Raw genomic sequence first — 57,671 nt, forward strand, 5'->3', positions numbered from 1 at the left:
GCCCGGGCCCGCCTCCTGGGTGCGCACGGGCGGTTCGCGTCCGGGGAGCGTCGGGTCACAGGCCCCGGGGGCCGTCTCCCGCCGCCGTGGCCTCGGCGAGCTTCTGGAACTCACCCAGGTCGTAGTTGGCCAGGGCCGAGTCCAGATTGGTCAGGGCACCCAGGTGCTCCACGAACCCCTTGGGGTCGTACTCGATCTGCAGGGCCACCCGGCTGGAGTGGTCGTCGATCCGGTGGAAGGTGACCACTCCGGCGTGGTGCACACCCTCGATCGTCTTCCAGGCGATCCGGTCCTGCGGGACGACCTCGGTGAGTTCCGCGACGAAGCCCTTGTCGGCGCCCGGCAGGGACAGCTGCCAGGAGAAACGGCGCTCGTCCATCGGGTCGACCCGCTGTACGTGGCTCAGGAACTTCGGCCACTGCGTCACATCGCTCCACAGAGCCCAGGTAACGGCGACCGGCGCCTTGATGTCGACGGTTTCGACGAGGGAGGAGGACATGTCATCACCCTTTTGGGACTCGATTGCGGCTTCCGCTCCCGAGTACCCGATCGTCGTCGCCTCACGCGTGACCCTCGGCCCTCCCGGCTTCGGCCCTACCACGTACGGAGGTTCTCAGCCGTGGTTGACCGGCAGGACGTCCGGCGAGAGCGCACCCGCGTGGGCGGCGGCGCTCGTCATGCGGCGGCGGTGGTGGCGGCGGCAGAGCACCTCGTAGCCGACCTCTCCGGCCGGCCGGTCGACGTCGCCTACGACCACCTGCTCGCCCTCGACGACCATGGCCCCGTCCACGGTCCTGGCGTTGTGAGTGGCGCGGGCGCCGCACCAGCACATGGCCTCGACCTGGAGTGTCTCTATCCGGTCCGCCAACTCGATCAGGCGCTGCGAGCCGGGGAAGAGCTTCGTGCGGAAATCCGTGGTGATCCCGAAGGCGAAGACGTCCAGGCCCAGGTCGTCCACGACCCGCGCCAGTTGGTCGATCTGCTCGGGAGCCATGAACTGCGCCTCGTCCACGATCACGTGGTCGACCTTGTCGCCCTTCGACATCCGCCCCACGAGATAGCCGTACAGGTCCATGCCCGGTGCCGCCTCGACGGCTTCCGTCACCAGGCCGAGTCGCGAGGAGAGCTTCCCCTCCCCCGCCCGGTCGTCCCGGGTGAAGATCACTCCCTGCAGCCCGCGGGCCGACCTGTTGTGACTGATCTGGAGGGCCAGGGTGCTCTTCCCGCAGTCCATCGTTCCGGAGAAGAACACAAGCTCGGGCATGAGGGGGTGCGCGCCTTTCGGGGTGTGCAGTGCGGAAAACGGGTGGGGAGTGCGGAAACGGGGCTTACGAGCGTACTTCGAGGAGCGGGACCAACTGTTCTACGGGGGTCAGCGATCCGTGCATCCCCACCATCACCGACTCGTGGGGTTCGTTGACCGAAGCGGTGATCACCACGTCGTCGTGGGCGGCGGCCACCACGTCGCCGATCCTGCCGTACACACGCTCGTCGATCCGGGGGCCGAACCAGCCCGCGGCGACGGCCTCGTCCCGGCTCGCCACCCAGAACTGCTCGCCGAGCACCTCGCGCCACACGGTGAGCACGTCGGTCTCGGCGCCGGGCACCGCGTACACGTGGCGTGCACGGCCCTCGCCGCCCAGCAGGGCGACCCCCGCGCCGAGTTCCCAGTCCTCGTCGAAGTCGATCCGGGACTGTTCGTCGAACGGGATGTCGATCATGCCGTGGTCGGCCGTGATGTAGAGCGCCGAGCGCGGCGGGAGCTGCTCGGCGAGCCGCCGGGCGAGCCCGTCCACGTACATCAGCTGGCCACGCCAGGCGTCCGAGTCGACACCGAAGCGGTGCCCCTGGCCGTCGACCTCGCTGTAGTACGTGTAGACGAGCGATCTGTCGCCCGCCGCGAGCCGCTCGGCGGCGAGGTCCATGCGGTCCTCGCCGGTGAGCCGGCCGAGGAAGGAACCGCCGCTGAGCGCGACCTTGGTCAGGGGGGTCTGCTCGAAGTCGGGGGCGGAGACCTGCGCCGTACGCACACCCGCGGCGTCGGCGAGCTGGAAGACGGTGGGGTGCGGCTGCCATACCTTGGGGGCGGTCCAGGGCTTCCAGCGGAGCTGGTTCATCAGCGCGCCGGTCTCCGGATTGCGCACCGTGTAGCCGGGAAGGCCGTGCTCCCCGGGGGGCAGGCCCGTACCGACGGAGGCGAGCGAGGTCGCCGTGGTGGACGGGAAGCCCGCCGTGATGGGCCGGCCGGTGCCGCCGCGGGAGGTGGGGAGCAGGGAGTGCAGGAAGGGCGCTTCGTCCGGGTGGGCCTTGATCTGCTCCCAGCCGAGGCCGTCGATCAGGAAGACGCAGTTGCGGTCGGCCGGGGTGAGCTCCGGGATCGACGCCTCGAAGCCGGGTACACCCTGTCCGGCGGCGAGGGTGGGCAGCAGGTCGGCGAGCGAACCGCTGCCGTACTCCGGTGCCGGAGCCGACTCGGGAGCGAGCAGGACGGGATCCTGCCAGGCAGGCTGGACCATCAGCGGCCGGTCGCCGCGGTCACGGCCGTGGCCTCGGAGAGGGCCTGCGCGAAGGCCAGGGTCTGGCGCACGGTGTCCGGGCCGTCGCCGGCCTCGCTGACGCGCAGGCTCAGGTCGTCGGCGGTGGAACTGCCCGTGTAGCCGTGGTCGGCCTCGCAGTTGGGGTCGCCGCAGGCGGCGGGCTCCAGATCGATACGGGAGACGGCGCCCCAGCCGATGGTGAGGACGACCTCGCGCGGCAGGGTTCCGGGCACGTACTTCTCGGGGTCGGCGACGACGCGGCTCACCACGACGGACGAGATCCTGTCGAGCTTGACGGACTCGGTCGACGTCGTGGCGTACGGCGTCGGGGAACTGTCGTCCGCGGCCTGTTCGTCGGTGTGGCTGACGATGAAGCGGGTGTCCGTCAGGACGAGCACCGTGACGTGGCGGCGGACCTCGTTGGAGTCGAAGGTGGTCTCCTGGTGCACCAGGTAGGACGCGACCGGCTCCCCTCCGACGGCGGCCTCCACCGCCTCGGCCACGAGGGCCGGGTAGTAGCCGCTGCGCTCGATCGCCGTGCGCAGCCCCTGGGTCGTCGTACCGGTCTTTGCCATGCGGACCATCCTACGGGGGGCAGGTGGCTGCCGAGGACGCCGTGCACGGGCCCGCCCGGGTCAGTAGCTGGGCAGCCGCCGGGGTCCGATGTCGCTCCGGGCGGGGGGCGGGGCGAGACGGACGCTCGCCCCGAGCACGCTCAGGCCCTGCGTGGCGACGACGACCGGTTCCAGGGCGACCGAGACCACCTCGGGGTGGTCGTCGACCAGCCGCGACACCCGCAGCAGGAGCTCTTCGAGCGCCGCGGTGTCGGCAGGTGCGGAGCCTCGCCAGCCGAACAGCACCGGCGCCGCCTTGATGGACCGGATGAGTTCGGCGGCGTCGCGATCGGTGACGGGCACGAGCCGGTGGGCGGTGTCGCCCAGCAGCTCGGAGGGTGCGCCGGCCAGGCCGAAGGAGAGGACGGCTCCGGCGGCCGCGTCGATCGAGGCCCGTACGACGGTGTCGACGCCCCGGGGTGCCATGGCCTGGACGACGGGGCGGAGTTCGGCGGGCGTGCCGAGCAGGTCGGTCAGCTCGTCGTACGCGCGGCGCAGGGCATCCTCGTCGACGAGGTCGAGCCGGACGCCTCCCAGGTCGGCGCGGTGGCGCAGATGGGGTGCGGTGGTCTTGAGAGCGACCGGGTAGCCCAGTTCCCCGGCGGCGGCGACCGCGGCCTCGGCGTCGAGCGCGGGAAGCGCGGGCCGCACGGTGATCCCGTAGCGGGCGAGGAGCTCGTGGGACTCGTCGTGGGTGAGGGGGCGTCCGCGCGGGTCGGGGCCGGCGCCCAGGAGCGCGTCGATGAGCCCGGCGGCGCCCGGTGCGTCGATGGTGTCGTCGAGGAACTCGGGCACCTTGCCGGGTGATGCGGCCTGACGCCGCCACTGCGCGTACTTCACGGCCTCGGCGAGGGCGCGTACGGCTCGTTCGGCCGCGGGGTAGGCGGGGATCCGTCCGGTACGGGGTGTGTGCCGGTCACCGTCGGCAGCCGTTCCGGGCGCCGCGGGTGCCCCGTCGCGGCGACCGCCCGTGTCCGGCGCGGCGGCCCGGGGCCCGGTCACCGGGGCGCCGGACGGCCGGGGCGCGGACGGAGCCGCCGTGCCGGCCGCGGCGGCGAGCGCCTGGGCCAGGCCGCCCATCTCCACGTGTACGACGGCCACCGGCTTGGCCGGGCCGTCGGCCGCCGCCTCGCGCAGAGCGGCCCCGAGGACCTCCCCCTCGCCGGTCTGCGCCTCGCCGTTCTCCCCCACCCAGGGGATGGCGTTCACGATCACACCGTCGCAGGTCCGGTCCGCCAGGGCTTCCGCGAGGGCGTCCCGGTAGTCCTGCGGGCCCGCGGCCGTGGTGAGGTCGCGGGGCGGGCGCGGACGCAGTCCCTCCGCCAGGCACGCGTCGTACGTCAGCAGGCCGAGCGACTCGGAGTTGCCCAGGATCGCGACCCGGGGGCCGTCCGGCAGGGGCTGGCCGGCGAGGAGCAGGCCCACGTCGATCATCTCGGTCACCGTGTCGACCCGGATCACACCGGCCTGGCTCATCAGCGCGGAGACCGTCGCGTCGGGGATACGGCTGACGGGCACGGCGTGCCCCGGCGGGTTGGTGCCGCTGTGCCGGGCGCCCTTGACCACCACCACCGGCTTCACGGCGGCGGTCCGGCGGGCGAGCCGGGTGAACTTGCGCGGATTGCCCAGTGATTCGAGGTAGAGGAGGGCGACGTCGGTGTCCTGGTCCTCGAACCAGTACTGCAGGAAGTCGTTGCCGGAGAGGTCGGCCCGGTTGCCCGCGGAGATGAACGACGACAGCCCGGCCCCGCGCCGGTGGAGACCGGACAGGAGCGCGATGCCGATGGCGCCGGACTGCGTGAAGAGCCCGATGCGCCCGGCCTCGGGCGACTCGGGGGCGAGGGAGGCGTTGAGGCGGACGGCGTCGGAGGTGTTGATGATGCCGAACGCGTTCGGCCCGATGATCCGCATCCCGTACGACCGTGCCTGGCGCACCAGTTCGCGTTGGCGTTCGCGCCCTTCGGCGCCGCGCTCGCCGTAACCCGCGGAGAGGACGACGACGCCCTGGACCCCGTGCTCACCGCAGTCGGCGACGGCGTCCGGCACCCGGTCGGCGGGGACTGCCACGACCGCGAGGTCGACGGGCCGGCCGATCTCGCCCACCGAGCGGTGCGCGGGGACGCCGTCGACGGTGGCCGCATCGGCGGCGAAGGAGGTGTTCACCGCGTAGGTGCGCCCGGTGAAGCCCGAACCGAGGAGATTGCGCAGGACCGTACGACCCACCCCGCCCTCCGCGCGGCCGACGCCGACCACCACTACGGAACCGGGTGCCAGCAGGCGCTGGACGGAACGCGCTTCGGCCCTCTGCTCACGCGCGCGCTGGACGGCGAGGGACTCGGCCGTGGGTTCCAGGTCGAGGGTGAGATGGACGGCGCCGTCCTCGAAGCTGCGCTGCTGGGTGAATCCGGCATCCCGGAACACCTTGATCATCTTGTTGTTGGCGGGCAGCACCTCAGCGGCGAAGCGCCGGATGCCACGTTCCCGGGCCACTGCCGCGATGTGCTCCAGGAGCGCCGACGCCACGCCGCGGCCCTGGTGGGCGTCCTGGACGAGGAAGGCGACCTCGGCCTCGTCCGCGGGAGCGGAGGCGGGCCGGCCCTGCTCGTCGATCCGGTCGAAGCGGACGGTGGCGATGAAGTCACCGCCGATCGTGACGGCCAGTCCCACCCGGTCGACGTAGTCGTGATGGGTGAAGCGGTGCACATCACGGGCGGAGAGGCGGGGGTACGGGGCGAAGAAGCGGTAGTACTTCGATTCGTCGGAGACCTGCTCGTAGAAGCTGACCAGCCGCTCGGCATCGTCCGTGGTGATGGGCCGGATGCAGGCGGTGCCACCGTCGCGGAGCACCACGTCGGCCTCCCAGTGGTCGGGGTACGCGTGATGCGGCCTCTGCTCCGGGGTGGGCTCCATGGGCAAAGCCTACGGCCGCCGCACCGGTCGCGGCGGGTTCCCGGCAGGGGCACGCTGAGTGAGCCTGCGGGCGGGCGCCAGGCCTGTTCCGGGGCCGGGCACAGCAGGGCGCACCACATGAGAGACTGGTCTAGACAACTCGTCGACACGTGAAGGGCAGAACCATGGCTGAGCGCCGCGTCAACGTCGGTTGGGCCGAGGGCCTGCACGCCCGCCCCGCTTCCATCTTCGTCCGTGCCGCCACGGCCTCCGGCGTCCCCGTGACGATCGCCAAGGCGGACGGCAGTCCCGTCAACGCCGCCTCCATGCTCGCGGTGCTCGGTCTCGGTGCGCAGGGCGGCGAGGAGGTCGTGCTCGCGTCCGACGCGGACAACGCCGAGGCCGCACTGGACCGCCTGGCGAAGCTGGTCGCCGAGGGACTCGATGAGCTCCCGGAGACCGTCTGACCCGGGTTGCTCCTATCCGGAATTGTTTCTGCGGAAAAGCCGCGGCCACCCCAGCGGGGGCCGCGGCTTTTCTGTGTCCGCACCTACGGGAAAAGGCCTCGGGAAAACGGATCAGGGCAGCAGAAAGAAAGCCGCCCGATCATTATCTTCCTTGTATACGGCGCATTTGTTAATGGCGGGCTCCCGCGATGTTTACGTGGTGTTGCGAAGTCCTCACCCGGGTCACGCCCGCCTCGTGGGCGGGCCGGTCCGTGCGGCGCAGCCGGTGGGCAGCGGTGACGCGCTCGGCGTGCTGGACGGCCAGCACCCTGGCCCGTTCCGCGTCACCGCGCGCCACGGCGTCCACGAGAGCACCGTGTTCGGCCCAGGACTCCGCGGGCCTGACCGGCTGCTCGACGGCGTACATCCAGGCGATCTTGTACCTCAGCTGCGTGAGCAGCGCGATCAGCGCGGGGCTGCCCGAGGCCTGCGCGAGCGTCTCGTGGAACCAGCCGCCGAGCGAGCGCAGATCCTCCCCCTCGCCCCGTCGCACCCTTTCCTGCCCCAGCCTGACCAGGCCCCGGAGCACCTTCAGGTGCGCATCGGTACGGCGCTGGGCCGCACGCGCGGCGCCCAGCGGCTCCAGCAGCATCCGGATCTCCAGCAGGTCGGCCGCCTCCTGTTCCGTGGGTTCGGCGACGCAGGCGCCGGCGTGCCGGCGGGTGACGACGAACCCCTCGGACTCCAGGGTGCGCAGCGCCTCGCGCACCGGGACGCGCGAGACGCCGTAGCGACGCGCGAGCACCTCCTCGGTGAGGCGGCTGCCGCGCTCGAAGACACCGGAGACGATGTCGTCACGGATTGCCGTGCATACCGAATGCGCGGGAATGCGCATGTCCGAACCTCCGCCTTAATCTCCGCGAAACGCGGCCGATCGACGCCTGTTCTGTGACTCTATTGCAACCGGCCGGAATTTCCGATGGCGGGGTGGAATCCTTGGATATCTTTTGGCCGGAAGGCGGTTCCGCGAGCCGGGGTACGGCGAAGGCCCCGGCGCGATGCCGGGGCCTTCGTCGGAGCGGTACGTGCGGGCGGATCCGAGGTCAGACCTGGACGCCGTGCGCGCGGAGGTAGGCGACGGGATCCATGTCCGAGCCGTACTCGGGGGTCGAGCGGGCCTCGAAGTGCAGGTGCGGTCCCGTGGAGTTGCCGGTCGATCCGGAGAGGCCGATCCGCTGCCCCGCGTCGACGCTCTGCCCGACCGAGACGCCGATCGAGGAGAGGTGGCCGTACTGGGTGTACGTGCCGTCCTTCATCCTGAGCACGATGTTGTTGCCGTAGGCACCGCCCCAGCCGGCCTCGACGACCGTGCCGGCGCCGACCGCGACGACGGAGGTGCCGGAAGCGGCCTGGAAGTCCACGCCGGAGTGGGTGCCGGAGGACCAGAGCGCACCGCCGGACTTGTAGCCGGTGGTGACGTGCGAACCGGCGACCGGGAGGCGGAAGGCGTTGAGGCGGGCGCGCTCGGCTGCGCGTGCGGCACGGGCCTTCTCCTCGCGGACCTTCTTGGCGCGGGCCTCCGCCTTCCGCTTGGCCTCGGCCTTCGCCTTCGCGGCGACGTCGGCCTGGTGCTGCTGGGCCTTGGCCTGGGCCTCGATCTGCGCGGCGAGGCTCACGTCGAGGGCGACGGTCTGGGTGAGACCGGTGCCGGCCGAGGTTGCCTCGGAGTCCGCTGCGAGCGCCGGGGAGGCTGTGGCACCGATGACACCGGTGGTGGCCAGGGCCGCGATACCGGCGACCCGGGCGCTCCTGCGCGTCAGGCGGCTCGGGGCACGGTGCTTCCCGGTGGCACGGATGAACGCCATGAAGTGGCTGGTCCTTTCCTTCCTTCTCGCCTACCGGGTTAGCTGACGGGTTCGGAGCAGGAAGGTCTCCTACGGACCCCTCATCGTCTCGCGCGAGACGCAGGGATCCGATTCACCCCAGGGACATGGGTCCCCGGCTCCCCAGGCTCGCGCCTGACGGGGACTCGGCGATGGCTGTCCGGCGCCGCGGTCGCGGCTCGGGTCCGACGGACAGCCGGGACGACGCTAGGACGGGCCGATGGCGCTCACCAAACAGAAAGGGTCTTTTGTCGGACATCCCACAGGATCAACGTGCACTTCCTTTGACAAATCAGACAAAATGCAGGGCCCCGGCAGAGTGTCCGCCGGGGCCCTGAATGTGCCGTTCCGTCAGCCGCTGACGACCGACACCTCGCCGATGCCCAGCGCCCGGACGGGGTCCGCGATCTGCGCGGCGTCCCCGACCAGGACGGTGACCAGGCGGTCGACCGGGAAGGCGCTGACCACCGCGGCGGTCGCCTCGACCGTGCCCGTCTCGGCCAGGCGTGCGTACAGCGTGGCCTGGTAGTCGTCCGGGAGGTGCTGCTCCACCTGGTCGGCCAGGGTCCCCGCGACGGAGGCCGCCGTCTCGTACTTCAGCGGGGCGACGCCCACGAGGTTCTGCACGGCGGTCTCGCGCTCGGCGTCGGTGAGCCCCTCGGCCGCCAGGGTGCGCAGGACCTTCCACAGGTCGTCGAGCGCCGGCCCCGTCGACTCCGTGTCCACCGAACCGCTGATGGCGAGCATCGCCGCGCCGGTGGGTCCGGACGACGATCCGGGAGCCGTCGACCGCAGAACCTGGCCGAAGGCCCTGACGCCGTAGGTGTAGCCCTTCTCCTCGCGGAGCACGCGGTCCAGCCGGGAGGTGAGGGTGCCCCCGAGGCAGTACGTGCCGAGGACCTGTGCGGGCCACACGCTGTCGTGCCGGTCGGCGCCGATCCGCCCGATGAGGAGCTGGGTCTGCACCGCCCCGGGACGGTCCACGATGACCACACGGCCGGTGTCGTCCGCGGTGATCGGGGGTACCGGGCGTGCCGGGACCGAATTTCCGGACCAGTCACCGACGGTCTCGGCGAGCAGCGCGTCCAGGTCGATGCCGGTGAGGTCGCCGACGATCACCGCGGTCGCGGTGGAAGGGCGGACGTGGGCGTCGTAGAAGGCGCGGACGGCCGGGGCGTCGATGCGCCGTACCGTCTCCTCGGTGCCCTGGCGCGGACGCGACATCCGGACCGTCGCCGGGAAGAGCTCCTTGGAGAGCTGCTTCGCGGCCCGCCGGGCGGGGTTGGCCTGCTCGTGGGGGATCTCGTCGAGCCGGTTGCCCACCAGCCGCTCGATCTCGCTCTCCGCGAAGGCCGGGGCCCTCAGTGCCTCGGCGACCAGACCGAGCGCCTTGGCCAGCCGGGAGACCGGAACCTCCAGGGAGACACGGAGGCCCGGGTGGTCGGCGTGGGCGTCGAGTGTGGCGCCACAGCGCTCCAGTTCGGCGGCGAACTCCTCCGCGGAGTGCTTGTCCGTACCTTCGGACAGCGCGCGGGCCATGATCGTGGCCACACCGTCGAGGCCCTCGGGCTCGGCGTCCAGCGGTGCGTCCAGGAAGATCTCCACGGCGACGACCTGCTGGCCGGGGCGGTGGCAGCGCAACACGGTCAGGCCGTTGGGCAGGGCGTCCCGCTCGGGCGCGGGGAAGGCCCAGGGCCTGGCCTCGCCGGCTGTCGGCTGCGGGTGGTAGTCCATCGCTACTCCAGTCACGGCGGCGTCGCTCACTTGTCGGCCCCCTCGTGCGCGTCGGTGCCGTCCGTCTCGTCCGCCGGTTCGACGGGCTCGTAGACCAGGACGGCACGGTTGTCGGGCCGCAGATGCGCCCGGGCGGCGGCCTTGACCTCCTCGGCGGTCACGTCGAGCACACGGCCGACCGCGGTCAGGGCCAGCTGCGGGTCACCGAACAGGACGGCGTACCTGCACAGTTCGTCGGCCCGGCCCGAGACCGTGCCGAGACGGTCCAGCCACTCGCGCTCCAACTGCGCCTGCGCGCGTTCCATTTCCTCCGGAGTGGGGCCATCCTCGGCGAAGCGGGCCAGCTCCTCGTCGACCGCCTCCTCGATCTGCGGGACCTCCACGCCACCGGACGTCTTGACGTCCAGCCAGCCCAGCGAGGGCGCGCCGGAGAGCCGGAGCAGCCCGAATCCCGCGGCCACCGCCGTGCGGTCGCGCCGCACCAGACGGTTGTGCAGGCGGGACGACTCGCCGCCGCCGAGCACGGTCAGGGCGAGGTCCGCGGCGTCGCACTCGCGGGTGCCGTCGTGCGGCAGACGGTAGGCCGCCATCAGCGCACGGGCCGGCACCTCCTCGTGGACCACCTCGCGCAGCTGCTCGCCAATGACGTCCGGCAGCGTGCCGTCACGCGGCGGCTGCTTGCCGTCGTGGGAGGGGATGGATCCGAAGTACTTCTCGATCCAGGCGAGCGTCTGCTCCGGGTCGATGTCCCCGACCACGGAGAGCACGGCGTTGTTCGGCGCGTAGTACGTCCGGAAGAACTCCTGCGCGTCTTCCAGCGTCGCCGCGTCCAGGTCGGCCATCGACCCGATCGGCGTGTGGTGGTACGGGTGGCCCTCCGGGTAGGCGAGCGCGGTGAGCTTCTCGAACGCCGTGCCGTAGGGGACGTTGTCGTAACGCTGGCGGCGCTCGTTCTTCACCACGTCCCGCTGGTTCTCCATGGACTCCTCGTCGAGCGCGGCGAGCAGTGAGCCCATCCGGTCGGCCTCGAGCCACAGGGCCAGCTCCAGCTGGTGCGTGGGCATCGTCTCGAAGTAGTTGGTGCGCTCGAAGCTGGTGGTGCCGTTCAGGGAACCGCCGGCTCCCTGCACCAGCTCGAAGTGCCCGTTCCCCTTGACCTGGCCCGAGCCCTGGAACATCAGGTGCTCGAAGAGGTGAGCGAGTCCGGTGCGGCCCTCGACCTCGTGGCGTGAGCCGACGTCGTACCAGAGGCAGACAGCGGCGACCGGGGTCAGATGGTCCTCGGAGAGCACCACGCGCAGCCCGTTGGCCAGCCGGTGCTCGGTCGCCGTCAAGCCGCCGGAACCGGCCTGGGCTGTGGCCGTGTGACCCATGGGCATGTACGTCCCTTCGATCGGTACAGGATTTTCCTGCCGGACCTGCCACTGTAAGCAAGCGCACGGGCACCTGGCGAAGTTCCCGCCGGGTGAATGTTGTCGTGGATGCTGCCGTGAAGACACGCTCCACGGGGCCCTGGAGACCGCTTCGGACGGGTCGAGGTCGGGGTTGTCGGTGCGGCGGTCCACAATGGTCGGCGTCAGAACCTGAGGTTGCCCAACAGAATCTGTGAAGGAGTCGCAGCCGCGATGGCCCGCCGCAGCACCAAAACCCCGCCGCCGGACGACTTCGAGGAGAAGATCCTCGATATCGACGTCGTCGACGAAATGCAGGGCTCCTTCCTCGAGTACGCGTACTCGGTGATCTACTCCCGGGCTCTGCCGGATGCCCGGGACGGCATGAAGCCCGTGCACCGCCGCATCGTGTCCCAGATGAACGAGATGGGACTGCGCCCCGACCGTGGGTACGTGAAGTGCGCACGGGTCGTCGGCGAGGTGATGGGCAAACTGCACCCGCACGGCGACGCGTCGATCTATGACGCACTGGTGCGCATGGCACAGCCGTTCTCGATGCGCCTGCCCCTCGTCGACGGGCACGGCAACTTCGGCTCCCTGGGCAACGACGACCCACCGGCCGCCATGCGGTACACCGAGTGCCGTATGGCCGACGCCACGTCGCTGATGACGGAGTCGATCGACGAGGACACCGTCGACTTCCAGTCGAACTACGACGGCCAGGAGCGGGAGCCGGTCGTCCTCCCGGCGGCGTACCCGAACCTCCTGGTCAACGGCGCTTCGGGGATCGCGGTCGGCATGGCCACCAACATGCCCCCGCACAACCTCGGCGAGGTCGTCGCCGCCGCGCGCCACCTGATCCGGCACCCCGGCGCCGACCTCGAGACGCTGATGCGTTTCGTCCCCGGACCCGACCTGCCGACCGGTGGCAGAATCGTCGGCCTCGGCGGCATCAAGGACGCGTACGCCTCCGGGCGCGGCACGTTCAAGATCCGCGCCACGGTCGCCATAGAGAACGTCACGGCGCGCCGCAAGGGCCTCGTGGTCACCGAACTGCCCTTCACCGTAGGCCCGGAGAAGGTGATCGCCAAGATCAAGGACCTGGTCGGCTCGAAGAAGCTCCAGGGCATCGCCGACGTCAAGGACCTCACGGACCGTGCGCACGGGCTGCGTCTGGTGATCGAGGTCAAGAACGGCTTCGTGCCCGAGGCCGTGCTGGAGCAGCTCTACAAGCTGACGCCGATGGAGGAGTCCTTCGGCATCAACAACGTCGCACTCGTCGACGGGCAGCCGCTCACCCTGGGGCTCAAGGAGCTCCTGGAGGTCTACCTCGACCACCGCTTCGACGTGGTGCGCCGACGCAGCGAGTTCCGCAGGACCAAGCGCCGCAACCGGCTCCACCTGGTCGAGGGCCTCCTCGTCGCTCTGCTCGACATCGACGAGGTCATCCGCCTCATCAGGGACAGCGACAACTCGGGACAGGCGAAGGAGCGCCTGATGGAGCGCTTCTCGCTGAGCGAGATCCAGACCCAGTACATCCTGGACACCCCACTGCGCCGGCTCACCCGCTTCGACCGGATCGAGCTGGAGACCGAGCGCGACCGTCTGAACCAGGAGATCGCCGAGCTGACCGCGATCCTGGAGTCGGACGCCGAGCTGCGCAAGCTCGTCTCCACCGAACTGGCCGCAGTGGCAAAGAAGTTCGGCACGGACCGGCGCACCGTCCTGCTGGAGTCGTCGGGTTCGCAGGTCGCCTCGGTGCCGCTGGAGGTCGCCGACGACCCCTGCCAGGTACTCCTGTCCTCGACCGGCCTGCTGGCCCGTACGGCCAACGCCGGACCGATCGTCCAGGCCGAGGACGCGAGGAGGGCGAAGCACGACGTGATCGTCTCGGCAGTCCGCGCGACGGCACGCGGCGACGTGGGGGCGGTGACGTCCGGTGGCCGGCTGCTGCGCCTCTCGGTGATCGACCTGCCGCAGTTGCCGGACACGCACGCGGCTCCGAACCTATCCGGCGGGGCGCAGATCTCGGAGTTCCTCACGCTGGAGGCGGACGAGACTCTGATCTGCCTCACCACCCTGGACGAGGAGTCGCCGGGTCTGGCCATCGGCACCCTGCAAGGGGTCGTGAAGCGAGTGGTGCCCGACTACCCCGCCAACAAGGACGAGTTGGAGGTCATCTCGCTGAGGGACGGGGACCGGATCGTCGGCGCCTCCCAGCTGCGTACGGGTGAGGAGGACCTGGTCTTCATCACCTCCGACGCGCAGTTGCTGCGCTACCCGGCGGCTCAGGTGCGTCCGCAGGGGCGGGCGGCCGGCGGCATGGCGGGCATCAAGATCGCGGCGGGCTCATCGGTCCTGTCGTTCGCCGCGGTCGATCCCTCGGAGGACGCCGTGGTGTTCACGGTCGCGGGGTCGCACGGCACGCTGGACGACTCGGAACGGACCTGGAAGCTCACCCCGTTCGATCAGTATCCGCGCAAGGGCAGGGCCACCGGCGGGGTGCGCTGCCAGCGCTTCCTCAAGGGGGAGGACGTCCTGGTGTTCGCCTGGGCGGGCGGGACGCCGGCGCGGGCGGCGCAGAAGAACGGCACACCGGCCGAGCTGCCTGCCCCGGATCCGCGCCGTGACGGCTCGGGAACACCGTCGACGAGCCCCGTCGCGGTGATCGCCGGGCCGCTGTAGGACACCGCCGGACGGCGGGGCCGGGAAGGATCAGGCCCCGTCGTCCAGCTGCCGTACGTATCGCAGGACGCCCCACATGCTGCGTTCCAGCTCGTCGGCGGCCGGGGTGTCCTGCAGCACCTGGGTAGCGTCGGCCTGCGGCTCGTCGGTGACCGCGGCGTCCCGCAGCTCGTGGGTCGCCCTTGCGTCCCGCTGCCGCCCGTCGGCCGCGTTCTGTTCCTCGCGGCACTCCTCGAGCTGCTTGTGGAGCGCCTCGGCATCGATGCCGGACCCGATCAGCACCAGCTGGGTCCGCCGGGGCTCCTGCCGGGCCCACGGCTGCGGTACGAAGCGCAGGAAGCTGCCGACGGCATGCAGCGCGTAGCGGTTGTGCCGGTCGCCGGCGCCGAAGTCGGCGAAACCCTTGATGCGGTAGAGGCCGGCCGGCCTGGAGTCGAGGAACTCCATGAACCTGCGCGGGCTGAGCGGGAGTTCGGTGGTGAAGGAGACGCTCTCGTACGTCGCGTGCGGATGGCCTTCGTGCGTGCGGTCCGCCTCGGGGAGCAGATCCTCGAAGGTCAGCTGCCGCGCGATGTCGTCCTCGTCCGGCCCGAGGGCGGGGTCGAAGAGGAGCTCCGGGTCGATTCTCCCGTAAGCGGCGCTGATCACCGCTGCCTTGCCGCCGGCCGCGGCGACGACGTCCCACACCGCACTCAGCTCCGCGTCCGTGACCCGGTCGGTCTTGTTCAGGACGATCAGGTCGGCGACGGCGAGGTGGCGGTCGAGCTCGGGGTGACGCTCCCTGGTCGCGGGGAATTCGGCGGCGTCGACCACCTCGACCAGTCCCCCGTACCTGATGCGTGGATTGTCGCTCGCCAGCAGCATCCGCACGAGCTCCTGGGGCTCGGCGAGGCCGCTGGCCTCGATCACGATCACGTCGAGCCGGGCGCTCGGCCGGGTGAGCGTCTCCAGGAAGCCGTCGAGTTCACTCGCGTCGACCGCGCAGCACAGACAGCCGTTGCCCAGGGAGACCGTGGAGCCGACCTGGCCCGCGACGGTCATGGCGTCGATCTCGATGGACCCGAAGTCGTTGACCACCACCCCGATCCGGTTGCCCGACCTGTTGCGGAGCAGGTGGTTGAGCAGCGTCGTCTTTCCTGAGCCGAGGAACCCCGCCAGGACGACGACCGGGATCTGCGGGGCGTGGGGCGGGGTCAACGGGGTGCCTTCCTGATCGGTCAGAGCGCCGGTACGGGGCGCGGCGGCGGGGTTCCGACGTAGCGGGCCGCCGGACGGATGATCTTCGGGTCCTGCGCCTGCTCCAGGATATTTGCGCTCCAGCCGACCATGCGCGCGGCGCAGAAGGTGGGGGTGAACAGCTCGCGGGGAAGCCCGCACAGTTCCATGACCACACCGGCGTAGAACTCCACGTTGGTGTGCAGCTCACGCCCGGGCTTGAGCTCGGCGAGAATTGCCTCGACCCGCCGCTCGACCTCGACCGCGAAGTCGGCCAGCGGTCCGCCGAACCCCTGCGCGATCGAACGCAGCATGCGTGAACGCGGGTCCTCGGTGCGGTAGACGGGGTGCCCGAACCCCATGATGCGCTCCCCCGCGAGGACCCGTTCCCGGATCCATCCGTCAATACGGTCGGGGCTGCCGATGGCGTCAAGTGTGTCCAGCGCCCGACTGGGCGCGCCGCCGTGCAGCGGTCCGGAGAGCGCGCCCACCGCTCCGACCAGGCACGCGGCGACGTCGGCACCGGTGGAGGCGATCACCCTCGCGGTGAACGTGGAGGCGTTGAAGCCGTGGTCGATCGTGGAGATGAGGTAGCGCTCGACGGCGGAGGCCCGTGCGGTGTCCGGCTCCTCGCCGGTGAGCATGTACAGGTAGTTCGCCGAGAAGGGGAGGTCGTCGCGGGGCTCGACCGGCTCGAGGCCGAGGCCGAGGCGGTACAGAGCGGTCAGCACGGTGGGGACCACGGCACAGACGGCGAGCGCGTCGTCCCGGCGGCGGTCCGCGCCGATGTCGTACACCGGACGGAAACCGGCGGTCGCGCCGAAGAGTGAGAGCGCGGTACGGAGTCCGGCGAGCGGGCCGGAGACCGCTCCGGCGCGGGCGATGGACGGCAGCGCCTCCCGCACTTCCACGGGCAGGCGGCGCAGGCCGACGGTACGCGCGGCGAATTCGTCGCCGGCGCCCCGGCCGGGCAGTTCCCCGTGGAACATCAGGTACCAGACATCCTCGAAACTACGGGTCCGCGTCAGTTCGATCGCGGAGTAGTGCCGGTAGTGGTAGAAGCCCTCGCGGCCCCGTACGTCGCCGAGGGCGGTGTCGGTGACGATCACACCGGCGAGCCCCCGGGGCACGTCGAGCGGGGCGATTTCCGTACGTGTGGCAGGCATGGCGCGACTCTTTCCTTTGCCCAGGCGGACATTGATTCCACTGTCTAAGGTTGATGGGTAGGGCGTCAATATTGATTGAATCAATGCTTATGATGAATCACACCTGCCTGATATGGATGGGGCATGGATCTGGGTACGGTGGCGTCATGACATACGAGCCCGCCCGACGACCTGCCACGGAGGAACGGGAGGCCGATGAGGGCCCGGAGGCCGCGAAGGCGTCCGATGGGTCCGACGCCGGAGCGACCACCGATGTCACGGACGCCGGAGGGACAAGCCGGGGCCGCAGGCTCACCACCCGGGAGGCGGCGGATCTGCTGGGGGTGAAGCCCGAGACCGTCTACGCCTACGTGAGCCGCGGACAGCTCACCAGCAGTCGCACCCCCGGCGGGCGCGGCAGCACGCTCGACGCCGCACAGGTGGAGGCATTGGCACGTCGGACCGGGCGCAGGGATCCCGCCACGGCAGCCGCCGGCGATCTGGTCTTCCGTACCGGCCTCACGCTCATCGAGCCGGATCGCTACTTCTTCCGAGGCGTCGACGCGACGGAGCTCGCTCGCGGTCACGGCTTCGAGGAGGTCGCCGAGTGGATCTGGACCGGGGAACTGCGCCCGGGCATCCGCTTCACCGCTGCGCCCGACTCCCTGGCCGCCGCCCGGCGTACGGCTGCCGCGCTGCCCCGGCACAGCAGTTCCACGGACCGGCTGCGCGTGGCGGTCGCCGCAGCGTCGGCCGCCGACCCCCTGCGGTTCGACCTCTCGGCCCGAGGGGTCCTCGATTGCGCGCGCAACCTGATCCCCACCCTGGTCGGGGCTCTGCCGGATGCCGCGGGGCCAGGTCCGGTCTCCGGCGGCCCGGGACACGCGGCCGATCCGCCGGAAGACGGGGAGGGCCATGCGGGCGGGCACGGCGCTGCGGGTGATTCGCTGGCCCGTTCGTTGTGGCCGAAGCTCTCGGCCCGGCCCGTGGACGCGGCATCACTGGAGGTGCTGGACACCGCTCTCGCGCTTCTGGCCGATCACGATCTCGCGGCTTCGACCCTGGCCGCACGGGTCGCCGCGTCGACCCACGCGCACCCGTACGCCGTGGTCTCCGCGGGCCTCGGCGTCCTCGAGGGGCCCCTGCATGGCGCCGCGAGCGGGCCGGCCCACCGCATGCTGGCCGAGGTGGTGGAACGGGGCAGTGCCGCGCCGGTGGTCGCCGACCATCTGCGGGCGGGCCGCCGGATCCCGGGGCTGGGCCACAGGCTCTACACGGCTGAGGACCCACGGGCGCGGCTGCTGTTCACCCTGCTGGAGGACGTACCGCAGGCGGAACCCGCGCTCACGGCCGCCCGCGACGTCGTCGCCACCACCGCCCGCCACACCTCCCTGCACGCCAATATCGACCTGGCACTCGCCGTACTCTCGGTCTCCTGCGGCATGGCAGGGGAGGCGGGCGAGACGGTGTTCGCGGTGTCCCGCACAGTCGGCTGGATCGCCCACGCCATGGAGGAGTACGCGGAGCGCCCGCTGCGGATACGGCCCAGCGGGCAGTACCGCGGGCCACGCCCTCCCCGGCCGCTGCCGCTGCCGACGCCCGCACCGGGGGCCCGGTAGGCGCGGCGCGACACCGGGCTGCCGGGTGACCGGCGGTGGGGCGGGCGGTGGACCAGCGGGACTCCGGGAATGCGGCGGCCACAGAGGCCGACGGGGAGCGTGCCTCAGGGGGAACCATCCGGGGCCGCATGGTGTCTCCGCCGCAAATTAGCTACAGCCGACGGAAATTCTCTCCCGTGCGCTACCGGGGCGGGCGGGCCGTGGAGCCGCGGACCACCAGTTCCGGTTCGAACAGGAGCTCGTCGGACGGCACCGTCCGCCCGGCGATCTGTACCGAGAGCAACTCGACGGCCGCCCGCCCCATGGCTTCGATCGGCTGCCGCACCGTGGTCAGGGGCGGCTCGGTGCAGTTCATGAACGCCGAGTCGTCGTAGCCGACGACGGAGACGTCCGCGGGGACGGACAGTCCGCGGCGACGCGCGGCGCGCACCGCCCCGAGAGCGAGCGGGTCGCTGGCGCAGATGATGCCGGTGACGCCCTGGTCGAGGAGCCGCATCGCCGCGGCCTGGCCGCCCTCGAGCGAGAACATGGCCCGTGCCACCCATTCGTCCGGCACCGTGACCCCGGACTGCTCGGCCAGCGCTCGGGCGGCGGCCAGCTTTCGCTGGGAGGGCACGTGGTCGGCCGGGCCGAGGACGAACCCGATCTTCTCGTGTCCCAGGGAGACGAGGTGGCGCCAGGCCTGCTCGACGGCCACCGAGTCGTCGCAGGAGACCGCGGGAAAGCCGAGACGGGCTATGGCGGCGTTGATCAGGACGACCGGGATCTTGCGGTCGGCGAGCACCTTGTAGTGATCATGGGGGGCATCGGCCTGGGCGTAGAGTCCGCCCGCGAACACGACCCCGGACACCTGTTGCTGGAGCAGCAGCTCGACGTAGTCGGCCTCGGAGACGCCCCCCTTGGTCTGCGTGCAGAGCACCGGGGTCAGCCCCTGCTGGGCCAGCGCGCCACCGACCACTTCGGCGAAGGCCGGAAAGATGGGGTTCTGCAGTTCCGGCAGGACCAGTCCGACCAGTCGTGCCCGCTCGCCGCGCAGCTGCGTGGGACGTTCGTATCCGAGGACGTCGAGGGCGGAGAGGACGGCCTGCCGTGTGGCGTCGGAAACGCCCGGCTTGCCGTTCAGCACGCGGCTGACCGTGGCCTCGCTGACTCCTACTTTCTTGGCAACCTGAGCAAGTCGTCGCGTCATGAACGCAAGATTAGCGCAAGAAGCGCAAACAGATTGCGTTGAGTCGGATGCACGCAGAACGCTCACAGACGGGGCCCACGAAGGCAAGGGCTCCGCCAAGGGCTGTTCCGGCGTACCACCGGGGACGGGGGCAAGACCCCGATTCCCCACCGAGACGCCCCGCCCTCCCCCGCGTGGATCGACGACCGGCCATCAGCCACCGAGGACCCCCGTCCGGCCATCGACGATCAGCCGTCGCCGCGACAGGATGAGGCGTGCAGATTTCAGGATGGGCCCGTCGGCATCTACCGTTCGTGCGATGAGCGCCGCACCGACCACCCCGCGGGGACCGCGCCGGTTCGGCCGGCCGAGACGGGTCTTCTCGCAGGTCCTCGTGATGCAGCTGGCCGTCATCACCGGCGTTACGGTCCTCGCCACCGGACTCTTCCTGGCACCCCTCAGCGCCGAGCTCGACGACCAGGCCATGCGTCGCGCCCTGGCCATCGCTCAGACTACGGCGGCGCAACCGCAGATCGCCTACTCCCTCCTCACCACGGAAGCGAGCCAGGACGGACCCGTCCAGGCCGCGGCGGAACGGATCAGGCGGTCGACCGGCGCCGAATACGTCGTGATCATGGACGTGCGAGGGGTGCGCTGGTCCCACACCGACGCCTCCCGCATCGGCGGTGTCGTCTCGACCGATCCCAGCACCGCGCTCGCCGGCAGCTCGGTGATGGAGATCGACAGCGGCACACTCGGCCGCTCGGCGCGCGGCAAGGTGCCGTTGCGCGACGGCTCGGACCGCGTCATCGGAGCCGTCTCGGTCGGCATCGCGTACGACAGTGTCCGCGCTCGGCTGCTCGCCGTGATCCCAGGCCTGCTCGCCTACGCCGGCGGGGCACTGGCCGTGGGCGCCCTGGCCGCCTTTCTGATCTCCCGGCGCCTCCAGCGGCAGACCCACGATCTGGCGTTCTCCGACATCTCTGCGCTGCTGACGGAACGCGAGGCCATGCTGCACAACATCCGTGAGGGTGTCGTCGCGCTGGACCGCACCGGGCACATCAGGCTCCTGAACGACGAAGCACAGCGTCTGCTCGGCCTCGGCCCCGGCGCCGCGGGCAAGCCGCTCGAAGAGGCCCTGGGCGAGGGCCGGACCGCCGACGTGCTGGCAGGGCGGGTCGTCGGCGACGACCTGGTGACCGTACGCGGCAGCCGTGTGCTCCTCGCCAACCGGATGCCGACCGACGACGGCGGAGCCGTCGCCACCCTGCGCGACCGTACGGAGCTGGAGTACCTGGGGCGTGAACTCGACTCCACCCGCGGTCTGATCGACGCGCTCCGCGCTCAGGACCACGAGCACGCGAACCGTCTGCACACTCTTCTGGGGCTCCTGGAACTGGAGATGCACGAGGACGCGATGGAGTTCGTCACCGAAGTCGTCGGCGTCCACCGGGCGACGGCGGAGCAGGTCACCGAGAAGGTGCACGACTCTCTGCTGGCGTCGCTCCTGGTCGGCAAGGCGACCGTGGCCGCGGAGCGCGGTGTCGCCCTGCGGATGGCGCCCGGGTCGCTGCTCCCGGACCGGCTGGTGGATCCGCGGGGCCTGGTCACTGTTCTCGGCAACCTCGTGGACAACGCGCTGGACGCGGCCGCGGGGTCCGCCGACGCCCGGATCGAGGTCGGACTGCGGGTCGAGAGCCGCACCGTGATACTGCGGGTGCACGACAGCGGGCCGGGCGTGCCTGCCGGCGACCACGAGTTCATCTTCACCGAGGGCTGGTCGACCAAGGAGCTTCCGGCCCATGGCAAGCGCGGCCTAGGACTGCCGCTCGTACGCCGGCTCGCGGAGCGGCAGGGCGGCAGTGTCTCCGTGACGGGCACGGACGAGGGCGGGGCGGTGTTCACGGTCGTCCTCCCCGAAGCGCTGCGCGAAACGCCGCCTGGACCGCAAGCCGGGCCGGACCCGCCGAGCGAGCCCTGCCGTCCCGTTGGCCCCGGCCCGGGCGGCCCGCCGGCTCACGCACCGTCCGCGAAGCCTGGAGAAGCCCTGTGATCGAGGTCCTCGTCGTGGATGACGACGTACGCGTAGCCCGTATCAACGCGGCCTACGCCGCCAAGGTGCCCGGCTTCCATGTGGCCGCCGTGGCGCATTCCGCGACCGAGGCTCTCGCCCGGGTCGGGGAGATGCCGGTCGACCTGATCCTGCTCGACCACTACCTGCCGGACCGCAACGGTCTGGCCGTGGTGCGGGAGCTGCGTGAACTGGGGCAACACGCCGACGTGATCATGGTGACCGCGGCCCGCGACGTCGCCACCGTCCAGGCCGCGATGCGCCACGGTGCCCTTCAGTATCTGGTGAAACCGTTCGCGTACTCCGGCCTCCGCACCAAACTCGAGGCGTACGCGGCGCTGCGCCGCACCTTCGAGAGCGGTGGCGAGGCCGAGCAGACGGAGGTGGACCGTCTGTTCGGCGCTCTGTGGGCCGCGGGCGAACCAGGGCTGCCGAAGGGACATTCGCCGACGACCGCGGACCTGGTCCGTCAGTCCCTTCGCTCGGCCGGCGGGCCGCTCTCCGCCCAGGAGATCGCGGAAAGCGCCGGCATGAGCAGGCAGACGGCCCAGCGCTACCTGAAGCTGCTGGAACGCACCGGCAGGGTGCGGCTGTCCCTGAAGTACGGCGAGACGGGCCGCCCCGAACATCGATACACCTGGGCCACGGACTCCTGACATCCGCCGCCACGGGCCGCTGACATACGCCTGCCCCGGTAAGGGCGGGCGACCCGGCCCCCACAAGAGGGGCGCCGGGTCCACGGTGCGCTCGCGGACCCGGCGCGTGGGGCTCCGCCGACCCTGGCCCCTGCCACATCCCCCCGTGTGACCCGCCGACAGCCGGGGCTACGCTGCCCCCGCTCCGGTGAGCGCCCGGACCTCCGTCTCGGCGTGCTTCGCCCTGTCCGGCGGCTCGGGGGAGGTGACCGTGCCGATCCAGCCCGCCAGGAATCCGGCCGGGATGGACACCAGTCCAGGGTTCTCAAGCGGGAAGAACGCGAAGTCCACGCCGGGGAAGAGCGAGGCCGGCCCCCCGGAGACGACCGGCGAGAGCAGGACGAGGAGGATCGCCGGGATCAGTCCGCCGTACACCGCCCAGACCGCTCCCCGCGTGGTGAAGTTCCGCCAGAACAGCGAGTAGAGCAGCGCCGGGAGGTTGGCGGAGGCCGCGACTGCGAAAGCCAGCCCCACGAGGAAGGCGACGTTCAGATTCTGCGCGAGCAGACCCAGCGCGATGGCCACCACTCCGACGCCGGCCGCCGCCACCCTCGCCACACCGACCTCGCTGCGCTGCTTGGCACCCGGTCGCCGGAAGGAGGCATAGAGATCATGAGCGACGGAGGCGGAGGAGGCAAGGGTGATGCCGGCGACGACGGCGAGGATCGTGGCGAAGGCGATGGCGGCCACGACGGCGAAGAGCACCGTGCCTCCCGTTGAGCCCTCACCGCCACCGAGAACGAGCGCCAGGAGCGGAACAGCCGTGTTCCCGGAGGCGTTGGACGCACGCACGTCGGCCGAACCCACGAGCGCGGCCGCTCCGAAGCCGAGGACGATGGTCATCAGGTAGAAGCTGCCGATCAGACCGATGGACCAGACGACGGAGCGACGGGCCGCACGAGCGGTCGGCACGGTGTAGAAGCGCGACAGGATGTGCGGCAGGCCGGCCGTTCCGAGGACCAGTGCCAGGCCGAGGCTGATGAAGTCGAAGCGCGCGGTCCAGCTGCCGCCGTACCTGAGTCCCGGTGCGAGGAAGTCCTTGCCATGGCCGCTGCGATCGGCGGCGGCGTTGAGAAGGGCGTTGAAGTCTCCGCGGAAGTGCACGAGGACGAGGACGGTGAGCGCGACGGCGCCGGTCATGAGCAGAACGGCCTTCACGATCTGGATCCAGGTGGTGGCACGCATCCCGCCGAGGGACACGTAGATCACCATGAGTGCTCCGACCCCGACCACCGTCCACGACCGCGCGGTGTCACTGGAACCACCGAGCAGCAGCGCGACGAGGCTCCCCGCACCCACCATCTGCGCCACGAGGTACAGCACCGAAACGGTGACGGACGAGGTCCCCACCGCCGTCCGCACGGGGCGCTCCGCCATACGCGCGGCGACCACGTCCGCGAGTGTGAAACGCCCGCAGTTGCGCACGAGTTCGGCGACCAGGAGCAGGACGACCAGCCAGGCCACGAGGAAGCCGACCGAGTAGAGCATGCCGTCGTAGCCGAAGAGCGCGATCAGCCCCGAGATCCCGAGGAAGGACGCGGCGGACATGTAGTCCCCGGCAATGGCGAATCCGTTCTCCATGGGCGAGAACAGCCGGCCCCCGGCGTAGAACTCCTCGGCGGAGCCCTGCCGGTTCCGGCTCACCCAGGTCGTGATGCCGAGCGTCACGGCGATGAACACGCTGAACAGCAGCAGCGCCAGCGTCTGGTGGTTCCCGCTCACCGGCCGATCCCTCTTGTCATCTCCTGGGTCTCCCAGCGCAGTTCCAGCGCGGCCCGGTCGCGGTGCAGCCGCGCGTGACGGGCGTACGCCCAGGTGAGGAGGAAGGTCGTGAGGAACTGGCCCAGCCCTGCCACCATCGCGACGTTGAGTGCCCCGGCCACGGGGCTCGCCATCAGGTCGTGGGCCGTGGTGGCCGCGATGACATAGGCGAGATACCAGAGCAGGAACGCGGCAGCCGCAGGGATCACGAACCGCCTGTACCGCCGGCGCACTTCGCGGAAGGCCGGACTGTTCTGCACCTCCAGATAGATCTCGGCCGCGCTGTACTCCTGCTGTGCTCCCGCACGGGACCAGCCGTCCCCGGCCGGCCCGCCTCCCGTGCCGTCCGGCTCGCCCCACCCGGCGGCCGGCGCCTCATACCACGGGTCGTCGAGCCGCAGTCCTGCGGCGTCCGGCCCTGCTTCCTTCTCCACCGACAACTCCCTTGTCCACGAGCCTTTTCGGTCGCGTAGCCAAGAATGGGCAGATCGGGAAGATCCCGGGCACATCATTCGCTGTGCTTCACCTTTTCAGGTGACGGAAGTCCCAGGCGGGCGTGCGATCCCCGTGCCGTAGGCATAGCGCACGGCCCCCGTCCTGTCGCGCGCCCCCGTCCTGGCGAAGAGGTTGATGATGTGCGTCTTCACCGTCGCCCTGGAGATGTGGAGGATGCGGGCGATCTCCGCGTTGGAGAATCCGTCCGCGATGAGGATCAGCACCTCGGCCTCACGCGGCGTGACCCCGTCGGGCAGTTCGGACGGGGCCGGTGAAACCGGCTCGACCGCCTGGGCGGTGACCCGCTCCAGCCCGCGCAGGCCCCTGGCCCGCAGGACCAGTACGCCGCTGCGGGCCGGCGGCAGCGCCGCCAGTGACAGGAGCGGGGGACGTGAAGATGTGTCGTCTTCGACGCTACGGAGGCGCGGGGATCACGGGATCGGCTCAGGGGTTGACCGTGGGTGGAGAAACCGTCTCCACCCACGGGTGGACTGTCAGACGTCGATGCGCGAACGGTCCAGTGTGGCCGCCGAGCTGGTGATGAACTCCTTGCGGGGCGCGACCTCGTTGCCCATCAGAAGGTCGAAGACCTGCTCGGACGATTCCAGATCCCCGATGTTGATGCGCCGCAGGGTGCGGTGGCGCGGGTCCATCGTCGTCTCCGCCAGCTGGTCCGCGTCCATCTCGCCGAGGCCCTTGTACCGCTGGATCGATTCCTTGATCCGCACGTTCTTCCGCTGCAGCTCCAGCAGCGTCTGCCGGAGCTCGTTGTCGGAGTACGTGTAGATGTACTTGTCCTGCCCCTTCTTGGGCTGGACGAGCTCGATCCGGTGCAGCGGCGGCACGGCCGCGAAGACCCTCCCCGCCTCGACCATGGGCCGCATGTAGCGCTGGAAGAGCGTGAGCAGCAGGGTGCGGATGTGCGAACCGTCGACGTCGGCGTCCGTCATCATGATGACCTTGCCGTAGCGCGCGGCGTCGATGTCGAACGTGCGGCCGGAGCCGGCTCCTATGACCTGGATGATGGCGCCGCACTCGGCGTTCTTCAGCATGTCCGAGACCGACGACTTCTGGACGTTGAGGATCTTTCCGCGGATGGGCAGCAGGGCCTGGAACTCGCTGTTGCGGGCCAGCTTCGCGGTGCCGAGCGCCGAGTCGCCCTCGACGATGAAGAGCTCACTGCGCTCCACGTCGTCACTGCGGCAGTCGGCGAGCTTCGCCGGCAGCGACGAGGACTCGAGCGCCGTCTTGCGGCGCTGGGCGTCCTTGTGCTGGCGGGCGGCGATGCGTGTGCGGGCCGCGGCCACGGCCTTGTCCAGGACGGCCCTGGCCTGAGCCTTGGCATCCCTCTTCGTGGACGTCAGGAAGGCCTTGAGCTCCTTGGCGACCACGTTGGCCACGATGCGGTTGGCCGCGGAAGTGCCCAGCACCTCCTTGGTCTGGCCTTCGAACTGCGGCTCCGCGAGCCGCACGGTGACGACCGCTGTGAGACCTTCGAGGGCGTCGTCCTTGACGACGTCGTCCTCGGCGACGCGCAGCAGCTTGGCGGAGCGCAGAGCCTCGTTGACGGTCCGCGTCAGCGAGCGCTCGAATCCGGTCACGTGGGTGCCGCCCTTGGGGGTGGCGATGATGTTGACGAAGGACTTGACGTTGGTCTCGTAGCCGGTGCCCCAGCGGAGGGCGATGTCCACGGCCAGCTCACGGGTGACCTCCGTCGCCGTCATGTGCCCCCGGTCGTCGAGCACCGGCACGGTCTCCTTGAAAGTCCCCGTCCCGCTCAGTCGCTGCACGTCGCAGACGGCCTTGTCCTGGGCGAGGTACTCGCAGAACTCGCTGATCCCGCCGTCGAAGCGGAAGGTCTCCTCCGTCTTCCCCTCTCCGTCGATACCCCGCTCGTCGCGTACGACGATGGTGAGGCCGGGCACGAGGAAGGCCGTCTGCCGTGCCCGCTGGTACAGCGTGTCCAGGTTGAGCTTGGCGTCCTTGAGGAAGATCTGGCGGTCGGCCCAGTACCGCACACGGGTACCGGTACGCGTCTTCGGGACCCGCTTCGCCTTGCGGAGGCCGTTGGCGGGGTCGAAGGGGCTGTCAGGACCCTGCTCGGTGAACATGCCCGGGACACCGCGCCGGAAACTGATGGCGTGCGTCGAACTGTTGCGGTCGACCTCGACGTCCAGCCGGGCGGAGAGCGCGTTCACGACGGACGCGCCCACGCCGTGCAGGCCGCCCGACGCCGCGTACGATCCACCGCCGAACTTGCCGCCGGCGTGCAGCTTGGTCATGACGACCTCGATGCCGGAGAGGCCGGTCTTGGGTTCGACGTCCACCGGGATACCGCGGCCGTTGTCGCGGACCTCGACGGAGGAGTCGTCGTGGAGGATGACTTCGATGGAGTCGCAGTAGCCGCCCAGAGCCTCGTCGACCGAGTTGTCGATGATCTCCCAGAGGCAGTGCATGAGTCCGCGGCTGTCCGTGGACCCGATGTACATTCCGGGGCGCTTACGAACCGCTTCGAGCCCTTCGAGAACGAGAAGGTGCCGCGCGGTGTAGTTGGAGCTGTCCCTGTCTGCGCCGCCTGCTCCGGTCAGCAGCGCAGTGGACGGCACGGAATCGGCGGTCACGCGGTTCGCTCCTCGCTGAATTTCATTTGGGGCCCGGTGGGGATCGGGTTCGGCCTCGGTGGCCGCTGAGAGCCTACCGAGGCCTGGTAGAGCGGTTGTAACGCCACCCACGGGGAATCCTTATGCTAGTCCAGCTTCGCATAGACGTTCGATCACTCGTCGGAGTGACGCGCACATCACGTTCCCTTCGAGGCATGAACCATTTAGGCTCCGGGCACGTCCTCATGAACAACCGGCAAGCCAGCCGGGGGGACCGGCCCACACAAGCAACGCGAAACCGTAGCGCTACGCAATACGGCACATTCGCCGCCAACCGGCAACAGACAGCCATCCTGAGAAGAAGTTTCGAAGAAATGCCACGAGCGGGAACGTTTTCGGCCTGGTTGGATGTTGACCCTGGTACGACAGCTCGTCGAGCTAGAGAAGAGGCGACGTGACTACTGTTCTGACCCCCGCGAGCCCGCTGACCGCAGCAGACCGCTGTGACCGTTGCGGCGCCCAGGCATATCTGCGCGTCGTCCTGATCAGCGGCGGTGAACTGCTCTTCTGCGCCCACCATGGTCGCAAGTTCGAGCCGGAACTCAAGAAGATCGCCGCGGAAATACAGGATGAGACGGACCGGCTCACTGCCGTGCAGGCCAGTTCCGCCGACGAGGAACAACACTGACACCTCGCATCCACGACGAGCCAAGGGCCCGGTCCAGGACCGGCCGACGGGCGGTCTCCCGGCAGGGAGGCCGCCCGTTCTCATGTTCCGCCGCGACGCGGTCCGGAGGTCAGCTGCGGGCTGCCATCCACTGGATCGCCGCCGAGATGCGCGTGTACACCCCGGGGCTTCCCTGGCTCCCGCAGCCGCTGCCCCACGAAACGAGCCCGACAAGGCGCCCACGGGCCACCAGCGGGCCTCCGCTGTCTCCCTGGCACGCATCCCGCCCCCCGGCGGCGTCACCGGCGCAGAGCATCGATGAGGCGTCGTACGCACCCCTTGTGCCGCCCGGGTAGGCGCGGGCGCAGTCACTGTCCGGCAGCACCTGCACCGAGGCGGCACGCAACCTGGTGGCGTAAATGCCGTAACCGGTCATGTCCCCCCAGCCGTACACCTTGGCCGCCGTACCCGGCTCGTACGCAGCGCTGCCCGCTCGGGCCAGCGGGATGACACTGCTCGACGGGAGGGCACTGGCCAGGGTCACCACCGCCAGGTCGCCGGCGTTCGTACGGGGGTCGTAGGCCGGATTGGCCCATGCGGATCGCACCGGGATCTCCTGACCACCCGGGCCGCCCAGTTCCTCCCGCCCTGCGATGATCCGCAGATCGCGGACCTCCGGGACGGCCGCCCCAAGGACGTCCTGCCTCAGGCAGTGGGCCGCGGTCAGCACCTTCGTGGGGGCGATCGCCACTCCTCCGCAGAACTGACCCGCGCGGGTTCCTCCGAAGCGGTCACGGCTCGACAGAGCCACCACCCACGGACTGTCCGCGACGGCCGCAGGCCTGCCGCCGATGATGATGCTGTCGGCCACCGCGGTGTGCGGGGCGCCGAGCGGTATGACGGCGGCAGCTGTCGCCAGGATGCAGGCCGCGGGCAGGACACGGACGAGGACGCGGGACATGAGGGCTCCTTACGCCGAGGTGAGCAGTGCCCACTCAGCGTCATCCCCACGGGTGCGGGCCGCACGCGGACAAGGGCCGGGGCCCGGAACCTCTGGTTCCGGGCCCCGGCCCTTGTCCTTGCCCGACCCGGTCTAGTCGAGGTAGTCGCGCAGCACCTGCGAACGCGACGGGTGGCGAAGCTTCGACATCGTCTTCGACTCGATCTGCCGGATGCGCTCGCGCGTCACCCCGTAGACCTTGCCGATCTCGTCCAGCGTCTTCGGCTGGCCGTCCGTGAGACCGAAGCGCATCGAGACGACGCCCGCCTCACGCTCGGACAGCGTGTCGAGCACGGAGTGCAGCTGCTCCTGGAGCAGCGTGAAGCTCACCGCGTCGGCCGGCACGACGGCCTCGGAGTCCTCGATCAGGTCACCGAACTCGCTGTCCCCGTCCTCACCCAGCGGAGTGTGGAGGGAGATCGGCTCACGACCGTACTTCTGGACCTCGATGACCTTCTCAGGAGTCATGTCGAGCTCCTTGGCCAGCTCCTCCGGCGTGGGCTCACGGCCCAGGTCCTGGAGCATCTGGCGCTGCACGCGCGCGAGCTTGTTGATGACCTCGACCATGTGCACCGGGATACGGATGGTGCGGGCCTGGTCGGCCATGGCTCGGGTGATCGCCTGACGGATCCACCACGTGGCGTACGTGGAGAACTTGTAGCCCTTGGTGTAGTCGAACTTCTCCACCGCGCGGATCAGACCGAGGTTGCCCTCCTGGATCAGGTCCAGGAAGAGCATGCCGCGGCCCGTGTAGCGCTTGGCCAGCGAGACCACGAGACGGAGGTTGGCCTCCAGCAGGTGGTTCTTGGCGCGGCGGCCGTCCTCGGCGATGATCTCCAGCTCGCGCTTGAGCTTCGGTGCGAGCTTGTCGGAGTTGGCGAGCTTGTCCTCGGCGAACAAGCCGGCCTCGATGCGCTTGGCGAGCTCGACCTCCTGCTCGGCGTTGAGGAGGGGGACCTTTCCGATCTGCTTCAGGTAGTCCTTGACCGGGTCGGCCGTGGCGCCGGCGACGGCGACCTGCTGCGCGGGCGCGTCGTCCTCGTCGTCGTCGGAGAGGACGAAGCCCTTGTTCTCGCCCTCGCTCTCCTCCTCCTCGCCCTTACCGGTCTTGACTTCCTCGGCCGCGTCGTCACCGTCGAGCAGTTCGTCGTCCTGCTTGCCGGACTTCCTCGCGGCGGTCTTCTTCGCAGCGGTCTTCTTCGTTGCGGTCTTCTTGGCAACCGTCTTCTTGGCTGCGGTCTTCTTCGCAGGAGCGGCAACGGCAGCGTCGTCGGCTGCGACGTCCGCGCCCTCGGCCGCCGGGGCGGTGGACGCCGCGACGGTCCGCGTCACGGTCGTCTTGGCGGCGACTGTCTTGGCGGCGGTGCGCTTGACCGGGCTCTTCGCTGCGACGCTCTTGCGGGCGCGCTTAGGCGACTCCGCGGCACTGACCATCAGCGTCACACCCTCTTCCTCGAGGATCTGGTTGAGGCTGCGCAGAACATTCTTCCACTGGGTTGGCGGAATCTGGTCAGCCTCGAAGGCCCGACGCACGTCGTCGCCGGCAATCTGCCCATCAGCCTTTCCCCGCTCGATGAGCGCCATCACAGATTCGGACTCGGCGATCTCCGGCGGGAGCGTACGGGATGTGCTGGCCGACACGAACAACCTCTCGGAACGATGGAAACGGCTTCCGGCCCGGCCCTGGAGAGGGCTGGAACCGACGACCGGCGGCTGGGGATGTCGCCGACGGCGCGGGCTTGGCCTCAGAACTGCACAGCGCACTACGTGGCTGCTGTATTCCTTCCGCGGCGGTCACCTCTTAGGTCATCGCACTGTTTCGAGGAGTGTTACGCCCAATTCGCGTGGCCCCAGTCACACCTCATTCGCGACAAACGGAACCAGAGGTCATATCTCCGTATAACTGTGCCGCCGAGCCGCAGCGACGCGGCGGCACAGGGACCTCATACCCCCGCCCTGGTGGTTCAGTGCTCGCGGGGTGCGGGAACCACTCGCTCCTGGTGCCCGACCAGCAGTTGCCGCATCGCGGTCTCCGCGCCGACACCGTCACCCGATGCCAGGGCCTCGGCGATGCGCGCGTGATGGCCGAGCGACGACTCCGCCGGCCGGTCACAACCCGTGACGGGCCCACCGGAAACATGCAGCGCGGCCGACACGATGCCGGAAAGGTGTTCGAGCATGCGATTACCGGCCGCCTGGATGAGCAGCGCATGGAACTCCGCGTCCGCCCTGGAGAAGGTGATGGCGTCGCCCTGCCCCATCGCGTGACCCATGATCTCGATCATGTCGCCAAGGCGCTGCTGAATGTCCTCACGGCCGTGACCGGCCGCCAGCCTGGCGGCAAGCGGCTCGATGGTCCACCGGAGGTCCTCCAGTTCACGACGCTGATCATCGCGCTGCGGCCCGAATGCACGCCACTCGATGATGTCCGGATCCAGCAGGTTCCAGTCGCTCACCGGCCGGACCCGCGTGCCCACGTTGGGCCGGGCACTCACCAGCCCCTTGGCCTCGAGCACGCGCAGGGATTCCCTGACCACGGTGCGGGAGACCTCGAAACGCTGCCCGATCTCCTCCGGGACAAGGGGCCTGTCGGCTCCGAGGTCACCCGAAACGATCATCTGGCCGAGCTGCTGGACCAATTGACCGTGCAGCCCACGGCCGCGGCTGGCCGTACCGCGTCGGCCCACCCGTCCCAGCTCCGAATCGGCTCCGCCCCAGGAACGCAGGGCGGCGCGTTCGCCGGGTGGCACCTCCGTGAACGGGTAACGGTCGATTTCACCCGGGCCGGCGAGGCCGGAGTCGACGGAGCGGGCGGCGGTCATCATGGTGTGCGCAAGGGTACTCACGCATCTTTTGTCGGCGCGGCTCAGCCGCCCCTTGAGGTCTTTGCTGAAAAGCACACGAAAGGGTGATCGGCAGTCGCCTCTCAATTGACGCGATATCGGCGGAAATCAAGTATTTCAGGGGAGTTGCGGCGGAGTGGTCGCCGGTCACCGAACGACACTCACCAACGAGCCTTCCCGCGCAGGCTGGTGAACACATAGGCGCAGATCAGAGCCGACAGCGAGAGTGAGAGCGCCAGCCCCACGGGCTGCGCCACGACCCTCACGGCCGCCATGACCCACCGGTCCACTTCGTAGGGCCACTGCAGCCAGGCCAGTTCGCGCAGCCGGCCCGGCAGTCCCGCGATCGAACGCGCGGACGCTCCCGCGAGAAGCTTCTGCACCAGCGGAACGACGAGCACCGGTACCGCCAGAACCGCGGCGACCCCTGCCCCCGTGAGCCTGAAGACACCGGCGGCCAGCAGGCCGGCCCAGGCGCAGCCGATCGACAGGCCTGCCCAACTCACCGCCATTCGCGGAGCGTTCGCCGGTACGGATACCAAGTCGCCGCCGTATACGAGATGCAGGGCTTCCGCGTCGGCCAGCACCGAGAGCAGGGCGAGCAGGAGGGCGACCCCCGCCGAGACCACCAGCTTGGCCACCAGGAGACCGAGACGACGCGGCACGGTCCCACGGCCGGCGGCGAGCGCCGGGTAGCGGAACTCGTCGCCGAAGGAGAGTGCGCCCAGCAGCCCCGCGGCGAAAGCGGCAGGGGGCAGGGGGAGCAAGGACGGCCAGGCAACCAGCAGATCGGGGAGGGGTGTCCTGCCGGACCGGGCCAGCATCACGGAGGCACCAGCCGAGACCACCAGTGCGGCCACCATGGTCATGACGGTGGTCCTGACGCCGAAGAGGCGGCGCAGTTCGTAGCGCAGCGGCCGGAGCGGGCCACGCGCCGGCCGCACCGGGATCGGAGGAGGCAGCTCCGAGATCGCCACCGAAGAGGCCGGCCCAGGGGGGACGATCCTCGGCGCGCCGCCGGGCCGCCCCTGCCCCGGGACGGCGACGGGCCCAGCGTCGCCTGTCTCGTCGGCGAGTTGATGCACCGGGACGCCGTGCCGGTACGCCGCGTCCCCGACCTCCGCACAGCTGCTGCCGTACACCGACAGTCGGCTGCCGCCCTCCGCGACGACCTCGACCGAGCGCCGGGATGCGCGCGCCTCCCGGTTCATCGCAGCTGCCAGCCGGGCCGCGTGCGGGGTGCGCACGGCAACGCGTGGACGGAGACGGGTGCGGGAGAAATCCGCGACGTCCTGGTCCGCGACAAGTCGGCCGCCGTCAATGGTGACCACGCGATCGGCGGCGCGGGCGGCCTCCTTGGGGTCGCTCGTCGTGTACAGCACCGTGCCGCCTTCGGCCGCGTGCGCGCGCAGCAGTCCATGCAGCCAGCTCCTCTCGCGTGGCGAGAGACCCTTGGACGGCTCGTCGAGCACAAGGGTGTGGGGGTCGCCGAGCAGCGCCGAGGCAAGGCCGAGCCGCCGGTCCATGCCTGCCGACAGCGTGCCGATGCGCTGGTCCCCCAGGCCCGCGAGTCCTACCACCTCCAGCAGTTCGTCGGCACGGGAGGCGGGTACGCCGGCGGCGGCGCAGAGCATGCGGAGCTGCCCGCGTGCCGTGCGCACGGGATGGCCCGGTACGTCTCCGAGCAGCACCCCGACCTCGCGGGCGGGATGACCGATGCGATGCAGCGGCCGGCCTCTGAAGTAGGTGACACCCCGCCCCGCCTGGAGTTCGAGCATCAGACGGAGGGCGGTGGACTTACCGGACCCAGGGGCGCCGAGCAATGCGGTGACGCGGCCGGGCGGGGCTTGGAAGGTCAGGTCGTCCACGACGGGGGGATTGTCGCGGCGGGGGGCGCTGGTGAGTCCGATGGCCTGGAGCATCGCTTCTCTCGCTGAGGGTGAGACCGCTCGGCGGCAGGGTGGGGTACTCCAGCAAGATAACGCGACATTTAAGACTTTTGGTGCACCGATGTTCCCGTGGGCGTTCCGCGCGGCCCGCTCGGCGCCCGCGCCGGACTCCGGCACCTTCAGACCTCCGGCACCTTCAGACCTCCGGCCTCAGCATCGGAGGGTTGAGCACCGTCGCTGCGCCTGCCCGGAACAGTTGTGCGGGGCGACCACCCTGTCGAGTCGTCGTCCCTCCGGACGGAACCAGGAAGCCGGGTGTGCCGGTGACCTTCCGATGAAAGTTGCGGGGATCCAGGACCACACCCCACACGGCCTCGTACACCCTTCGCAGCTCCCCCACGGTGAACTCGGGCGGGCAGAATGCGGTGGCGAGCGATGAGTACTCGATCTTGGAGCGCGCCCGCTCCACACCGTCGCCGAGGATCCTCGCGTGATCGAAGGCCAGCGGCGTGGACTGCTCGTCGCCGTGTCCGAAGCCGCTTCCGGGTCCGAGCAGGTCGCCCACGGGCGCCCAGCGCGCGCTGTTCGCGTCACCGCCAGCACGTGGGGCGGGGAGATCCGGCGCGAGCGCGAGGTGGGCGACACTGACGACCCGCATCCGGGGGTCTCGCCCGGGCTCACCGTAGGTCGCGAGTTGCTCGAGATGAGCGCCGTTACCGACAGCGGGTGCGGCCGGATCGTGGGCGCAGAGCCCGGTCTCCTCGACGAGCTCACGGGCAGCCGCCGCCGCGAGATCCTCGTCGGTCCGGACGAATCCGCCTGGCAGCGCCCACCTGCCCTGGAAGGGCGATTCGCCACGGCGGACCACCAGGGCGCACAAGGCGTGCCGGCGCACCGTGAGGACAACCAGATCGACGGTGACGGCGAAGGGCGGGAACGTCGACGGGTCGTAGGGCGGCATGCCGAAATCATAGTCGTCTTCCTGACGATAAACACTCCCCTCGCGATGTTGGTTCGTTGTCCGACGCAGGCGCTGCGCACTCTCTCAGCCCGGGACGGCCGCCGCTCGGCGCCGCAGGCCATCGGCCACACTGGGCAAGGCACCTCAGCCGCCGTTCCCTGCGTTGTCGGCGCCGTACCGGCCGCCCCTCTGTGCGCCGCGGACCGGGCGTCGGCCTCCCGACGTGCCCCGCCCGGGGCCGGCGCCCGGCGGCCGCCCGAGTCCCCTCGTCCGCCCCTGCTTCCGGGCGGGGGCACACTCGGGCTTCCGCCCCTGCTTCGGAGCTGGTCCGCATTCCGGCCTCCGTCCCTCAGCCGGGGGCTCGACGCGCTGCGGGCCGCGCCGCGGACCGGGCGCGGGAACTCGCACGTCGCCATGTCCCGGGGTGTCGTCCACTTCGCCACCGTCGCGCAGTTCGCGCTCGCCGCGCAGACACCGGCGAAGTGTCTCCGGATCCAGGCCCTGGTTGCACGCCTGATGAAGCAGCTGCGCGAAGGTGTAGTCAGGGTCGGCTCGCAGTGCGAGGGCCAGGGCCACCCTGGCGGCCGCCTCGTCGCCCATGGACCAGGAGACCCAGCCCGCCAGCGCGAGCGGGGCCGCGGAGTGCTCCACGTACGGGCCGACGCATCGACGTGCGAGTGCCCTCCACAGCCGCAGCGCGCCCGCGCCGTCGCCGCCCTCCATCCACTCGGCCGCCCTGTCCCTCGTCTCTCGGTCCTGAAGGCCGAGGATCACGGCTGCCGCCTCGTCCGGACCGATCAGACGGTCGTCCCTGTCGTCGGTGCTTCCGGGACTCACTGCCGGCGCTCCACACAGGCGGTCCATCAGTCGGCGCGCGAGCGTCAGCGTCTCCGCCGCCACCTTCCTCCGGCCGTCGGCATCGAGGATCCGGGCCACCATCACTGCCCCCGCCTCGTCCAGCGCGTGCTCCTGCTCAGCCGCCGCAGGCGTCCGCCACGGGGTGAGCCCGGCTTCCATGTCACGCAGAGATCCGCGCACCTGGATACCGGCGTACGCGGCTGCCGCCGCCATGACGGTGGTGCCCGGAAGCGCCAGGGGATTGCCTTCGGCGGGACAGCAGCGGCCGTCGGGACAGCAGTAGGACCAGTAGCGGCCGTCCGAGATACACAGCGCCTCGAGCACCGGAACGTCGAGCGCGCCGCAGGCCGTGCGCAGGCTTTGCGCCAGCGGCCTCAGTCGCTCCACGGTCTCGGGAGGGGTCTCCCCCTCGGGCGGGTCCTGGCAGAGGAAGACGACGATGGCATCCGGACGGGAGTCCCTCTTCTCACTTCCCGCGATCAGGCTCTGCGCGAGCTGGGCGGCGACTGGCGCCCACTCCTGCGGATCGTGCGGAATGCCCAGCCGCAGTCGGCCTCCGAAGCGGCCACGGCCGCCGTGCAGGGCCACCATGACCAGGCTGTCGTTCGGATGGAAGCCCATCAGGTACGGCAGGGCGTCGGCGAGTTCCGCTGGACTCCGCAGGGTGATCTCCTGCACGTCGGACGGTCCGGTGGATTCGTGGCTCTTGTTCATGCCACGACCGTCCCGCGAGCCACCGATTTCCGCGACCCCTGTGGATAACTTTGTCCACAGGGGTCGCATCAGCGTTCGCGCTTTGTCGTAGGCATCGGGTTGCATGGGGGCATGACCAACGAAGACCGCGCAGACCTCAGGGCCTCAGCCGATTCCGTACTCGCCCGCCTGGTCGGGGACGCAACCGGCACGGCGCGACTGCGCGAGGACCAGTGGCGGGCCATCGAGGCCCTCGTCGCCGACAAGCGCAGAGCCCTGGTCGTCCAGCGCACGGGATGGGGAAAGTCCGCGGTCTACTTCGTCGCGACATCCTTGCTGCGCGCGCAGGGGAGCGGGCCTACGGTGATCGTCTCCCCCCTGCTCGCGCTCATGCGCAACCAGGTGGCGGCTGCTGCCAGGGCAGGCATCAGCGCCCGCACGATCAACTCCTCGAACACCGAGGAGTGGGACACGGTCCAGGCCGAGGTTGCCGCTGGCGAGGTGGACGTGCTGCTGGTCAGCCCCGAGCGGCTCAACAATCCCGACTTCCGTGACCAGGTACTGCCGCGGCTCGCCGCCGCCACCGGGCTGCTGGTCGTCGACGAAGCGCACTGCATCTCCGACTGGGGCCACGACTTCCGACCGGACTACCGCCGGCTGCGGACCATGCTCGCGGATCTGCCGTCGGGGGTTCCCGTGCTCGCCACGACGGCCACCGCCAACGCACGCGTGACCGCGGACGTCGCCGAGCAGCTCGGCACCGGCGCGGGCACGGATGCGCTGGTGCTTCGCGGCCCATTGGACAGGGAGAGCCTCAGTCTCGGTGTGCTCGAACTACCGAACGCCGCGCACCGCCTGGCCTGGCTGGGCGATCACCTCGGGGAACTGCCCGGCTCCGGCATCATCTACACGCTGACGGTCGCCGCCGCCGAGGAGATCACCGCCTACCTCCGCCAGTGCGGACACCCGGTCACCTCCTACACCGGCAGGACCGAGAACGCCGACCGGCAGCAGGCCGAGGACGATCTGCTGGCCAACCGGGTCAAGGCGCTGGTGGCCACATCGGCGCTCGGTATGGGCTTCGACAAACCCGACCTCGGCTTCGTCGTGCACGTCGGGTCGCCGTCCTCGCCCATCGCCTACTACCAACAGGTAGGACGCGCCGGACGCGGCGTGGAGCACGCCGAGGTCCTGCTCCTCCCGGGCAAGGAGGACGAAGCCATCTGGCAGTACTTCGCCTCCGTCGCGTTCCCCCCCGAGGAGCAGGTCCGCCGGACCCTCGATGTCCTGGCCCAGGCAGGCCGTCCGCTGTCGCTGCCCGCCATTGAACCCCTGGTCGACCTGCGGCGCACCCGCCTGGAGACGATGCTCAAGGTCCTGGACGTGGACGGGGCGGTGAAGCGGGTCAAGGGCGGCTGGATCTCCACCGGCGAGCCGTGGACCTACGATTCCGAGCGATACGCCTGGGTCGCGCGGCAGCGTGCCGCCGAACAGCAGGCTATGCGGGACTACGCGTCGGGGACGGGGTGCCGCATGGAATTCCTGCGGCGTCAGCTGGACGACGAGGAGGCCACCGCCTGCGGACGCTGCGACAACTGCGCAGGGGCCCGGTTCGACGACAAGGTCTCCACAGCGGCCCTGGACGGTGCGCGCGGCGAACTCGGCAGGCCGGGTGTGGAGGTCGAGCCGCGCAAGATGTGGCCCACGGGGCTCGCGGCGGTGGGAGTCGACCTCAAGGGTCGTATTCCGGCGGGGGAGACGGCCTTTTCGGGACGGGCGCTCGGCAGGCTGTCGGACATCGGCTGGGGCAACCGGCTCCGTCCGATGCTCGCGGCGCAGGCCCAGGACGCCCCGGTCCCCGACGATGTGTCCGCCGCGGTCGTCACGGTCATCACCGACTGGGCGAAGGGGCCCGGCGGCTGGGCCTCCGGGGCGCCGGACGCCGCCCAGCGGCCGGTCGGCGTCGTGACCGTCGCCTCCCGACGGAGGCCGAAGCTCGTCCAGTCCCTCGGCAGCCGCATCGCCGAGGTCGGCCGGATGCCGCTGCTGGGTACCGTCGCCTACGCGCCGGGCAGCGAAGACGTCCGGATTTCTCAGACCAACAGCGCACAGCGGGTGAAGGCGCTGCACGCGGCTCTCTTGGTGGAGCCCGCGCTGGCGGAAGCCCTCGCATCTGCGGGAGGCCCCGTTCTGCTCGTCGACGATCTCTCCGACACGGGGTGGACCCTGGCCGTGGCGGGACGGCTGCTCCGCCGAGCGGGGGCCGAGGGGGTGTTCCCGCTGGTCCTTGCCGTTCAGGCCTGAGGGATGGCCTCATCCGCCGCCGGGCCGGAGCCGAGGCGAGATTCCCGTCGGCCGTCGCCGTTCAGGCCCGGCGGGTGGCTTCATCCACCGCCGAGCGGGCAGGGATATCTGTGTCATTCCGTCCGATACCCGTCAGCCGAGCCAATTGCTCGTTGCCGCCTGCCGGTACGACAGGAAGAATTGGAGTCGCTCCCCGCACGGTCTTTTCGCGGGCCCGAAAGGGCTGTGCCGCGGCGCGCCCCCACTCGACCCTGCCCGCATCGTGGGCGCGTAGCGAAGGGAGGACCGTGACCTTCGGATTCGCTCCGTCCGCAGCCACTTCACTGTCGGCGTCCGCCGGCTCCGTCAACCACGTCACCAGAATGCTCGAACCCGCCGAATGGGCCTCGGCCGGCATACCGCTGCTGCGTAGTCCACGCGAGGTCGTCAGCGGCCTCCACGCACGACACCGTCCGACTCCGGCCACCGCGGTCGTCGCGGTACTCGACCACGAGGAACGGCTCACGGCCAGCGCGTCGTTCGTCCGGGGGACCACGGGGGCCACGGACGGCTGGGAGTTCCGCAACGCACTGCTGTCACACCTGCGGCGGGTGATCCCGCACGATCTGCGCCGTCGTACTCCCGTACGCACCGCTGTCCTGCTCTATTGCCGTGAGGGCGACGAGCGGTGGACGGAGGAGGACGGGGCATGGATGTGGGGACTGAGGGATGCCTGCACCCTGCACGGCCTGCGCTGCGGGGCCTACATCACCCTGACGCACGGGGGCTGGCAGGTACTGGGCGAAGGCCGCGGTGGGCGCAGACCGACGTCGCTGTCCGGGCCGTCGGCGCTGGCGGACGCCACGGCTGATCTCAATCCGGTTCCCCTGCGCACGGGTGGCGGAGCGGCGGAGGCACTGCGCCGTGGCGCCGCCCGATGAATCGGGATGTGGGCCCCGAGCGTCCTCGGCGGACGTCCGGGACCCACGTTCCGATGGCTCAGACGCCCGCGCCCAGCGCGGCGTTGACGCTCTGCGGTTCTCCGCAGACGATCAGCAGCACGCCGGCGCGTTCCCGTGCGTCGGACAGCGCACGGACCGAGGCGTCGTCGAGGTCACCGTTGACAGCGACGATGATCACCGAACGGGGCGCGCAGCGGCCCGTGTTCGCGACGCCGGTGAAGAACACGTCCTCGCCGGCGTCGTGCTGGGCCCAGTACGCGGCCTCTCCGAAGGAGAGTTCGTGCGCTGCCCAGGGGTGGAGCTCGCCGGTGGTGAGGACCAGGATGTCGCCCGGCGCCCGTCCGGAGTCGAGCAGCAGGTCGACGGCCTCGTCGGCGGCGTCGACCGCACCGCTCACCGGGGCCGGGATCAGCTGGAACTGAGCTGCGGAACTGTCGACCGACTGCTGCTGTCCAGCAGGAACGACGCCGGACGCAGCGGCGGGTGCGGGTGTGGACTGCGGGCGTGGCGCCGGGGGCGCGGGCCGCGCGGGACCGCGGCCCGGGCTTCCGGGACGGGGCGTGGCCGCTGAACGCGGACCGGGTACGGGGCGGGGAGTCGGCGCGACGCGGCCGGCGGCCGATGCGACGCGGGGACTCTGGGCGCTCTCGGGAATCTGAGGCTCCTCGGGGAAATGAATGGTTGTCTGTCACAGCCGACGCGCCAGGCGTCGGTGGGTAAACGCGCTGGTGCGGTCAGAAGTCGAAGCCGAGCTGGCCCCCGCTTTCGAGTGCGGCCGCCTCGGCGGAGAACCGGACCTTCTTCAGGTGCTGCCACCTGGGAAGGGCATCGAGGTAGGACCAGCTGAGGCGGTGGTGGGGCGTAGGCCCCAACTCCTCGAGTGCGGCCCTGTGCACGGGCGACGGATAACCCGCGTTCGCGCCGAAGGCGAAGTCTGTGTACAGCCCCGCGTCCGCGCCCAGTTGGGCCATCATCGTGTCCCGTCTGACCTTGGCTATCACCGAGGCCGCGGCTACGGCGATGCAGGACTGGTCGCCCTTGATCACCGTGCGGACCTTCCACGGCTGTCCGAGGTAATCGTGTTTCCCGTCGAGGATCACGGCGTCCGGCCGCACGGGCAGTGCGTCCAGCGCTCTGACGGCGGCCAGGCGGAGCGCCGCGGTCATGCCGAAGTCGTCGATCTCCAGCGGTGAGGCGTGCCCCAGCCCATAGGCGGTGACCCAGCTCTCGAGCAGCGGCGCGAGTTCCGCCCGGCGCTTGGGCGTGAGGAGCTTGGAGTCGGTGAGGCCGTCGGGGGGCCTGCGGAGACCGGTGACGGCCGCGCACACGGTGACGGGGCCGGCCCACGCTCCGCGTCCGACCTCGTCGACTCCGGCGACAATCCTGGCACCGGAGGTAGCGCGCAGTGAGCGCTCGACGGTGTGCGTGGGTGGTTCGTACGGCATGGCGCCTGCAAGGTTACGCCGATACGCGGAGCAAGAACACCCCGGGGCGCCGTCCGGCCGCCCGGCCCGCACCTGTCGCCTCCAAAGACCCGCCGTCACGCCACCGAATGTCACGGGCCGCGCCCGCCGGGGGGTGCCCCGGAGCCCTGGCGATCCGGTGTCCCCCAGGAGCCACCTGGAAGCCCTGAGCGGAAGGTTGACCCGCGGCAGCGTGCGACGAAGCCGCGCGTGAGTCCGACGGGGCGGGCCTGGTCCCGTGCGAGCCGTCCGTTTCGGGCGCCTGCGACGGATCACGGTGCGGCCGGACGGCCGGGACCCGGGCCTCCGGGGGGCGCGAGGTGGGAAACGCCGCGCCGTGGAAATCGCCGCGAGCGGACCACACCGCGAGCCCAGCACTCAGTACGGGTCGTAGGAGTCCTCCTCCTCGTAGCCGTCACGCTCGTCGGCCTCCCTGCCGACGTCGTAGCACTGGATCCCCCGGTCCTCCACGGGATGCTTCTCCAGGATGTCCCGGGCCCTGACCTCTCCCCAACTGGAGGCGTACCACGACTCCTCCGATGCGGCGAAGTCCCGCCGGAAGGAGTCCAGCGCACAGGACCGCAGCGGCTCCGGGAGGGTGTTCAGAGCAGGTACGGCGTCGGCCGAAAGCCCCTTGAGGTACTGGATGTCGATCGACTTGCGGTTCTCGTACCGCTGGACGTTCTGCTCGGCGATCAGCCCGTCGGGCGAGAGCAGGCCGAAGGCCAGGACACCGACGGCGGCGCTCACCGCGACGGCGCGCGGCAGCAGCCTGGCCCCGAAGACCCCGGCGGCGATGATGAGGAGGAGCACGACTCCGAGCCAGAGCTCCACGGCTGCCACGGAGATACGCAGCCGGGTCAGCCCGAAGGCGTCCACGTAGAGGTCCATCCGTCGCAGCGCGGAGGCCACGACGACGAGGGTGAGCGCACACAGGACGCCCAGGACGCTCCTGACCAGCGTGCGGTCGCGCGGTCCGCCCCGTGGCGCCCAGCGAAGGGCCAGGGCGATGACGATCAACGTCAGCACGGTTGCCCAGAGGAGCTGCCAGAATCCCTGGCGGGCGTACTCGGCGGGCAGCAGGCCCGTCTCCTTCATCACCTTGTCGTACCCGCCGAGAAGGACGACGAGCTGGAGCGTGATGAAGGCCGCGAACAGCAGGTTGAGCAGGATCAGCGGAAGCGCCCACTCCAGTCTGTTCCTGGCCTTGCCGGGCCGGACGGTCATGCCGTCCCAGTGCACCGGAGCGGCGGCGCTGTACGCGGCGGCGAGGGCTCCCACCAGGCCCAGCGCGAAGAGGAAGACGCGCCAGGGGCTGTCACCGATGGAGGTGTCAGGGGTCAGCGCGCCCAGCAGATCGGCGAAAGCGGCGTCCGCGGAGGCGAAGAGAGCGCCGAACACGAGGAGCAGGACGACGGCCACCGCTCCGCTGCGCACCACGGTGCGCACCCGGCCGCGGGAATCGTCCGCACGGTCCCGCACCCCCCGCCAGCCCCAGCGCACGCCACCCGCGACGGCGGGGAACAGCCCGAGCGATCCGAGCAGCACGCCCGGCCAGCTGCGGCTGCCGTGGAGAGCGAGCGAGCCGAGGGCGAGGGCCGAGGCCACGGCGAGGAACACCGGCCATCCCGCGTCACGGAGTGCCGGGATCGTCAGGAGCGCGAGGCCGCCGACCGCCCAGACGGCGGTCCATGGCCTCAGCGTCCTTCCCGCGGTCCGCGCGGCGAAGTACGCCGCCAGGGCTGCCGGCACCGCCACGAGCAGCAGGTTCAGGCCGAGGCCGTCGCCGAGCAGCAAGGCGCTCAGCAGGGCCGTGGCGAGAACGGACCACAGCGTCGCCGGCTGGATCGCCTGCGGCGGCCCGGGACGGAGGCGGGACATCACACCGGGCGCGGGTTGCTGACCTCGGCGCTGCCAGACCTCCGGGGCGGCCGGCGCACGGAGATACCCGGGCACCTTGGGTATGTCCGGGCCGGTGTCACTCGGCGGCGCGGACACGGAAGCTGCCGCCACGGACTCCCCCGCACCCGAGCCGGCGCTTTGGGCAGGGACAGGCGCGAAGCCCGCCGCTACGGACTCGCTGCCGGCGGTCTTCGTCGTGTCTGGACCCTCGGGACACTCTCCGCCAGCCGATCCCGGGCCAGGAGCCTCGGGAGACTCTCCGCACGTGGCCTCCGGGCCGGCGCCCCCCGTTTCGGATGCACGCGCGTCGTCGGACTCCGGTGACACACCGGGTCGGCGGGACGCCTCGGACGACTGATCTGACATGGGACCCCTCCCCCACCGGGGTCCGCACGCGCGACCATGTTGCGGCGCGTCGGCCCCGACGTCTCATAGGCGCACGTCCCACCAAGATCCATGGGACGGCGTGGCCGAAAGAGTAAGGGCCGCCCCGGCCGTTCGGCCGGACCGGGGCTCCGCTGTGGCAGGACCGTGACACGTGCTCCCGGGCTTGAGCATCCGACGGGCACCCGGAAGGGCGGACGATCAGCCGCGTACCGGTGCACTGGGAACCCAGCCGGGCAGTTCCTCCGTGCGGGCCAGCCAGTCGGCCGGTGGGGCGCCCGGCGGGTTCGAAGCGACGATCCCGCCGACGATGGCACAGGTGGTGTCCACGTCACCCCCCGCCTGAGCCGTCACCCAGAAGGCTTCCTCGAAGTCGCCGAGGCTCCGTGCCGCCGACCAGAGTGCGAACGGCACGGTGTCGTGGGCACTGGTGCGGCGGCCGTTGCCGAGCACCGCCGCCACCGTCCCCGCGTCCCGGTAGTCGAGCATGTCGCGCGCCCTGCGCAGCCCAGCCCCGACCGCGCTTCGCGGGACCAGAGCGACGACGCCGTCGAGCAGGGCCTCGGGCGTCGGAGGGCCTTCCGGTGCGGCGACCAGGGCGGTTGCGGCCGCGACGGCCATGGCGCCCACGACCGCCTCCCGGTGCTGGTGGGTGGTGTACGACGAGATCTCGGCCTGATGGGTGGCCTGTTCGGGGTCGTCCGCGTACCAGGCACCCAGCGGTGCGATCCGCATGGCCGAGCCGTTGCCCCAGGAACCCTGGCCCTTGAAGAGCCCCGACGCCAGTTCGCGCCAGTCGCCCCCCTCCCTCACCAGCCTGAGCAGCCGGTTCACCGCAGGCCCGTAACCCCGGTCGAAGTCGTGGTGCAGGGCGAACGACCTCGCGAGCGCGTCCTGGTCGACGCGCCCGTGTGCCGCCAGCACGGCGAGCACGGAACATGCCATCTCGGTGTCGTCGGTCCACTGCCACACGTCGGGTGGCAGGGTCCGGTTCTTGAGCAGCGGGTAGTTGGCCGGGACGAAGAACTGGGAGCCGAGGGCATCTCCCACAGACAGTCCACGCAGGCTGGCCAGGGCGCGTTCGAAGCGCCGGTAGAAAGCGGAGTCAGCGGTCATCGCGGTGTCACTCTATCCGGTGGTGCTGTACGGCTCGGGGGTACGCCACTGTTCGAAGGGCCGGTCGAGTGCGTAGCGGCCGTCCGCGCCGAGGAGCAGCGTCCGGGACTCGCCGTTTCCCGGATTGGACAACGACTCGAACTCCGCGACCGACCAGTGGAACCAGCGCATGCAGAAGAGCCTCATGGTCAGCCCGTGGGTGACCAGCAGGACGTTCGGGGGGTGGTCGGGTTGCTCGAAGCTCCGGTGGAGGCTCTCCAGGAAGGCGTCGACCCGGTCGTAGACGTCGGCTCCGGACTCGCCCTGCGCGAAGCGGTAGAAGAAGTGCCCGTAGGCGTCCCGGTAGGCCTTCTGCAGCCTGACGTCGTCGCGGTCCTGCCAGTTGCCCCAGTCCTGCTCACGCAGCCGGGGCTCCTCCCTGACCCGCACATGCTCCGGGTCGAGGCCGAAAGCTCTGAAGGTCTCGTGGGTGCGCCGGTAAGGGGAGACGTACGCGCTGACGCGCTCGTCACCGAACATCTCCCTGAGCTGCACACCCGTCTCGCGCGCCTGCCCCTGCCCCTTGGCCGTGAGTTTCAGCGCGTGGTCGGGTTCGCGTTCGTAGACCGTGTCGTCGGCGTTGCCCTCCGACTCCCCGTGCCGGACGAGAACGATGCGCTGCGGTCGTGCCATGTGACGACCCTAGATCCCCGCAGACGCGATCGGGCGACGGCGAGGGATCCATCGGGCATGCGTGACCAACAAGACGCGGGTCGGGAGTGCGATCAGACCGTCCAGGAGGGTTCGAGCTGCACCACGTCCCCGGTCAGCGACTCCACGTCCCGCTCGGTCTCCGCGCGCGCCGAGAGCCGGGCGGCCCCCTCGGGCCGGTACTTGCCGCGTTCGGAACTCGACTGCCACATCGACAGCACCAGGAACTCGTGCCCCGGCGCCTCCCCGAAAACGCCGCGCAGCATCCCGGGGGAACCCGCGACCGCCGGGTTCCACACCTTCTGCTGCATCACCGCGAAGTGATCGGCCCGATCCTCGTACACCCGGCTGTGAGCCACCCTGATCACGTCGGCGTCGGTGAAATGGGGCTCGAATCCGGTCTTCACGTCGAAGCGGTACTCGAAGAGCCCGACCTGCATGTCCTTGTACGTTCCGGACTGGGCGGCCGCCAGCCGGTCGTGTTCGCGGGCCATGAAGGCGTCGTAGAAGACACGGTTCTCCCAGAACGCGAACACATGGGCGACGTCGGGCCTGCCCCGGCTCCAGCCGCCGCCCTGCGCACGGAATCCCGGTTCGCCGAGCAGCCCCGCCCACTTCCGCTGCCCGCGCTCGAAACCCTGGCGATCGACCACGGTGCAGCGAATCCACTTGACCAGCACCGCGCCATCCTACGGCGCCGGGCATGGCGCGGGTCACGCTCCCGGGGGACCCGGGCCGGGCCGGCTCCCGCATCGCGCGCACCCGGCCAGGCCCTGGCCCGAAAGTGACGCCCGCCCCCAACGCGGTTGGATTCACGGAAAGTTACGGACATGATCTGAGGGTGCAAGAGGTCCGTCGGCCCAGACGCGAGGAGACACGTCCGATGAGCACCCCCAACAAGGACATCGAAAAGGTCGAAGTGAGGGTCAAGTGGGACCCGAGCGAGACCGGCGAGCCCGCCAACGACCTCGACATCATCGCGGCCACGTACGGGACGAACGCGCCGTACGGCAGCCCCCTGTATCTCGTGCACTTCGACAGCAGGTCACCCGACGGCACGATCACGTTGAACCGGGACAGCCGCACGGGCCAGGGGTTCGGCTTCGACGAGGTCATGACTCTCGAACTGGACCGGCTGTCGGACGCCTACGCCAGGGTCGTCGTCGGAGTGGCCATCCAGCAGCGCGACGGCCACAAGACCTTCGGCCACATAGAGAACACGGCCGTGCAGATCCGCGAGGGCTACACCAGCCTGGCCGAGAACGACTTCTCGGCGGTGTCGGCCTCGACCGCGGCCGTCGTGGCGGAGTTCGTCCGTGACGCGTCGGGGTCGTGGGGGTTCCTGCCGGCCGTCCGAGGCTTCGACAGCGATCCCGGCTCGTTCGCCGCCGTGATGGGAAACCGCTCCGACTGATCCGGCATCCGCCCCACGGCCAGGGGTACTGCCGGTCAGGGGCACTGCCGGTCAGGGGCACCGCCGTGCCGACGGACGCACGGACAGTCGACGGGCGCCGGGGTAGCAGGTGCGTCCCGTCGGACGCGGCCCGGAGCCGCTTCGTCGGACGGACGGCAACGTCGGTGGGGGCGGCGGCGCCGGGAATCCGGCTCCACCGCCCCCACCGTTCAGCTCACCCCGTCATGGGGTGCGCGAGGTCAGCTGCAACCGCTGGTCGAGCCGCAGCCCTCGCAGATGTAGCAGGATCCGGCGCGCTGCATCTTCGTGCCGCACGAGAAGCAGAGCGGGGCGTCCGCGCTGATTCCGAGCTGCATCTCGACCAGTTCGGCCGAGGTGTGAGCCGTCCTGGGTGCGGGCTTCTCGGCGGCGCTCTCCACGGGCGACGCGACTGCCTTCAGCGGCTCCACGTGCACGGGGGCGGACTGGGCCAGCCCCTCGACGTCGAGTTCGTCGTCCCCGAACTCGGGCTCGTACGAACCGGTGTCCAGGTGTCGCTGACGCTCCTCCGCCGAGTGGATGCCGAGCGCCGAGCGCGTCTCGAACGGCAGGAAGTCGAGCGCCAGGCGGCGGAAGATGTAGTCCACGATCGACTGCGCCATCCGCACGTCCGGGTCGTCCGTCATACCGGCCGGCTCGAAGCGCATGTTGGTGAACTTGGAGACGTACGTCTCCAGCGGCACGCCGTACTGGAGACCGACCGAGACGGCGATCGAGAAGGCGTCCATCATGCCCGCGAGGGTCGATCCCTGCTTGGACATCTTCAGGAAGACCTCACCGAGACCGTCGTCCGGGTAGGAGTTGGCGGTCATGTAGCCCTCGGCGCCACCCACCGTGAAGCTGGTGGTGATGCCCGGACGGCCCTTGGGCAGACGCTTGCGGACCGGGCGGTACTCGACGACCTTCTCGACCGCGGAACGGATCGTTTCCTCGGTCTTCGCCGTGACCTCGGCCTTCTCCTTCTCCTTCGTCTTCGCGGAGAGGGGCTGGCCGACCTTGCAGTTGTCGCGGTAGATCGCGAGCGCCTTGACGCCCATCTTCCACGCCTCGAAGTAGACCTCCTCGACGTCCTCGACGGTGGCCGTCTCCGGCAGGTTCACCGTCTTGGACAGCGCGCCGGAGATCCACGGCTGGATCGCCGCCATCATCCGCACGTGGCCCATGGCCGAGATGGAACGCTCGCCCATCGCGCAGTCGAAGACCTCGTAGTGCTCGGTCTTGAGGCCGGGGGCGTCGATCACATTGCCGTTCTCGGCGATGTGGGCGACGACCGCCTCGATCTGCTCCGGCTGGTAGCCGAGCCGGCGCAGGGCCTGCGGGACGGTGCCGTTGACGATCTGCATCGAACCGCCGCCGACGAGCTTCTTGAACTTGACCAGCGCGAGGTCGGGCTCGAGACCGGTGGTGTCGCAGGACATCGCGAGACCGATGGTGCCGGTCGGGGCGATGACCGAGGCCTGCGCGTTGCGGAAGCCGTTCTTGGCGCCGAGGCGGATCACGTCCTGCCAGGCCTCCGTCGCGGCGGCCCAGATCGGCGAGTCGAGGTCGTCCACGTGGACGGCCACGGCGTTGGCGTCGGAGTGCTGCTTCATGACGCGCTGGTGGGGCTCGGCGTTGCGGGCGTAGCCGTCGTACGCGCCGACGACCGCGGCGAGCTCGGCGGAGCGGCGGTAGGACGTGCCGGTCATCAGCGAGGTGATGGCGCCGGCGAGCGCGCGGCCGCCGTCGCTGTCGTACGCGTGGCCGGTCGCCATCAGGAGGGCGCCCAGGTTGGCGTAACCGATGCCCAGCTGGCGGTAGGCGCGGGTGTTCTCGCCGATCTTCTGGGTCGGGAAGTCCGCGAAGCAGATCGAGATGTCCATCGCGGTGATGACCAGCTCGACGACCTTGGCGAAGCGCTCGACCTCGAAGGACTGGCGGCCGTTGCCGTCGTCCTTGAGGAACTTCATCAGGTTCAGCGAGGCCAGGTTGCACGAGGTGTTGTCCAGGTGCATGTACTCGCTGCAGGGGTTCGAACCGTTGATGCGGCCGGACTCCGGGCAGGTGTGCCACTTGTTGATGGTGTCGTCGTACTGGATGCCGGGGTCGGCACAGGCCCAGGCTGCCTCCGCCATCTTGCGGAAGAGGGATTTGGCCTCGACCTCTTCGATGACGTCGCCGGTCATCCGGGCGCGCAGGCCGAACTTACCGCCCGACTCGACGGCCTTCATGAACTCGTCGTTCACCCGGACCGAGTTGTTGGCGTTCTGGTACTGGACGGACGTGATGTCGTCCCCGCCCAGGTCCATGTCGAAGCCCGCGTCGCGCAGGGCGCGGATCTTCTCCTCCTCCTTCACCTTGGTCTCGATGAAGTTCTCGATGTCGGGGTGGTCGACGTCGAGGATGACCATCTTGGCCGCGCGCCGGGTGGCGCCACCGGACTTGATCGTCCCGGCGGACGCGTCGGCGCCCCGCATGAAGGAGACCGGACCCGAGGCGTTGCCGCCGGAGGAGAGGAGTTCCTTGGAGGAACGGATACGGGAGAGGTTCAGACCGGCGCCGGAGCCGCCCTTGAAGATCATCCCTTCTTCCTTGTACCAGTCGAGGATGGACTCCATGGAGTCGTCGACGGCAAGGATGAAGCAGGCGGACACCTGCTGCGGCTGGGGCGTCCCGACGTTGAACCAGACCGGAGAGTTGAAGCTGAAGATCTGGTGCAGGAGGGCGTACGCCAGCTCGTGCTCGAAGATCTCGGCGTCGGCGGGGGACGAGAAGTAGTTGTAGTCCTCGCCGGCCTTCCGGTACGTCTTCACGATCCGGTCGATCAGCTGGCGCAGGCCGGTCTCGCGCTGCGGCGTACCGACGGCCCCGCGGAAGTACTTGCTGGTGACGATGTTGACCGCGTTCACCGACCAGAAGTCGGGGAACTCGACGCCACGCTGCTCGAAGTTGATCGAGCCGTCGCGCCAGTTGGTCATGACGACGTCACGGCGTTCCCACGCGACCTCGTCGTACGGATGCACGCCGGGGGTCGTGTGGATGCGCTCGATGCGCAGGCCCTGCTTGGTCGCAGTCGACTTGGCTCCCTTGGTGCGGGAACCTCGTGCCGGGCCGCTCGCCGTCTCTGTCATGCCGCCTCCCATATGTGGGCAAAAACGCCCTGAAATGCCCAGTTCTTCCCCGGGCACAGTCTGTGTCTGATGCTCCGGACGCCACGCACAGCGTCTCGGAACAGGTCTGTTGCCGTCGGCCGCCGGTCTCCCGGCCTGCTCCGGTGATCAATCAGCGGCGACAGCGGCGGGCGCGGGGACCTCGGGGGTTCCGCCGCTCCCGCGTTGCCCCGCGGGAGGCCGCTCCTCGCGGAGTTCCGCGATGGCGGCCTCGAAGTCCTCGAGGGAGTTGAACGCCCGGTACACGGACGCGAAGCGCAGGTACGCGACGAGGTCGAGCTCCTGAAGGGGGCCGAGTATGGCCAGACCCACGTCGTGCGTCGTCAGTTCGGCACTTCCCGTGGCCCGCACCGCCTCCTCGACCCGCTGACCGAGCTTCGCCAGTGCGTCCTCGGTGACAGGCCGGCCCTGACAGGCCTTGCGGACTCCCGAAATGACCTTGGTACGACTGAAGGGCTCGGTCACGCCACTGCGCTTCACGACCATCAGCGAACAGGTCTCCACCGTCGTGAAACGGCGGGAGCAGTCGGGGCACTGGCGGCGCCGTCGGATCGACGTCCCGTCGTCCGTCGTGCGGCTGTCGACGACCCGGCTGTCGGGGTGCCTGCAGAAGGGGCAGTGCATGTCTCCCAACCCTCCCTCACGGCACGACTGAATGGCCTCGGGGGCCCTTCACGGACCCTCGATGACAGCCTCAAGCATAGGCGATGAACTCGACCCGGAAGGACCAGGGACCACTACTTGTGGGCGGCTAAGGCAATCCAACCACTACATCTAGGGTTTGACTTCACTCCTCCGCCCAGCGCGTGTCGCGCTCCCCCGGCGGTCGGCAGGCAGCCTACGGCCCGGCACGAGGTTATGGGAAACGCCCGGCGGCCGAGGCCGCGGGTCAGCCACAGGGGCCGTCCGGGTGCCCGTGCGGGCCCGGGCGTACGCACCCCGCGAACCCCCGGCGGCCACACCCCCGGGCGCCCCAGTGGGTCGGCGGACCGCTAGCGTGTCTCCCGGAGTCGCCGCTCGATCCTGGGCGCGTCGCACGAGCTCATACACCTCTCGGTAAGCCCGCGACAGACCTTTATTTGTTTTTCACTCGAACGTGTGTTTGGCGCAACCTTTCGAAAGCTACTACCGTTGCCTAACTAGGGAGACCATTCGAGAGGGGCCGACGTGACCACCACCGCAGACAGTGCCGCCATCACTGCCCAGGACCACCGCTCCCAGAGCCGACTTGAGCCGGTGCATGCCATGAATGACACAGTCATGGAGGCGGAGGGGCCAGAGCCCTCGCGACCCGCGCGCTCCTTGCCCGGACGACCTCCCGGGATCCGGGCGGACAGTTCGGGGCTCACCGACCGACAGCGGCGCGTGATCGAGGTGATCCGGGATTCCGTGCAGCGACGAGGTTATCCCCCGTCGATGCGGGAGATCGGACAGGCGGTGGGTCTGTCCAGCACCTCGTCCGTCGCCCACCAGCTGATGGCCCTGGAGCGCAAGGGCTTCCTGCGCCGGGACCCGCACCGGCCGCGCGCGTACGAGGTCCGGGGCTCGGACCAGCCCAGCACCCAGCCGACCGACACGACCGGCAAGCCCGCCGCGTCGTACGTTCCGCTGGTCGGCCGGATCGCGGCAGGCGGACCGATCCTCGCCGAGGAGTCCGTCGAGGACGTCTTCCCGCTCCCCCGCCAGCTCGTCGGTGACGGCGAGCTCTTCGTGCTGAAGGTCGTCGGCGACTCGATGATCGAGGCCGCGATCATGGACGGCGACTGGGTCACGGTCCGGCGCCAGCCCGTCGCGGAGAACGGCGACATCGTGGCCGCCATGCTCGACGGCGAAGCCACCGTCAAGCGGTTCAAGCGCGAGGACGGCCATGTCTGGCTGCTCCCGCACAACTCCGCCTATCAGCCGATCCCCGGCGACGAGGCGACGATCCTGGGCAAGGTCGTGGCGGTGCTGCGGCGGGTGTGACGCCCGCCGGTTCGGACTGGGCCCCGGGGTCTCTGCGCCGATCCCGGGGCCCTGGCATGTCCGCGCACCGCTGTCCGAGGCATCGGCGTCGGCAACCCCCGCCGTCATCGGTCCGGAGCCCCTCGTCGCCGGTGCACGCCTGCCCACACCCGGGCAGTGTCGCCGCCGTCAGGGACAGGGCTGTGGAATTGCTCGCCCTGTTCTCACTCCGCGGTCCTGGCAGCCGCGTCGATGGCAGCCAGCGAGCGCCGGGCCTGATTCCGGTCCGTGGTGTACCAGAAGTCGGGCAGCGATGCGCGGAGATAGCTCCCGTACCGGGCGTTGGCCAGACGGGGGTCGAGCACGGCGACCACACCCTTGTCCCCCGTGGCCCGCACCAGGCGGCCCGCGCCCTGAGCCATCAGCAGTGCCGCGTGGGTAGCGGCGACCGCCATGAAGCCGTTGCCACCGGCTTCCTCCACTGCTTTCTGCCGCGCGCTCATCAGCGGGTCGTCAGGACGCGGAAACGGGATCCGGTCCATGACCACGAGCTGGCAGCTCGGCCCGGGCACGTCGACGCCCTGCCAGAGCGAGAGCGTCCCGAAGAGGCAGGTCTCGGGGTCTGCGGCGAAGTTCTTGATCAGCTCTCCGAGCGTCTCCTCGCCCTGGAGCAGGATCGGCTTGTCCTGCCGCCCGCGCAGTTCCTCGGCCGCCGCCTGTGCCGCCCTCATCGAGGAGAACAGGCCAAGGGTTCGCCCTCCCGCCGCCTCCACCAGTTCGGCGAGCTCGTCGAACATGTCGGTGCGGGACCCTTCCCGCCCGGGCGTGGCAAGGTGACGTGCGACGTAGAGGATGCCCTGCTTCGGGTAGTCGAACGGCGAGCCGACGTCGAGTCCCTTCCACTGCGGGATGTCGTCGCCCGCCGTGCCCTCAGGCGCGAGCCCCAGCGATGCACCCACCCCGTTGAAGTCGCCGCCGAGCTTGAGCGTGGCGGACGTCAGGACCACCGAGCGGTCGGCGAAGAGCTTCTCGCGGAGCAGCCCGGACACCGACAGCGGCGCGACACGCACCGAGGCACCGAAGCGGTCGTGGCGCTCGTACCAGACGACGTCGTACTCGGATCCCTGGGTGATGCGCTCCGCGACCCCGTGAATGGCCTCGACCGACGCCATGGCCTGCTTGCGCACCGCGTCCTCGTCCTGGACGGACTTGTCCCGGGTGCCGCCGAGTGCGGAGATCACCGTACGCGCGGCGTCACGCAGGGCCATCAGCGCGTAGCCGAGGTCCTCCGGAACCTCTTCCAGGCGCCCCGGGAGCGCCAGCTCCATGACGCGCTCGAATCCTTCCGAGGCGGTCAGCAGGGCGTCGGCGGCCTTCTCGTTGACCAGCTTGGCCGCGCGGCGCACCGCGCGGTTGACCTGCCCGGGGGTGAGTTCGCCGGTGGCGACGCCCGTGACGCGTGAGACCAGTTCGTGGGCCTCGTCGACGATCAGCACCTCGTGCTTCGGGAGCACCGGGGCGCCCTCGATGGCATCGATGGCGAGGAGGGCGTGGTTGGTGACGACCACGTCGGCGAGCTTGGCCCGCTCGCGGGCGCTCTCCGCGAAGCACTCGGCACCGTACGCGCACTTCGTCGCGCCCAGACACTCGCGCGAGGAGACTGAGATCTGTGCCCAGGCCCGGTCCGAGACGCCAGGCGTCAGGTCGTCCCGGTCGCCGCTCTCCGTCTCGTCCGCCCAGTCACGCAGGCGCAGCAGGTCCTGGCCCAGCTTGCTCGACGGAGCGGCCGCCTCGAACTGGTCGAAGAGGCCGTCCTCCTCGTCCTGCGGGACCCCTTCGTGGAGCCGGTGCAGGCAGAGGTAGTTCGAGCGGCCCTTGAGCATCGCGAACTGGGGGCGGCGCCGCAGCAGCGGATGCAGTGCGTCGACCGTACGCGGAAGGTCCCGCTCCACCAGCTGGCGCTGCAGGGCCAGCGTCGCCGTGGCCACCACGACGCGCTCGCCGTGGGCCAGTGCCGGCACGAGGTAGCCGAGGGACTTGCCCGTGCCGGTACCGGCCTGGACGAGCAGGTGGGCGTTGTCGTCGACCGCCTCGGCGACGGCCTCGGCCATGGAGACCTGGCCGGGCCGTTCCGTACCGCCGACAGCGGCGACGGCGGCGTGGAGGAGCTCGGGGAGAGATGGCTTCGTCATAGCGCGTCCACCCTACGGCGCGCCACCGACAGCGGCGCTCACTCCCGGACTCACGCGGACGGGTGGAGCGGGTTGTCGACGCTCCCGTGCACGGCCGCGTGCGGGCGCTGCGGCCGGTCCCGGTAGCCGTCCAGATGCAGACGGTTGCGGTTGAGGCACAGCCGCTCGATCGTCGGCGTCAGCATGTCGAAGATCTCGAAGCGCTCCTTGAGCTCGGGGAAGCGGGAGTGGTGCCGCAGGATCTCGGCGCGGACGAGTGACCAGAATTCGTCCTCCGGAACTCCGAGTTGTTCCTCGCAGAGCGGGGACAGATAGCGGAAGACGCCCACGAAGAGCCCCGAGTGGATGAACTGGGTGAGAAAGGAAGGTTCCTCCGTGAGCAGGATCTCCCGGACGTACGGCGGCATCGCGTCGAGCTCGGGAAGCCGCCGGGCACTGACGTTCACGTCGTCGACGAAGTCCTTGATGGCCAGGCGTACGGGGACGTCGTTCTCGTCGAAGACGACGATGGCGTTCTCGCCGTGCGGGGAGAAGACCGTGCCGTAGCGGTAGAGGAAGTGCAGCAGCGGGGGCAGCAGCGCGGCGAACAGCCGGGTGAGCCAGGCCGCCGGGGTCAGCCCCGAGCGGGCGACGAGTTCGGCGGTGAAGGCGCGGCCGTCGGGGTCGGTGAGCAGCAGCGAGGCCAGCGTACGGGCGCGCTCCCCGGCGGCGAGCCGGGGCTGGAGGGGCTCGCGCCAGATCGCGCCGAGGATCTCCTTGAACTGGTAAGGCGACTCGGGGAGGCGGTCGTAGAGCGGGTGCTCCACGGTCACCGAGGCCACCTCTCCGAGCAGGACGACCCGGCAGACGTCACGCAGGAACGGGTCGTCCTCGCACAGCCCCTGGACCCACGCGGTGACCGCGGGGGCCGCGAGGGTGCGTTCGGTCGGCAGGCCGCGCCACACAAGGGTGTTGAGGATCGACAGCGGCAGCTTGACCGTGTGCCGGTCGGGGCGTTCGACGTTGGTGAAGGTACGGATGGACTGCTGCGGCAGCCGAAGGTCGTCGTCGGTGTGCAGGGGCACCACGGCACCGTCCGCGATGGCTGGGGCGAAGAGCGGGACGATCCATTCGTCCCACTGCCACGGATGCACGGGCAGGAACAGGTAGTCCCCGGGGTCAAGGCCGCGTCCGCGCAGGATCGCGGCGAAGGAGTCCCTGATCTCCGGGTCCAGTTCCTCCTCGTAGAGGACGTCAGGCGCCGCGAGGCGTCCCACCCCCCGGTATTGCGCTATGCGCGAGCTGACGGCGATCCAGGGCAACGCGGTGGCCGAGCGCGCCTCGGGGGTGAAGCGCGCGGCGTCCGCGGCGGAGAAGCCGAGGCGGCCCTTGTTCGCCACGAGCCAGGGGTGGCCGGTCTGATGGCCTTCCAGCTCGGCGTAGGGGAGTTCGGCGAGCTGTGCCGCACGCAGCGCGGTCCGGTCGAGTCGCGCGTCGGCGACGAGCGTGGCGGTGAGCTCACGGATGAGATGGGCGAGCGTGGCGCCGTCGAGGCCGAGGAGGAGCCGGCCTCGGGCGAGGAAGCCCAGCGGGTCACGGAAGGGCGTGCCGCCGGTTCTGTCGTCCGCTCCCCCGGCCCTCACCTCGCGGATCGTCGCGGGGTCGACCCGCCAGCTGCCATAGGCGCCGCGCCTGGCGTGGAAGGACAGCGTGCCACCGTCATCGAGGGTCAGGGTGTAGGTGCCGCCGCGCTGCGGGTCCCCGGACCCGTGGGGCGCGGGCGCGATGACCTCCTCGTAGGCGAACTCACCGAGCATCTTCGCCAGGAGCGCCGCCGCCACCCGCTCCCAGCGCGTCCGGTCGAGTTCTGGGGTGTCGAGCGGTGTGTGAGGCGCCGCCGGGTGCGGGCTCGCTGGATATGTCGGCACGGGGACTCCTCCGGGTGGGACCGATGGGGTTCGAGCGGGCTGTGCGGTGCGGCGAGTGGTTCACAGGTGATCACGGTGGGTCCGGTCACGGATCATGAGCGCGGCCAGCTTGTCCGGGAGATCCACTTCCGCGCAGAAGCGGAAGCCGGCGCTCAGGAAGGCGGAGACGGACGGGGTGTTGCGCAGGTCCGGCTCGGCCACCACACGGGCGCAGAGCGGGCGGTTGTCGAGCACGAGGTCGGAGACGGCCCTGAGCAGTACGGTGCCGATTCCCCGCCCGCGGTCGGTCACACCGCCGATGAGGAGATGGACTCCCATGTCGTGGGGGCGGGAGGGATAGTGGCGGGCCAGCGGGTCCAGGTCCGCCCGGTAGATCTCCCAGTAGCTCATGGGGACACCGTCCAGCACTCCGAGGCAGGGGACACTGCGGCCGTCTCCCGCCAGCTGGCGCCGGAGATGGGCGTCGGTGACGGACTCCGGACCCGCCAGTTCCCAGAAGGCGGCGACTGCGGGATCGTTCATCCAGTGGCTGATGACGGAAACGTCGCGTTCCGGTTCCACGGTGACCAGGTGGAAGTGACCGGCGGGGGTGGCGACGGGACTCCACGCATCCGGGCCGCCCACGAGAGCGGAGACGTCGGCCCTTCCGGCGGCCGGTGGAGCGTCGTCACCGAGCAGGGCGAGGAGCTCTTCGGTGAGCCGCAGCTCGAGGGTGTCCTCGGTGCCGGTGCCGTCTCCGGTCTGCGCATCGGCGTGATGCACGGTGACGCTCTCCTCTCGTGGGTTCAGTCGGTCCTGTCTCTCAGCTTTGGAGTGGGTTGGCGATGGTGACGTACACGGACTGGGTGTCGACGGGCCCGACCAGTTCGTCGAGGCCTTGCATCCTGGTGAGCAGGTTGGCCTTGCAGCGCAGCTGTCCGGCTCCGAGCAGATACGCGGGCAGGGGCGAGCCGAGTGTCACGGTGCCTTCGAGGAACCGGCGGAATGCCGCGAGGAGCAGCCGCTCGTCGGCGAGCCGCTGGGCGCCGAAGGCCCCGATCAGCCCGAACACGTTGTTGATTCCCAGGTAGTAGGCGAGACGCTCGTCCGTGACGGCGTCGGACACGAAGGTGTCGCTGACGGCTCCGATGCCGGGCAGCCGGGATTCCAGCGCGGTGCGGTGTGATTCGCGGAAGTAGTAGCCCTGGTTGTCGCGGTACCTGCCGCCGACGGGCCAGCCGTCCCCGTCGAGGAGGACGAGCGTGTTCTGCTGATGGGCCTCCAGGGCGACGCCCGCGTGCGCGTCGAACCAGAGGACGGGGAGCACCACCCGGTCGAGGTAGCGCAGGAACCACTCGGCGCAGACCGCCCCGGTCGTCCGGCCGGTACGGGCGGCGAGCGAGGAGACCGTGTCGGCGAGCCGTGAATGCGTGCCCGGACGCCCGGGCCAGGGGCGGGTTGCGGTGAGCCCGGCGATGCACACCGCGTCGTCGGCCGGACCGAACGGGTTGTGGCGGAGCATCACGTCGAGTCCGGGGACGGGGGTGCCGTCCGGTGCGTCGACGGCCAGCCAGGCGGGGTCCCTGACGATGTCGAAGCCGGGGTGCGCCGCGTGCCACCGGTCCGCCAGCCCGGTGCGCAGCAGTCGGTGGACCTCGGCTCCCCGGTGGAGCTCCTTGCGGAGGTTCTCCCGCCGGGAGTTGGTGATGCGTACGCCGAGGGAGAGCTTCAGCATGAGGTCGGAACCCGGCCGGTACACGGTGCGCACCGAGGACGTGGGGTGCCAGCGTGCGCCGTGCGGACCGAGGTCGTGGAGGAGCCCCTTCTCGCACATGGCGACGACCTCGGGGCGCCGCATGAGCTCTGCGGCCTGCCACGGGTGGAGCGGAAGGGCCGTGGTGTCCTCAGGGAGGCGCAGTCCCTCGGCGTGGGGAGCGAGGAGCGACTGGGCCGTCACCGGCCGGCCGGCCTTCGTCCAGGCGGAGTCCGTGGCGAGTACGGAGCGGTCCACGGCCATCCAGTGGAGCGGGAAGGACCCGCGCAACTCGGGTGAGTAGAGCAGCGCTTCCGACTCGGAGAGGCCTTCGCGGCTCTTCGGCGTGGGGTGCAGGGGGTGCCCGAGGACGAGGGACTGCTCGCCGCTCAGGAAGGGATCGGCCTCGGACGACGTGGTCGGCGTGCGCCGCCGCTCCGCGATGAAGGTGGCCGTGTGCCGCACGGAGTCGGCCACCCTGGCCACCAGATCGACGCCCGCACTCCGCTCGCTCTCGCGTCCGAGGAGAGCGGCCACGGTGACCGCGTCGACGCCCGGGGTGCCTGCGGGCGCGTTCTCCAGGAGCGGTGTGCCGAAGCGGTGCCAGCCGGTCGGGGACCAGTGGGAGACCGGGA

Annotated in this window: 43 protein-coding genes, 1 pseudogene and 1 riboswitch (1 of these 45 running past the window's edge); of the genes and pseudogenes, 10 read left to right on the forward strand and 34 right to left on the reverse strand. The window is 70.4% G+C overall.

What is annotated here, in order from left to right; translation table 11 throughout:
• Window positions 1-55 precede the first annotated feature (55 nt).
• From ACFU5K_RS05120 to ACFU5K_RS05140, 5 genes are all read right to left on the reverse strand, one after another.
• Complete coding sequence (locus tag ACFU5K_RS05120; RefSeq protein ID WP_384056995.1) at window positions 56-499, reverse strand: SRPBCC family protein; 444 nt, start codon at window positions 497-499, stop codon at window positions 56-58.
• A gap of 114 nt (window positions 500-613) precedes the next feature.
• Window positions 614-1,264: a thymidine kinase gene (locus ACFU5K_RS05125; RefSeq protein ID WP_384056998.1), complete on the reverse strand. Its 651-nt coding sequence runs from the start codon at window positions 1,262-1,264 to the stop codon at window positions 614-616.
• 64 nt (window positions 1,265-1,328) lie between these two features.
• Window positions 1,329-2,516, reverse strand: a complete 1,188-nt coding sequence (locus ACFU5K_RS05130; protein ID WP_384057001.1) for an alkaline phosphatase family protein — start codon at window positions 2,514-2,516, stop codon at window positions 1,329-1,331.
• The gene (locus tag ACFU5K_RS05135) at window positions 2,516-3,112 is read right to left on the reverse strand and encodes a DUF5998 family protein (RefSeq protein ID WP_384057004.1); all 597 of its coding nucleotides are present in this window, start codon (window positions 3,110-3,112) and stop codon (window positions 2,516-2,518) included. The genes ACFU5K_RS05130 and ACFU5K_RS05135 overlap by 1 nt, the downstream gene beginning before the upstream one ends.
• A 60-nt stretch (window positions 3,113-3,172) precedes the next feature.
• Entirely contained in the window at window positions 3,173-6,061 is a 2,889-nt protein-coding gene (locus ACFU5K_RS05140; RefSeq protein WP_384057007.1) for a GNAT family N-acetyltransferase, read from the reverse strand.
• 164 nt (window positions 6,062-6,225) lie between these two features.
• Between ACFU5K_RS05140 and ACFU5K_RS05145 the strand changes: the two genes are divergently transcribed.
• On the forward strand, window positions 6,226-6,507 hold the full coding sequence (locus ACFU5K_RS05145) for an HPr family phosphocarrier protein (protein WP_384057010.1): 282 nt from the start codon (window positions 6,226-6,228) through the stop codon (window positions 6,505-6,507).
• Window positions 6,508-6,676: 169 nt separating this feature from the next.
• On the opposite strand, the gene ACFU5K_RS05150 is transcribed toward ACFU5K_RS05145, so the two are convergent.
• From ACFU5K_RS05150 to ACFU5K_RS05165, 4 genes are all read right to left on the reverse strand, one after another.
• Complete coding sequence (locus tag ACFU5K_RS05150; protein WP_384057013.1) at window positions 6,677-7,381, reverse strand: GntR family transcriptional regulator; 705 nt, start codon at window positions 7,379-7,381, stop codon at window positions 6,677-6,679.
• Between the two features lie 208 nt (window positions 7,382-7,589).
• A complete protein-coding gene (locus ACFU5K_RS05155) occupies window positions 7,590-8,351 on the reverse strand; it encodes a M23 family metallopeptidase (RefSeq protein WP_384057016.1) in 762 nt (253 codons plus the stop codon).
• A 12-nt stretch (window positions 8,352-8,363) separates the two neighbouring features.
• Window positions 8,364-8,531: riboswitch (cyclic di-AMP (ydaO/yuaA leader) on the reverse strand.
• A 189-nt stretch (window positions 8,532-8,720) separates the two neighbouring features.
• Window positions 8,721-10,103, reverse strand: a complete 1,383-nt coding sequence (locus tag ACFU5K_RS05160) for a M16 family metallopeptidase (protein WP_384057231.1) — start codon at window positions 10,101-10,103, stop codon at window positions 8,721-8,723.
• 26 nt (window positions 10,104-10,129) lie between these two features.
• A complete protein-coding gene (locus ACFU5K_RS05165) occupies window positions 10,130-11,482 on the reverse strand; it encodes a M16 family metallopeptidase (protein WP_384057019.1) in 1,353 nt (450 codons plus the stop codon).
• A gap of 246 nt (window positions 11,483-11,728) precedes the next feature.
• Between ACFU5K_RS05165 and ACFU5K_RS05170 the strand changes: the two genes are divergently transcribed.
• Complete coding sequence (locus tag ACFU5K_RS05170) at window positions 11,729-14,179, forward strand: DNA topoisomerase (ATP-hydrolyzing) subunit A (protein ID WP_384057021.1); 2,451 nt, start codon at window positions 11,729-11,731, stop codon at window positions 14,177-14,179.
• 30 nt (window positions 14,180-14,209) lie between these two features.
• Here ACFU5K_RS05170 and ACFU5K_RS05175 read toward each other — a convergent pair whose 3' ends face one another.
• A complete protein-coding gene (locus ACFU5K_RS05175; protein WP_384057024.1) occupies window positions 14,210-15,376 on the reverse strand; it encodes a CobW family GTP-binding protein in 1,167 nt (388 codons plus the stop codon).
• 20 nt (window positions 15,377-15,396) lie between these two features.
• A complete protein-coding gene (locus tag ACFU5K_RS05180) occupies window positions 15,397-16,560 on the reverse strand; it encodes a citrate/2-methylcitrate synthase (RefSeq protein WP_384057027.1) in 1,164 nt (387 codons plus the stop codon).
• 146 nt (window positions 16,561-16,706) lie between these two features.
• Here ACFU5K_RS05180 and ACFU5K_RS05185 point away from each other — a divergent pair, with 146 nt between their 5' ends.
• Window positions 16,707-18,158, forward strand: a complete 1,452-nt coding sequence (locus ACFU5K_RS05185) for a citrate/2-methylcitrate synthase (protein ID WP_384057030.1) — start codon at window positions 16,707-16,709, stop codon at window positions 18,156-18,158.
• A 181-nt stretch (window positions 18,159-18,339) separates the two neighbouring features.
• Here ACFU5K_RS05185 and ACFU5K_RS05190 read toward each other — a convergent pair whose 3' ends face one another.
• Entirely contained in the window at window positions 18,340-19,347 is a 1,008-nt protein-coding gene (locus ACFU5K_RS05190) for a LacI family DNA-binding transcriptional regulator (protein WP_384057032.1), read from the reverse strand.
• A 298-nt stretch (window positions 19,348-19,645) separates the two neighbouring features.
• Between ACFU5K_RS05190 and ACFU5K_RS05195 the strand changes: the two genes are divergently transcribed.
• Together ACFU5K_RS05195 and ACFU5K_RS05200 are read left to right on the forward strand one after the other, a co-directional pair.
• The gene (locus ACFU5K_RS05195; RefSeq protein WP_384057035.1) at window positions 19,646-21,379 is read left to right on the forward strand and encodes an ATP-binding protein; all 1,734 of its coding nucleotides are present in this window, start codon (window positions 19,646-19,648) and stop codon (window positions 21,377-21,379) included.
• Complete coding sequence (locus ACFU5K_RS05200) at window positions 21,376-22,053, forward strand: response regulator (protein WP_384057037.1); 678 nt, start codon at window positions 21,376-21,378, stop codon at window positions 22,051-22,053. Before ACFU5K_RS05195 ends, ACFU5K_RS05200 begins: the two co-directional genes overlap by 4 nt.
• Before the next feature lie 168 nt (window positions 22,054-22,221).
• Here the strand turns inward: ACFU5K_RS05200 and ACFU5K_RS05205 are convergent, their stop codons facing one another.
• From ACFU5K_RS05205 to ACFU5K_RS05220, 4 genes and pseudogenes are all read right to left on the reverse strand, one after another.
• Window positions 22,222-23,814 carry a cation acetate symporter gene (locus tag ACFU5K_RS05205; protein ID WP_384057040.1) on the reverse strand — a complete coding sequence of 531 codons (1,593 nt, stop codon included), beginning with the start codon at window positions 23,812-23,814 and terminating at the stop codon, window positions 22,222-22,224.
• Window positions 23,811-24,287 carry a DUF485 domain-containing protein gene (locus ACFU5K_RS05210; protein ID WP_384057043.1) on the reverse strand — a complete coding sequence of 159 codons (477 nt, stop codon included), beginning with the start codon at window positions 24,285-24,287 and terminating at the stop codon, window positions 23,811-23,813. Before ACFU5K_RS05210 ends, ACFU5K_RS05205 begins: the two co-directional genes overlap by 4 nt.
• A gap of 96 nt (window positions 24,288-24,383) precedes the next feature.
• A pseudogene (locus ACFU5K_RS05215) lies at window positions 24,384-24,665 on the reverse strand (response regulator transcription factor); the annotation flags it as partial.
• Between the two features lie 177 nt (window positions 24,666-24,842).
• Window positions 24,843-26,969 (reverse strand): type IIA DNA topoisomerase subunit B, encoded by a 2,127-nt coding sequence (locus ACFU5K_RS05220; protein ID WP_384057046.1) that lies wholly within the window; start codon window positions 26,967-26,969, stop codon window positions 24,843-24,845.
• Between the two features lie 433 nt (window positions 26,970-27,402).
• On the opposite strand from ACFU5K_RS05220, the gene ACFU5K_RS05225 reads away from it, so the two are divergent.
• A complete protein-coding gene (locus ACFU5K_RS05225) occupies window positions 27,403-27,636 on the forward strand; it encodes a hypothetical protein (protein WP_327113740.1) in 234 nt (77 codons plus the stop codon).
• Window positions 27,637-27,745: 109 nt separating this feature from the next.
• Here ACFU5K_RS05225 and ACFU5K_RS05230 read toward each other — a convergent pair whose 3' ends face one another.
• The 6 genes from ACFU5K_RS05230 to ACFU5K_RS05255 form a co-directional block, all read right to left on the reverse strand.
• Window positions 27,746-28,576 (reverse strand): S1 family peptidase, encoded by an 831-nt coding sequence (locus ACFU5K_RS05230; protein WP_384057049.1) that lies wholly within the window; start codon window positions 28,574-28,576, stop codon window positions 27,746-27,748.
• Between the two features lie 132 nt (window positions 28,577-28,708).
• Window positions 28,709-30,256, reverse strand: a complete 1,548-nt coding sequence (locus tag ACFU5K_RS05235) for an RNA polymerase sigma factor (protein WP_384057052.1) — start codon at window positions 30,254-30,256, stop codon at window positions 28,709-28,711.
• A 323-nt stretch (window positions 30,257-30,579) separates the two neighbouring features.
• On the reverse strand, window positions 30,580-31,440 hold the full coding sequence (locus ACFU5K_RS05240) for a FadR/GntR family transcriptional regulator (protein WP_384057234.1): 861 nt from the start codon (window positions 31,438-31,440) through the stop codon (window positions 30,580-30,582).
• A 179-nt stretch (window positions 31,441-31,619) separates the two neighbouring features.
• Window positions 31,620-33,380: an ATP-binding cassette domain-containing protein gene (locus tag ACFU5K_RS05245; RefSeq protein WP_384057056.1), complete on the reverse strand. Its 1,761-nt coding sequence runs from the start codon at window positions 33,378-33,380 to the stop codon at window positions 31,620-31,622.
• 163 nt (window positions 33,381-33,543) lie between these two features.
• The gene (locus ACFU5K_RS05250; RefSeq protein ID WP_384057058.1) at window positions 33,544-34,308 is read right to left on the reverse strand and encodes an NUDIX domain-containing protein; all 765 of its coding nucleotides are present in this window, start codon (window positions 34,306-34,308) and stop codon (window positions 33,544-33,546) included.
• A gap of 144 nt (window positions 34,309-34,452) precedes the next feature.
• Window positions 34,453-35,880, reverse strand: coding sequence for a DUF4192 domain-containing protein (locus tag ACFU5K_RS05255; RefSeq protein WP_384057061.1), 1,428 nt, complete (start codon window positions 35,878-35,880; stop codon window positions 34,453-34,455).
• Between the two features lie 111 nt (window positions 35,881-35,991).
• On the opposite strand from ACFU5K_RS05255, the gene ACFU5K_RS05260 reads away from it, so the two are divergent.
• Together ACFU5K_RS05260 and ACFU5K_RS05265 are read left to right on the forward strand one after the other, a co-directional pair.
• Window positions 35,992-38,163 carry a RecQ family ATP-dependent DNA helicase gene (locus tag ACFU5K_RS05260; RefSeq protein ID WP_384057064.1) on the forward strand — a complete coding sequence of 724 codons (2,172 nt, stop codon included), beginning with the start codon at window positions 35,992-35,994 and terminating at the stop codon, window positions 38,161-38,163.
• A gap of 287 nt (window positions 38,164-38,450) precedes the next feature.
• The gene (locus ACFU5K_RS05265; RefSeq protein ID WP_384057067.1) at window positions 38,451-39,083 is read left to right on the forward strand and encodes a hypothetical protein; all 633 of its coding nucleotides are present in this window, start codon (window positions 38,451-38,453) and stop codon (window positions 39,081-39,083) included.
• 58 nt (window positions 39,084-39,141) lie between these two features.
• On the opposite strand, the gene ACFU5K_RS05270 is transcribed toward ACFU5K_RS05265, so the two are convergent.
• The 6 genes from ACFU5K_RS05270 to ACFU5K_RS05295 all read right to left on the reverse strand — a co-directional run bounded on the left by ACFU5K_RS05270 (window position 39,142) and on the right by ACFU5K_RS05295 (window position 45,339).
• The gene (locus ACFU5K_RS05270) at window positions 39,142-39,783 is read right to left on the reverse strand and encodes a hypothetical protein (protein WP_384057237.1); all 642 of its coding nucleotides are present in this window, start codon (window positions 39,781-39,783) and stop codon (window positions 39,142-39,144) included.
• Between the two features lie 55 nt (window positions 39,784-39,838).
• Window positions 39,839-40,549 (reverse strand): ribonuclease HII, encoded by a 711-nt coding sequence (locus ACFU5K_RS05275; RefSeq protein WP_384057069.1) that lies wholly within the window; start codon window positions 40,547-40,549, stop codon window positions 39,839-39,841.
• Window positions 40,550-40,945: 396 nt separating this feature from the next.
• On the reverse strand, window positions 40,946-42,835 hold the full coding sequence (locus ACFU5K_RS05280) for a DUF4153 domain-containing protein (RefSeq protein ID WP_384057072.1): 1,890 nt from the start codon (window positions 42,833-42,835) through the stop codon (window positions 40,946-40,948).
• A gap of 219 nt (window positions 42,836-43,054) precedes the next feature.
• On the reverse strand, window positions 43,055-43,969 hold the full coding sequence (locus tag ACFU5K_RS05285; RefSeq protein ID WP_384057075.1) for an ADP-ribosylglycohydrolase family protein: 915 nt from the start codon (window positions 43,967-43,969) through the stop codon (window positions 43,055-43,057).
• A 12-nt stretch (window positions 43,970-43,981) separates the two neighbouring features.
• Window positions 43,982-44,641, reverse strand: a complete 660-nt coding sequence (locus tag ACFU5K_RS05290) for a histidine phosphatase family protein (RefSeq protein ID WP_384057077.1) — start codon at window positions 44,639-44,641, stop codon at window positions 43,982-43,984.
• Window positions 44,642-44,733: 92 nt separating this feature from the next.
• Complete coding sequence (locus tag ACFU5K_RS05295) at window positions 44,734-45,339, reverse strand: YdbC family protein (protein ID WP_384057080.1); 606 nt, start codon at window positions 45,337-45,339, stop codon at window positions 44,734-44,736.
• 203 nt (window positions 45,340-45,542) lie between these two features.
• Here ACFU5K_RS05295 and ACFU5K_RS05300 point away from each other — a divergent pair, with 203 nt between their 5' ends.
• A complete protein-coding gene (locus ACFU5K_RS05300) occupies window positions 45,543-46,073 on the forward strand; it encodes a TerD family protein (protein ID WP_384057083.1) in 531 nt (176 codons plus the stop codon).
• 239 nt (window positions 46,074-46,312) lie between these two features.
• On the opposite strand, the gene ACFU5K_RS05305 is transcribed toward ACFU5K_RS05300, so the two are convergent.
• Complete coding sequence (locus tag ACFU5K_RS05305; protein ID WP_384057086.1) at window positions 46,313-49,222, reverse strand: vitamin B12-dependent ribonucleotide reductase; 2,910 nt, start codon at window positions 49,220-49,222, stop codon at window positions 46,313-46,315.
• Between the two features lie 147 nt (window positions 49,223-49,369).
• A complete protein-coding gene (gene nrdR / locus ACFU5K_RS05310; RefSeq protein ID WP_384057089.1) occupies window positions 49,370-49,885 on the reverse strand; it encodes a transcriptional regulator NrdR in 516 nt (171 codons plus the stop codon).
• Window positions 49,886-50,428: 543 nt separating this feature from the next.
• Between nrdR and lexA the strand changes: the two genes are divergently transcribed.
• Window positions 50,429-51,226 carry a transcriptional repressor LexA gene (lexA, locus tag ACFU5K_RS05315; RefSeq protein WP_384057092.1) on the forward strand — a complete coding sequence of 266 codons (798 nt, stop codon included), beginning with the start codon at window positions 50,429-50,431 and terminating at the stop codon, window positions 51,224-51,226.
• Window positions 51,227-51,429: 203 nt separating this feature from the next.
• On the opposite strand, the gene ACFU5K_RS05320 is transcribed toward lexA, so the two are convergent.
• The 4 genes in view from ACFU5K_RS05320 to ACFU5K_RS05335 are tightly spaced (at most 60 nt apart) and all read right to left on the reverse strand, a layout consistent with a single transcriptional unit that may run on beyond the window.
• A complete protein-coding gene (locus ACFU5K_RS05320; RefSeq protein WP_384057094.1) occupies window positions 51,430-53,397 on the reverse strand; it encodes an ATP-dependent DNA helicase in 1,968 nt (655 codons plus the stop codon).
• 50 nt (window positions 53,398-53,447) lie between these two features.
• On the reverse strand, window positions 53,448-55,304 hold the full coding sequence (locus ACFU5K_RS05325; RefSeq protein ID WP_384057097.1) for an IucA/IucC family protein: 1,857 nt from the start codon (window positions 55,302-55,304) through the stop codon (window positions 53,448-53,450).
• 60 nt (window positions 55,305-55,364) lie between these two features.
• The gene (locus ACFU5K_RS05330; protein WP_384057100.1) at window positions 55,365-56,066 is read right to left on the reverse strand and encodes a GNAT family N-acetyltransferase; all 702 of its coding nucleotides are present in this window, start codon (window positions 56,064-56,066) and stop codon (window positions 55,365-55,367) included.
• Between the two features lie 40 nt (window positions 56,067-56,106).
• On the reverse strand, window positions 56,107-57,671 hold the 3' portion of the coding sequence (locus ACFU5K_RS05335) for an IucA/IucC family protein (RefSeq protein ID WP_384057103.1). It continues 361 nt past the right edge of the window; the window shows 1,565 of its 1,926 coding nt (coding positions 362-1,926); its start codon lies off the right edge, out of view; its stop codon occupies window positions 56,107-56,109.

Source organism: Streptomyces sp. NPDC057428 (genome assembly GCF_042803195.1).
GTDB lineage: Bacteria > Actinomycetota > Actinomycetes > Streptomycetales > Streptomycetaceae > Streptomyces.

Excerpts from the sequence above, each read along its gene's own strand:
- ACFU5K_RS05255 (WP_384057061.1), bottom strand. The coding sequence starts at position 35,880 with ATGAACAAGAGCCACGAATCCACCGGACCGTCCGACGTGCAGGAGATC.
- ACFU5K_RS05130 (WP_384057001.1), bottom strand. The coding sequence starts at position 2,516 with ATGGTCCAGCCTGCCTGGCAGGATCCCGTCCTGCTCGCTCCCGAGTCG.
- ACFU5K_RS05125 (WP_384056998.1), bottom strand. The coding sequence starts at position 1,264 with ATGCCCGAGCTTGTGTTCTTCTCCGGAACGATGGACTGCGGGAAGAGC.
- ACFU5K_RS05155 (WP_384057016.1), bottom strand. The coding sequence starts at position 8,351 with ATGGCGTTCATCCGTGCCACCGGGAAGCACCGTGCCCCGAGCCGCCTG.
- ACFU5K_RS05245 (WP_384057056.1), bottom strand. The coding sequence starts at position 33,380 with ATGCTCCAGGCCATCGGACTCACCAGCGCCCCCCGCCGCGACAATCCC.
- ACFU5K_RS05305 (WP_384057086.1), bottom strand. The coding sequence starts at position 49,222 with ATGACAGAGACGGCGAGCGGCCCGGCACGAGGTTCCCGCACCAAGGGA.
- ACFU5K_RS05240 (WP_384057234.1), bottom strand. The coding sequence starts at position 31,440 with ATGATGACCGCCGCCCGCTCCGTCGACTCCGGCCTCGCCGGCCCGGGT.
- ACFU5K_RS05320 (WP_384057094.1), bottom strand. The coding sequence starts at position 53,397 with ATGACGAAGCCATCTCTCCCCGAGCTCCTCCACGCCGCCGTCGCCGCT.
- ACFU5K_RS05195 (WP_384057035.1), top strand. The coding sequence starts at position 19,646 with ATGAGCGCCGCACCGACCACCCCGCGGGGACCGCGCCGGTTCGGCCGG.
- ACFU5K_RS05150 (WP_384057013.1), bottom strand. The coding sequence starts at position 7,381 with ATGCGCATTCCCGCGCATTCGGTATGCACGGCAATCCGTGACGACATC.
- ACFU5K_RS05140 (WP_384057007.1), bottom strand. The coding sequence starts at position 6,061 with ATGGAGCCCACCCCGGAGCAGAGGCCGCATCACGCGTACCCCGACCAC.
- ACFU5K_RS05145 (WP_384057010.1), top strand. The coding sequence starts at position 6,226 with ATGGCTGAGCGCCGCGTCAACGTCGGTTGGGCCGAGGGCCTGCACGCC.
- ACFU5K_RS05275 (WP_384057069.1), bottom strand. The coding sequence starts at position 40,549 with ATGCCGTACGAACCACCCACGCACACCGTCGAGCGCTCACTGCGCGCT.
- nrdR (WP_384057089.1), bottom strand. The coding sequence starts at position 49,885 with ATGCACTGCCCCTTCTGCAGGCACCCCGACAGCCGGGTCGTCGACAGC.
- ACFU5K_RS05185 (WP_384057030.1), top strand. The coding sequence starts at position 16,707 with ATGACATACGAGCCCGCCCGACGACCTGCCACGGAGGAACGGGAGGCC.
- ACFU5K_RS05170 (WP_384057021.1), top strand. The coding sequence starts at position 11,729 with ATGGCCCGCCGCAGCACCAAAACCCCGCCGCCGGACGACTTCGAGGAG.
- ACFU5K_RS05285 (WP_384057075.1), bottom strand. The coding sequence starts at position 43,969 with ATGACCGCTGACTCCGCTTTCTACCGGCGCTTCGAACGCGCCCTGGCC.
- ACFU5K_RS05250 (WP_384057058.1), bottom strand. The coding sequence starts at position 34,308 with ATGCCGCCCTACGACCCGTCGACGTTCCCGCCCTTCGCCGTCACCGTC.
- ACFU5K_RS05120 (WP_384056995.1), bottom strand. The coding sequence starts at position 499 with ATGTCCTCCTCCCTCGTCGAAACCGTCGACATCAAGGCGCCGGTCGCC.
- ACFU5K_RS05135 (WP_384057004.1), bottom strand. The coding sequence starts at position 3,112 with ATGGCAAAGACCGGTACGACGACCCAGGGGCTGCGCACGGCGATCGAG.
- ACFU5K_RS05190 (WP_384057032.1), bottom strand. The coding sequence starts at position 19,347 with ATGACGCGACGACTTGCTCAGGTTGCCAAGAAAGTAGGAGTCAGCGAG.
- ACFU5K_RS05165 (WP_384057019.1), bottom strand. The coding sequence starts at position 11,482 with ATGCCCATGGGTCACACGGCCACAGCCCAGGCCGGTTCCGGCGGCTTG.
- ACFU5K_RS05180 (WP_384057027.1), bottom strand. The coding sequence starts at position 16,560 with ATGCCTGCCACACGTACGGAAATCGCCCCGCTCGACGTGCCCCGGGGG.
- ACFU5K_RS05260 (WP_384057064.1), top strand. The coding sequence starts at position 35,992 with ATGACCAACGAAGACCGCGCAGACCTCAGGGCCTCAGCCGATTCCGTA.
- ACFU5K_RS05290 (WP_384057077.1), bottom strand. The coding sequence starts at position 44,641 with ATGGCACGACCGCAGCGCATCGTTCTCGTCCGGCACGGGGAGTCGGAG.
- ACFU5K_RS05160 (WP_384057231.1), bottom strand. The coding sequence starts at position 10,103 with ATGGACTACCACCCGCAGCCGACAGCCGGCGAGGCCAGGCCCTGGGCC.
- ACFU5K_RS05230 (WP_384057049.1), bottom strand. The coding sequence starts at position 28,576 with ATGTCCCGCGTCCTCGTCCGTGTCCTGCCCGCGGCCTGCATCCTGGCG.
- ACFU5K_RS05300 (WP_384057083.1), top strand. The coding sequence starts at position 45,543 with ATGAGCACCCCCAACAAGGACATCGAAAAGGTCGAAGTGAGGGTCAAG.
- ACFU5K_RS05280 (WP_384057072.1), bottom strand. The coding sequence starts at position 42,835 with ATGTCAGATCAGTCGTCCGAGGCGTCCCGCCGACCCGGTGTGTCACCG.